Genomic DNA, 55,208 nt, shown 5'->3' with positions numbered 1-55,208 from the left:
GCAGATGCTCACGGTCTACCAGCCGCACTGACAAAGAGCCCCTGAATTTCAGGGGCTTTTTTTCGCCTGTCATTTTTTGCCTCCGACACAGGCGGCTCCCACAATTAACCGCGCATTAAGCCCCTGTCTTTTTCCTGTCCATACAAGCTGTTACTGTACGGCCCACAAAGCCCAAGCCGCCTGGATCGGATCTGACTTGAAGCGTCCCCTCCTCCTGCTCCTGATCAGCCTGGCCTTGAGCTCCCCCGTCAGCGCGACGATCACCGAAAGCCACGGTTATGCGCAGTTCGGCACGCTCAAGTACCCGGCCAGATTTACCCACTTCGACTGGGTCAACCCGCAAGCGCCCAAGGGCGGCACCTTGCGGGTGATGGCGTTTGGCACCTTCGATACGCTCAATCCCTACACCTTCAAGGGCACCAGCCCGGTCACCACGGCGAACTTCCTCCAATACGGCATCAACGAGCTGAACGAGCCGCTGATGGTCGGCACCGGGCAATACGCACCGTCGGGGGACGAACCGGCGTCCAGTTACGGTCTGATCGCCCAATCGGTGGAGTACAGCGAAGATCGCAGCTGGGTGGTGTTCAATCTGCGCCCGCAAGCGCGCTTCCACGACGGCACGCCGATCACCGCGTACGACGTGGCGTTTTCCTATCGCCTGCTGCTCAAGGAAGGTCATCCGCTGTACCGCACCGCCCTTCAGGAAGTGCTGCGCGTCGATATCCTCAACCCGCAACGTATCCGTTTTGTGCTCAAGCGCAGCGGCAATCCGTTGCTGATCCTGCGTCTGGGCGAATTGCCGGTGCTGCCCCAGCATTACTGGAAAGGCCGCGACTTCAAGGCCACCACCTTCGAGCCGCCGCTGGGCAGCGGGCCGTACCGCATCACCTCGGTCACGCCGGGGCGGCAGTTGATTTTCGAGCGGGTCAAGGACTACTGGGGCAAGGACCTGCCGGTCAATCGCGGCAAGTACAACGTCGACCGTATGGAAGTCGAGTTCTACCGCGACAGCGATGTGGCCTTCGAAGCGTTCAAGGCCGGCGAGTTCGACATTTATATCGAGCATCAGGCCAAGAACTGGGCCAACGGTTACAACTTCCCGGCGATCCGTCGCGGCGACGTGATCAAGGCGCAGATCCCGCACCAGATCCCGACCCAGAGTCAGGGTCTGTTCATGAACACCCGGCGCCCGGCCTTTGCCGATATCAAGGTGCGCGAAGCGTTGGGCCTGATGTTCGACTTCGAGTGGACCAATCGCACGCTGTTCAGCGACGCTTACAAGCGCACCACCAGCTACTACCCCAACAGCGAATTCAGTGCTGTCGGCCTGCCGGTCGGCCATGAATGGCTGATGCTCAAACCCTACAAGGATCAACTGCCGGCACGTCTCTTCACCGAACCGTTCACGCTGCCGCAGACCGACGGCCGCGGCATCCCCCGGGAAACCATGCGCAAAGCCCTGGCGCTGCTGGCCGAGGCCGGCTGGAAGCTCAACGGTCAGCGCCTGCAGAACGCCGCCGGCCAGCCGCTGCGTTTCGAACTGCTGCTGGTCAATCCGAATCTTGAGCGGATCCTCCAGCCCTACATCGAGAACCTCAACAGCATCGGCGTCGACGCGCGCCTGCGCACGGTGGATCGGGCCCAGTACAAACAGCGCCTGGACCAGTTCGATTTCGACATGATCCTGATGACCCTCAACCAGACTCTCAGCCCGGGGCTGGAACAGTGGCAGTACTTCCACTCCAGTCAGGTCGGGGTCAAGGGCAGCAAGAATTACGCGGGCATCGCCAACCCGGTGGTAGACCACCTGCTTGAGCAACTGCTCGCCGCCCGCACCCGCGATGAACAGGTCGCCGCCGGCAAGGCGCTGGACCGCGTGCTGCTCTGGCAGCACTACAGCATTCCCAACTGGTACCTCAATTATCACCGTCTGGCGTACCGCAACCGGTTCGCCTTTGTCACTACGCCGCCCTACACCCTGGGCCTGAGCGCGTGGTGGCTGAAATCTTCGGAGAAAGATCGATGAAGCCTATCCGCGCCTTGCTCGTGCAGGCCAGCGGTCTGCTGTTCGCCGGGCTGGCCTGTGCCGCCCCGCAACACGCCGTGACCCTGTACAACGAGCCGCCGAAATACCCCGCCGACTTCAAGCACTTCGATTACGTGAACCCCGACGCGCCCAAGGGCGGGATCTTCCGCCAGGCCGGCTTCGGCGGATTCGACAGCCTCAACCCGTTCATCAGCAAGGGTGTGCCGGCGGACGATATCGGCTTGATCTACGACACCCTGGCCAAACAGGGTCTGGACGAGCCGTTTACCGAATACGGCCTGATCGCCAGCAAGATCGAAAAAGCCCCGGACAACAGCTGGGTACGCTTTTACCTGCGTCCCGAAGCGAAGTTTCACGACGGCCACCCGGTACGCGCCGACGATGTGGTGTTCAGCTTCCAGACGCTGACCAAGGAAGGCGCGCCGATGTATCGCGGCTACTACGCCGACGTTGAGGAGGTGATCGCCGAAGATCCACTCAAAGTGCTGTTCAAGTTCAAGCACACCAATAACCGTGAACTGCCGCTGATCCTCGGTCAATTGCCGGTGCTGCCGAAACACTGGTGGGCCGAGCGTGATTTCAACAAAGGCAACCTGGAAATCCCGTTGGGCAGCGGCCCGTACAAGGTCACCGAAGTGAAGGCCGGACGCTCGGTGCGGTATGAGCGGGTCAAGGATTACTGGGGCAAGGACCTGCCGGCCAACCGTGGCTTTTACAACTTCGACGTGATGACCACCGACTATTACCGCGACAACACCGTCGCGCTGGAAGCGTTGAAAGCCGGGCAGTTCGATTACTGGCTGGAAATGGCCGCGAAAAACTGGGCCAATGCCTACAACGTACCGGCAGTGACTGAAGGGCGGCTGATCAAGGAACAGATTGCCAACAGCAACCCGACCGGGATGCAGGGCTTCGTCTTCAATCTGCGCCGCCCGGTGTTTCAGGACGTGCGGGTACGCCAGGCCCTCGGCCTGCTGTTCGACTTCGAATGGACCAACAAGCAACTGTTCAACGGCGCTTATGCGCGCACCCGCAGTTACTTCGAAAACTCGGAAATGGCCGCCACCGGCCTGCCTGATGCAGAACAGGTGGCGATCCTCGACCCTTTTCGCAGCAAACTGCCGGCGCAGGTGTTCAGCGAAGCCTTCGAAAATCCGAAAACCGACGCCAGCGGCATGATCCGCACGCAACAGCGCGAGGCGTATCAGTTGCTGCAAGAGGCTGGCTGGAAAATCGTCGACGACAAAATGGTCGACGCCACCGGCAAACCGGTGGTCATCGAATTCCTCCTGGCGCAGACCGAATTCGAACGCGTGCTGTTGCCGTTCAAGCGCAACCTCAGCGATCTCGGCATCGATCTGGTGATCCGCCGCGTCGACGTCTCGCAATACGTCAACCGCGTGCGCTCGCGGGACTTCGACATGATCGTCGGCAGCTTCCCGCAGTCCAACTCGCCGGGCAACGAGCAACGGGAATTCTGGATGAGCGCCGCCGCCGACAAGGCCAGCAGCCGCAACTCCATGGGCCTTAAAGACCCCGTTGTCGATCACCTGGTGGAAAACCTGATCAACGCCGATTCGCGCAAAAGCCTGGTGGCCCACGCCCGCGCCCTCGACCGTGTGCTGCAATGGGGTTACTACGTGATCCCCAACTGGCACATCAAGACCTGGCGCGTGGCGTACTGGAACCACATCGGCCACCCGAAAGTCTCCCCCAAATACGACATCGGCATTAACACCTGGTGGGTCAAACCCGATACTCCACCTGCGGTAGAAGTCGAAACCCAACTGCAAGCCGACCCTGCGGGCACGGAGTAATCAGATGCTGGCGTACATTTTTCGGCGACTGCTGCTGATCATCCCGACCCTGTTCGGCATTCTGCTGATCAACTTCGTGATCATCCAGGCCGCGCCCGGCGGGCCGGTGGAACAGATGATCGCCAAGCTCGAAGGCTTCGAAGGCGCCACCAGCCGCATCGCCGGTGGCGGTGCCGAAGTGTCGGTGGCCGGTTCCTCCTATCGCGGTGCGCAGGGCCTGGACCCGGCGCTGATCAAGGAAATCGAGAAGATGTACGGGTTCGACAAATCGGCCCCGGAACGTCTGTGGATCATGGTCAAAAACTACGCCCGGCTGGATTTCGGCGACAGTTTTTTCCGCGACGCCAAGGTCATCGACCTGATCAAGGAGAAGATGCCGGTATCGATATCCCTCGGGCTGTGGAGCACGCTGATCATGTACCTGGTGTCGATCCCGCTGGGGATCGCCAAGGCCACGCGGCACGGCAGCCATTTCGACGTCTGGACCAGTTCGGCGATCATCGTCGGCTATGCGATTCCGGCGTTCCTGTTTGCGATTCTGCTGATCGTGGTGTTTGCCGGCGGCAGTTATCTGGACTGGTTTCCTTTACGCGGCCTGACCTCGAACAACTTCGATGAGCTGAGCCTGGGCGGCAAGATCCTCGATTACTTCTGGCACCTGGCGCTGCCGGTGACGGCGCTGGTGATCGGCAACTTCGCGACCATGACTTTGCTGACCAAAAACAGCTTCCTCGACGAAATCAACAAACAGTACGTGGTCACCGCCAAGGCCAAGGGCCTGACCCGCAATCGCGTGCTCTACGGCCACGTGTTCCGCAACGCAATGCTGCTGGTGATCGCCGGGTTCCCGTCGGCGTTCATCGGCATCTTTTTCACCGGTTCGTTGCTGGTGGAAGTGATCTTCTCCCTCGACGGCCTCGGCCTGATGAGTTTCGAAGCGGCGATCAACCGCGATTACCCGGTGGTGTTCGGCACCCTGTTCATCTTCACCCTGCTGGGGCTGGTGGTGAAACTGATCGGCGACCTCACCTACACCCTCGTCGATCCGCGCATCGACTTTGCCAGCCGGGAGCATTGAGATGAACCTGTCCCCTCTCAACCGCCGGCGCTTCGAGCTGTTCAAGGCCAACAAGCGCGGCTGGTGGTCGCTGTGGCTGTTCCTGATCCTGTTCGGCCTGAGCCTGGGCGCCGAACTGATCGCCAACGACAAGCCGTTGGTGGTGCACTACGACAACAACTGGTACTTCCCGGCGATCAAGCGTTATCCGGAAACCACCTTCGGCGGCGAATTCCCGCTGGAAGCCAACTACAAGAGCCCGTACATCCGCGAACTGCTCAAGGCCAAGGACGCGTGGGTGCTGTGGGCGCCGATTCCGTTCAGTTACCAGAGCATCAACTACGACCTGAAAGTCCCGGCCCCCGCTCCGCCGTCGGCTGACAACCTGCTGGGCACCGACGATCAGGGCCGCGATGTGCTGGCGCGGGTCATCTACGGCTTCCGGGTGTCGGTGCTGTTCGCCCTGACCCTGACCGTCCTCAGCTCGATCATCGGCGTGATCGCCGGCGCCTTGCAGGGTTTCTATGGCGGCTGGGTCGATCTGGCCGGCCAGCGTTTCCTGGAGATCTGGTCGGGCCTGCCGGTGTTGTACCTGCTGATCATCCTCGCCAGTTTCGTCCAGCCGAATTTCTGGTGGCTGCTGGGGATCATGCTGCTGTTCTCGTGGATGAGCCTGGTGGACGTGGTGCGCGCCGAGTTCCTGCGCGGGCGCAACCTGGAATACGTGCGTGCAGCCAGAGCGCTGGGCATGCAGAACGGCGCGATCATGTTCCGTCACATCCTGCCCAACGCCATGGTGTCGACCATGACCTTCATGCCGTTTATCTTGACCGGCGCCATCGGCACCCTCACCGCCCTGGACTTCCTCGGCTTCGGCTTGCCGGCCGGCAGTCCGTCGCTGGGTGAACTGGTGGCCCAGGGCAAATCCAACCTGCAGGCGCCGTGGCTGGGCATGAGCGCGTTTGCGGTGCTGGCGCTGATGTTGAGTTTGCTGGTGTTCATCGGCGAGTCCGCTCGCGATGCCTTCGACCCGAGGAAGTGACATGAATCAGGACAATCTGATCGAAATCCGCGACCTCGCCGTCGAATTCGGCCTCGGCGATCGCGTGCAACGGGTGGTCGAAGGCGTGAGTTTCGACATCAAGCGCGGCGAAACCCTGGCGCTGGTGGGCGAAAGCGGCTCGGGCAAGTCGGTGACGGCGCATTCGATCCTGCGCCTGCTGCCCTACCCGCTGGCGCGACATCCGTCCGGCAGCATCAACTATTCCGGGCAGAATCTGCTGAAACTGAGCGAAAAGACTATCCGCCACATCCGTGGCAACCGGATCGCGATGATCTTTCAGGAGCCGATGACCTCGCTCAATCCGCTGCACTCCATCGAAAAGCAGATCAACGAGGTGCTGGGCATCCACAAAGGCCTGACCGGCAAGGTCGCGACCAAGCGCACGCTCGAGCTGCTGGAAATGGTCGGCATCCCCAAGCCGCACAAGCGTCTCAAGGCCCTGCCCCACGAATTGTCCGGCGGCCAGCGCCAGCGGGTGATGATCGCCATGGCCCTGGCCAATGAGCCGGAACTGCTGATTGCCGACGAACCGACCACTGCGCTGGACGTGACCGTTCAGCTGAAAATCCTCGACCTGCTCAAGCAATTGCAGGCCCGATTGGGCATGGCGCTGTTACTGATCAGCCACGATTTGAACCTCGTGCGAAGAATTGCGCATCGTGTATGTGTCATGCAGCGCGGTTGCATCGTCGAACAGGCATCGTGCGAAGAGCTGTTCCGTTCGCCGCAGCATCCGTACACTCGGGAACTGCTTGGCGCGGAGCCCAGCGGAGGCCCGGCGAGCAACAAAATCGGGGCGCCGCTGCTTGAAGTCGAGGACCTGAAAGTCTGGTTCCCGATCAAGAAAGGCCTGCTCAAGCTCACGGTGGATCACGTCAAGGCAGTGGACGGCATCAATTTCAGCCTGCCTCAGGGTCAGACCCTGGGGATTGTGGGGGAAAGCGGTTCCGGTAAATCCACCCTGGGTCTGGCGATCCTGCGGTTGATCGGCAGCCAGGGTGCGATCCGTTTTGAGGGCAAACAGCTGGATTGCCTGACGCAAAGCGAGGTTCGGCCGCTGCGCCGGGAGATGCAGGTGGTGTTTCAGGACCCGTTTGGCAGCCTGAGCCCGCGGATGTGCGTAAGCGACATCGTTGGCGAAGGCCTGCGGATCCACAAGATGGGCACCGCCGCCGGGCAGGAAGCGGCGATTATTGCGGCATTGAAGGAGGTAGGTCTGGATCCGGAAACCCGGCACCGCTACCCCCACGAATTTTCCGGTGGGCAACGGCAGCGAATTGCCATTGCCCGGGCCTTGGTGCTCAAACCGGCGCTGATCCTGCTGGACGAGCCGACTTCGGCCCTCGACCGGACGGTGCAGCGGCAAGTGGTGGAGCTGTTGCGTTCACTGCAAGCCAAGTACAACCTGACGTATTTGTTCATCAGCCATGACCTGGCTGTTGTGAAAGCGCTGAGCCACCAGCTGATGGTGGTCAAGCATGGCCAAGTGGTCGAACAGGGAGACGCGCAAGAAATCTTTGCCGCCCCCCAACATCCGTATACACAGCAGTTGCTGGAAGCCGCTTTTCTGGCACCAGCCACTGCGCAATAACCTGAAAGAGGAGCAACACATGGGTTTTCTCGCCGGTAAGCGCGTACTGATCGTCGGTGTCGCCAGCAAGCTGTCCATCGCATCCGGCATCGCTGCCGCCATGCATCGCGAGGGCGCTGAGCTTGCCTTCACTTATCAGAACGAAAAACTGAAAGGTCGCGTGGAAGAGTTCGCACAGGGCTGGGGTTCGAGCCCTGAGCTGTGCTTCCCGTGCGACGTGGCCAGCGATGAAGAGATCGCCAAGGTCTTCGAAGAACTGAGCAAGAAGTGGGACGGCCTGGACTGCATCGTGCACTCCGTCGGCTTCGCCCCGGGCGACCAACTGGACGGCGACTTCACCGAAGTCACCACCCGTGAAGGCTACCGCATCGCCCACGACATCAGCGCCTACAGCTTCGTGGCCCTGGCCAAGGCCGGTCGCGAAATGATGAAGGGCCGCAACGGCAGCCTGCTGACCCTGTCCTACCTGGGCGCCGAGCGCACCATGCCGAACTACAACGTCATGGGCATGGCCAAAGCCTCGCTCGAAGCCGGCGTACGTTACCTGGCTGGCTCCCTGGGCCCGGAAGGCACTCGCGTCAACTGCGTATCGGCCGGCCCGATCCGCACCCTCGCCGCTTCCGGCATCAAGAGCTTCCGCAAGATGCTGGCTGCCAACGAAGCGCAAACCCCGCTGCGTCGCAACGTCACCATCGAAGAAGTCGGCAACGTCGGCGCCTTCCTGTGCTCGGACCTGGCGTCCGGCATCAGCGGTGAAATCACCTACGTGGACGGCGGCTTCAACACCACCGCCATGGGCAACATCGAAGAGTAATCTTCGCGCTGCCGATAAAAAGCCCGCCTGTTCAGGCGGGCTTTTTCATGCCTGCGATTCCAGGCAACGGGCAAACAATTGTTGAATCGGTTGGGAACGCTGGCTGTAACGCTGCAACACCACCATTTCCCGATAAAACGTCAGTTCTCCCAGTTCGATCGTCCTCACCTTCAGCGGATGCTCCAGCCATAGCCCGGCCTTGGGCAGCAACGAAACCCCGAGCCCGCACTCGACCATCTTCACGATCGCTTCCAGCTCATCCAGCTCCAGCGCTACGTGGACATCAATCCGCTGCTCGCGCAGAAACTGCGTCACCAGTCGCCCCCCGAAGGAGTTGCGGTCGTAGCGCACATGCGGATGCTCGACGAGCAGTTGCAGCGGATTGTCGCCCTCAACCTCCAGCGGCACGATCAGCACGAAGGGTTCGCGGCGAATCACCTGCGCCGACAGCTCCTTGGGCAATTCGAACGGTGGCTTGATCATGATCGCCAGATCGACTTCCCCGGCATCCACCTGGCTCAACAGGTTCAGCGAAACACCCGGCACCAGTTTCGGCTCCACGCCCGGCGCCTGTTGACGCAAGCGCAGCAAGGCCTGAGGCAACAGGCCGGTCTGTGCGGTCGCCACGGCGCCGATTCTCAGCTCGCCGCGAAATTCGCTCACATCTTCGCTGATCGCCATGCGACTGAAGGTGGCGAGCATTTCCTGCGCCATCGGCACCGCGCGCTGACCGGCCGGATTGAGAATCGCCTGTCGCCCGGTGCGATCGAACAGGCGCACGCCCAAGGCCTGCTCCAGATTGCGGATCTGCGCGCTGACCGCCGATTGCGTCAGGCCGATATGCAGGCCGGCGGCGGCAAACGTGCCATGTCGCGCCACCGCCAGAAAGGTTTTCAGTTCACGCAACATGGGCGCCTCGACTGATCGAAATAATTTGAGCTCGGCGCAAAAACTATCGTCTTTCAATCGAAAAGCACAGCGCTAGACTCAGTTCACCCCAACCGTTGTCAGAGACCGCGCCTATGTCACTCAGCCCTTTCCACTTGGCCATTCCGGTGTACGACCTCGCCGCCGCCCGGCATTTTTACCGTGAAGTGTTCGGTCTCGAAGAAGGTCGTTCCAGCGATCACTGGGTCGACTTCAATTTCTTTGGCCATCAACTGGTGATTCACCTGGCGCCGAAAAACGCCTCGCAGGAAGCGGCCCATACCAATGCCGTGGACGGGCATGACGTGCCGGTGCCGCATTTCGGTGTGGTGCTGGGGATGGAGCAATGGCATGCGCTGGCCGAGCGCCTGAAGTCACTGGGCACGCCGTTTGTGATCGAGCCGGGGATTCGGTTTCAGGGGCTGGTGGGCGAACAGGCGACGATGTTCCTGTTCGATCCGTGCGGCAATGCGCTGGAGTTCAAGGCGTTCAAGGATATCGGGCAGTTGTTTGCCAGATAATACGCGACGTCCGGACTGACGCCTTCGCGGGCAAGCCCGCTCCCACAGGGTTCGCGGTTTATAGTAAATATAAGCAACACCGAAGATCACTGTGGGAGCGAGCTTGCTCGCGATGAGGTCAGGACTAGCAACGCTTCAAAGCCTGCTTGTGCTCATACATCGCTGCATCCGCATCCGCCAGCAGCTTGTCCACCGTTTCATGCCGTCGCGGGTCGTATTCGATCTGACCGACACTGAAGCGAATCGCGTAACCCCGGTGCAACGTAGCATTGCGCTCTTCGAGGATTTCCTTGAGCCGAGCCATGATTCTGGTGGTTTCCACGTGACTTGAACCCGTCAGCAACGCCACGAACTCGTCGCCGCCCAGACGCCCGACTACATCGCTCTCGCGAAAGGCGATGCGCAGCACATCGGCGAAATTCTTCAGCGCGCTATCGCCCTCGGCATGCCCATAGAGGTCGTTGATCTGTTTGAAGTCATTGAGATCGAAAAACAGCAGCGTCGCCGGTTTTTCCAGGCGTGCGCAGGCATCCAGCGCGTGCTGGGCGAGCATCTTGAAGCCGCGACGGTTGGACAGTAGCGTCAGCTCGTCCATGCTCGCCATCTGCACGGCCATCAGCTCTTGCTCGGCCATGCCCGCCAGATCGCGCAACAAGGCGCGTTCTTCATCGTCAAGATCGCGGGGTTTGGTGTCGATCAAGCACAAGGTGCCCATCTTGTTGCCGTTGGGCACGGTCAGCGGATAACCGGCGTAGAACCGGATGTTTGGCTCCCCGGTAACCAACGGGTTGTCGTGGAAACGGTCGTCCTCTCGGGCGTCAGGCACCAGCATGAGCTCGTCCCTGAGAATCGCATGGCCACAGAATGAAACAGAGCGTGGCGTTTCAGTCGTGTCCAGGCCCACGCAGGACTTGAACCATTGCCGCTCCTTGTCCACCAGCGTGACCAGTGCGATCGGCACATTGAACAGACGCTTGGCCAGTCGCGTCAGTCGGTCAAAACGCTCTTCCGGTGCGGTGTCGAGCAGCTTCAGGTCCTGCAGCGCTTGAATGCGCACAGCTTCATTGGCGGGTTTGCCGGGTACCAGCATCACACACTCCTTTGACGTCGATGCAGTTGAGAGTAGCCCGAATCAGCGATCACTCAACCTCTCACCCGCCGACCACCGGACACGGCCCGCCCGCATCAGCCCACAGTTTGAACTGGTTCACGAAGATGTCGTGCGGCACCGGCACCGGCGCGCGCCCTGCCCCGGGATTCCAGCCCCAGAGCACCAGTTTGTCCTCGCTGACGTGCTTGATCAGTGCGGCGAAATCCCGGTCGCCGTTGCTGGCGCGGTCCTTGATCATCGCGCACAAACGGTCTGGCGGCAGACCGATCCAGGCCATTTTGTGGGCGGCTGGCGGCAGGCTCCAGTGCGGCGCACCCGGTGGCGCGTGGGGGCCGTAACTGGCCGGCGGATTGCTTTCGGCGTGGCAGGTGGCGCACGGCAGACCGGCGGCACCCTTGCCGTCCATCCCGCGCACCACGCTCATGGCGTGGGGGATGCCGGCGTCGAACTGCAACGGTGAATCGCCGGGAATGTGACAGTTCTGGCAACGCGGGCTCTGGAAAACTTTCTGCACCGTGCCGAAGGCTTTCAAGGCTTCCTGATCGTCGGCAAACAGGTCCGACGCATAACCGCCCAACCCGATCAGAATCACCGTGCCCAACAAGAGATGTCGTTTCATCTCACACCCCCGACAATTGCAGCGGCAGTTCCCGCAGGCGCTGCCCGGTCAGGGCGAACACCGCATTGGCCACCGCCGGTGCCGTGGGCGGCACACCGGCCTCGCCGATGCCGCCGGGTTTGTCGGTGCTCGGCACGATGTGCACCTCGACCACCGGCATTTCATTGAGCCGCAACACCTGATAGTCGTGATAGTTGGACTGCACGACATGGCCGTCCTTGAGGGTCAGTTTGCTGTGCAGCGCCATGCCCAGGCCGAAGGTGATGCACGACTCCATCTGCGCCGCGATGCTCTGCGGGTTGACCGCAATCCCGCAGTCCACCGCGCAGACCACGCGATGCACACGGATTGCCAGATTATCCTGGGACACCTCGGCCACCTGCGCCACGTAACTGCCGAACGACTCATGCACCGCCACGCCCAGCGCATGGCCGTCCGGAAGCGGGGCTTTCCAGTTGGCCTTCTCTACTGCCAGATTCAACACGCCGAGATGCCGGGCATGATCCTTGAGCAGCGTTCGTCGGTACTCCACCGGGTCCTTGCCCGCCGCCGTGGCCAGTTCATCGATCAGCGACTCCATGACAAACGCGGTGTGGCTATGGCCCACCGAGCGCAGCCAGAGCACGTTGATCCCGGTGGTCGGCGAGTGCAGATCGACCTGATGATGGGCCAGGCCCTTGATGTACGGACTGTCCGAAACGCCTTCGACCGAGGTCTGGTCGACGCCGTTCTTGACCATGGTTTGCTCGAGCATGGTGCCGGCCATGATCGACTGCCCGACCAGCACATGCTGCCAGGCCAACGGCATGCCGTCGGCGCCGAGGCCGATCTTCGCCTGATGCAGGAACATCGAGCGGTAGTAACCGCCGCGAATATCGTCTTCACGCGACCACACGGTTTTCACCGGCATCGCAGCAGCCTTGGCCACTTGCACCGCTTCGGCGACAAAGTCCGACGTCGGGTTGGCCCGGCGACCGAAACCGCCACCGAGAAATTCGGTATGGATCTCCACCTGCTCCGGCTTGAGCCCGGTGATTTTGCCGGCGACCATCTGATCCAGCGTCTGGAACTGGGTGCCGGTCCAGATCTCGCACTTGTCGGCGCTGATCTTCACCGTGCAGTTCAGCGGTTCCATCGGCGCATGGGCCAGATACGGCACGCTGTATTCGACGTCGATTTTCTTGGCTGCCTTGCCGAAGTTACCCTTGGCATCCCCGGCCTGCGCCGCCGAAGTGCCCGGTGTGGCCGCCAGTTTGCGGAAACTCGCCAACAGCTTTTCACTGCTCAGATCAGCGTTCGGCCCCAGGTCCCAATCGACCTTCAGCGCATCGCGCCCGAGTTTCGCCGCCCAGTAATGCTCGGCGACCACCGCCACACCGGTCGGCACCTGCACCACTTTGTGCATGCCGGGGATCGCCAGGGCCTCTGCGCCTTCGAAGGATTTCACTGTGGCGCCGAAGGCCGGCGCCCGCGCGACCATCGCCGTCATCAGGCCGTCGAACTGCACGTCCATGCCGAACTTGGCGCGGCCGGTGATTTTCTCCGGGGTGTCGAGACGTTTGGTGGGTTTGCCGATGACCTTCCAGTCCTTGGCTTCCTTGAAGGTGATCGACTTCGGATCCGGCACCGGCAGTTGCCCGGCGGCGTCCGCCAGTTCGCCGTAGGTCGCGCGGTTGTCGCCGGCAATCACCACGCCGGATTCGGTGCGGATCGTCGACGGTGCCACGTTGAAACGCTTGGCCGCCGCCTCGATCAGCATCTGCCGCGCCGTGGCACCGGCGAGCCGGTAGCGGTCGAACTCCATCCAGGTTGAAGTGGAGCCGCCGGTTATCTGCATCCCGCCAAAACCGGGCATGCCGTAATCGGCCGCCGAGGCCGGCGAGTGTTCGACGCGGATCTTCGACCAGTCAGCGTCCAGCTCTTCGGCGATCAACATGGTCAGGCCGGTCCAGATGCCCTGACCCATTTCCGAATGGCCGAGCAGCACGGTGACGCTGTTGTCCGCTGCAATCCGCAGGAACGCGTTCGGCGCAAACACCTTGCCTTCGTTCTCGGCCGCCATGGCAAAGCGGTTGCCGCCAGGTACCACGAACGCCACCACCAGACCACCGCCAAGCACGGCGCTGCCCTTGAGAAATCCGCGACGGGATACAGGACTGTTCATCGCTCACCTCCCCTCGCTCAGCCGATGTCCGCAGCGCGTTTGACCGCCGCGCGGATTCTTGGATACGTGCCGCAGCGGCAGATGTTGCCGGAGAGCGCCTGATCGATATCGCTGTCGGTGGGTTTGGGGATTTTCGCCAGCAACGCGGCGGCGGACATGATCTGCCCGGACTGGCAATAGCCGCACTGCACCACGTCCAGCTCGGCCCAGGCCTGCTGCACCGGGTGCGAACCGTCACTGGACAAACCTTCGATGGTGAGGATTTTCTGGCCATGGGCCACGGCGGTGGCCGGCGTGATACACGAGCGAAGCGGCGCGCCATCGACGTGCACGGTGCAGGCACCGCACTGGGCCATGCCGCAACCGAATTTGGTGCCGGTCAGGTGCGCGACATCGCGCAGAACCCAGAGCAACGGCATGTCCGCAGGGACATCGAGCTCCTGATCCTTGCCATTGATGTTCAAGGTCAGCATCGGGGACTTCCTCAGACTCACGGTGTTCTGAAGGGCGCTGCTACGGCTCTCGCTGGCCGTGCGCGCCTCGGCTTATCCCTTTCAGCTAAGCGCATTTTGACTCGACGACCAGTTGCCGCGACCACCGGTCATGGCCGTGCTGTCAGCGGCACCGGCAGGTTCAGCACGATCTGCGCGTCCTTGATCACGTCCAGACGCAGGATCCGCGAAGCCCCGAGGCCATCGAGCAACTGACTCAGCGGGCCGCCGTTGCGGTCCAGCTGTACATCGCGGGGAAACAGGCGTTGGGCAAAGGATAGTGTGTTGCTCTGCACCACGCTCTGATGCCACAGGCCATCGACCTGATGAATCATGGTGGCGGTGCTCATGCGCGATTGCGGCGTGACGTTTTTCAGGGTCGGCAGCGGCGCTTTCAGCACCAGATCCGGCAAGCCCTTGGGCCCGTCGATGCGGGCGCTGACGCTGGTGCCGATGTTCACGTTGATGTCGGCGCGCCACTTGGGCAATTGATAGCCGTGCACGCCGCGCACCCGGGCGATTTCGGTGTTCACCGGCAGCGCCAGCACATGGGCGGTGAAACTGCGTCGGCGCATGGCGTCCATCAGTTCCCGCGCGTGGGAGCCACGGGAGCCGGGGCGACGCACGACAATCGCCACGGAGACTTCGTCGTACGGATCGTTGTCGCAAACCGAATAGGAGAAAAACGTCAGCGCCACCAGGCCGTAGCCGGGAAACGCCCGCAGCGGTTCAAGCGGCGCAGGCAAGGTGGCGCGCAGTCGGTCCAGCGGCGCCAGGAACAGCAACTGCACGCTGCCGGAACGGTAATAGAAGTTCGGCGCCCAGGTCGGCCCGACTCTCGACGCGACCTGCTGCTTGGGAATGCGCCGGAAGAAGTCGATGTTGCCGGCTGCCTTGTCCCGGGCCACTTCGTCGAGGTTGGGGTTCATCCGGAATCGGTCGTAGTAGCCGCCCTCCAGCACTTCGACCTTGTGCGTTCCGAATTCCACCTCTGTAAAGCGCTTGTTCATGTTCGCTGACCTTCTCGCTGATTGACCCGGCGGATGGCCGGTGAGCAAGACTCTAAGGTTCAACCAAACTTTAAGGTCAAGCGCACAACGCCTATGACCCATCATTCACGCCAGCGATGACCGTTCGGAACTTGCTTGACCTTGAAGTGCACTTCAATCCTAGAGTTGATAACGCTTGTCATCACTCCCTTCGGGGTCACGTTCCACATTTTCCAGGAGTCGCAAACATGGGATATGTCACAACGAAAGACGGCGTCGAAATCTTCTACAAGGACTGGGGCCCGAAAGACGCTCCGGTGATCCACTTCCACCACGGCTGGCCGCTCAGCGCGGACGACTGGGATGCGCAGATGCTGTTCTTCCTCGCCCAGGGCTTCCGGGTCGTAGCCCATGATCGACGGGGTCACGGGCGTTCGAGCCAGGTCTGGGACGGCCACGACATGGATCATTACGCCGACGACGTGGCGGCGGTGGTCAATCATCTGGGGACGCAGAAAGCCGTGCATGTCGGTCACTCCACCGGGGGCGGCGAAGTGATTCATTACATCGCCCGGCAGGGCGAGGATCGGGTATCCAAAGCCGCGATCATCAGCGCCGTGCCACCGCTGATGGTGAAAACTGACAGCAGCCCCGGTGGTTTGCCCAAATCGGTGTTCGACGATCTTCAGGCGCAACTGGCGGCCAATCGTTCGCAGTTCTATCACGATGTGCCCGCCGGCCCGTTCTACGGCTACAACCGCCCCGGCGCCAAACCTTCGGAAGCGGTGGTTCTGAACTGGTGGCGCCAGGGCATGATGGGCGGCGCCAAGGCGCACTATGACGGGATCGTCGCGTTCTCGCAGACCGACTTCACCGCCGACCTGAAAAGCATCTCGATCCCGGTGCTGGTGATGCACGGCGATGACGACCAGATCGTGCCCTATGAAAACGCCGGTGTGTTGTCGGCAAAACTGCTGAAGAACAGCACGCTGAAGATTTATCCGGGCTTCCCTCACGGGATGCCGACCACCGAGGCGCCGACGATCAACGCGGATCTGCTGGCGTTCATTCGCGGCTGATCCTGTTGGCCGGGGTCAGGCGCCCTGCCTGACCCCGGCTACTCTTCGGTTCGCCTCGTTCCCTCGCGATCACGCACGTAATGTCTGGCCAATGGGAAGGCCGGCAGCCACGACTCGCGACGCAGCGTCCACAGCTCATAAGTCGGCTGGCATTGATCCGGTGCATCCAGCGCCCCGAGATTCACCTCCACTTCATCGCCACTGCGGCCGAACACCGACGAGCCACAGCGCGGGCAGAAATGTCGCCCGGCGTAGTCATGGGTTTCGCCGCTGATCGTCACCGCGTCCTCGGGAAAGATCGCCGACGCGGCAAACAGCGCGCCATGGTGTTTGCGGCAATCCAGACAGTGACAGACGCCAACCCTGTAGGGTCGCCCTGACGCCTCGATCCGCACTTCGCCGCACAGGCAACCGCCGGTCAATCGATCCATGGGACACCTCGTCTGAAAATGGAATATCCGGTGAGTGAAAATAGCAGCCCAAAGGGGGAACGCTTACAATCGTGGCCCATTAATACTACTCAGGCAGACCCGTTCTTTCATGGCGCTCGATCCTCTCACGATGCTCACCATTTCCACCGCCCTGGCCGCGGCGGCCGCCCTGTATCTGGCGGTCGAATGGCGCAGCATCCGCGAATCCTCCCTGCTGTTCTGGAGCGCCGGTTTCGCCACCATCACCGTCGGCTCGAGCCTGGCCCTGTTGCGCGCCAATGGTTATCCGCTGATCGGCATCTGGTTCGCCAACGGCTTGCTGGTGGTCGCGCACTGGCTGTTTCTGCTGGGGGTCGCGCGGTTTACCCAGCAGCAGTTGTCGCGGGCCTGGTACTTGATGTTCCTGCTCTGGCTGGCGCTGCTGCTGTTACCGGAAGATCCGTCGTGGTCGAAGATCATGCTGATGGCCAACTCGCTGCTGGTGGCCGTGTTGATGCTGCGGGCCAGCCTGTTGCTGCGCCCGCACGGCAAATCGTTGAGCGTCGGCGCGGTGCAATTGCGTTATGTGCTGCTGATCCACGGCGCGTTCTATTTCACCAAGGCGATCATTGCGGTGATTCCCGGCACGCTGATCGATCTGGCGTCGCTGCGCGGCGAAATCATTCAGATTTCCCTGGTCGAAGGCGCGATGGCGATCATGCTGATCGCGCTGTCGATGACCGGCACCGAGCGCTATCGCCGGGAAAAGCAGATTGCCGAACTGGCCGCCCGGGATCCGCTGACTGCGCTGTACAACCGCCGCGCCCTGGAAGTCCGTGCACCGCGCCTGCTCGACGAAGTCTCCAGCGCCCGCCCCGGCGCCCTGCTGCTGATCGACATCGACAACTTCAAACTGATCAACGACCTGTACGGCCACACCGCCGGCGACCGGTTGCTCATCGCCCTCAGCGAAATGGTTCGCGCGGCGCTGCCCAAAGGCGCGCTGGCAGCACGGCTGGGCGGTGACGAATTCGTGATGCTGCTGGGCGATGCGTCCCACGCCCAGATCATGGATCTGGGCAGTGCGCTGCGTGAGCAGTTTCAGCAGATGACTTCCCAGACCTACACCACCCCGCAAGCGGTCACCCTGAGCATCGGCGCCAAGGTGTTCGATCAGCCGCCGGCCAGCCTCGCAGCGTTGATCGAACAGGGTGACAGCGCGCTCTACGAATCCAAGCGCGGCGGTCGCAACCGGATTCAACTGGCCGACTACACCTGACCTATCCTTGCCTGCATCCCGTGATCCCGGAGTCCGTCATGTCCTCGCCTGAATCCACCCTTCTCCAGAGCTGGCACCACAACGCCCAAGCCTGGACCGAAGTCGTGCGCAGTGGCGCCATCGAAAGCCGTCGACAGGTGACTGATCAGGCCATTCTGCTGGCGGTGATGGGGCGTCAGCCGGAGCGTGTGCTCGATCTGGGATGCGGCGAAGGCTGGCTGCTGCGGGCGCTGGCCGAGCGAGGTTTCGAGGCGGTCGGCGTGGACGGCGATGCGACGCTGGTCGAGGCCGCGCGAGTGGCCGGTTCATCGCCCGTGCATGTCGCCAGCTACGAAGAACTGGTTGAGGCGAAGGTCGATATCGGCCGCGATTACGACCTGATCTGCGCCAATTTTTCCCTGCTGCATCAGGACATCATCCCGCTGCTGGCGGCGATGAATGCCCTGCTGGCGCCGGGCGGTGCGCTGGTGATCCAGACGCTGCATCCGTGGTCGGTGGCCGCCGGTGATTATCAGGATGGCTGGCGGGAAGAAACCTTCGACGGGTTTCAGGGCGAGTGGCAACCGATGCCGTGGTATTTCCGCACCCTGTCCAGCTGGCTGAATGCGCTGGACATGGCCGGTCTTCAGTTGACCGGCCTGCGCGAGCCGCAACATCCGCAAAGCCCGGTGCCGCAATCTTTGCTGATGATTGCCGAGCGTCGCGGGTAAAACACTAGAGCCTCGGTTTGAGCAGAATCCCGGTGTAATGCCGCAAAAACAGCGCGAACCCCGCGCACCAGAGCACCACCGACAGCCCCAGCCCCAGACTGGAAAACGGCACCAGCACCACCCGGCAACCCGCCGCTATCAGCACCAGCGCAAAGCCCAGCACTATGCCTTTCGAAGGCTGTAACAACCGGCCGGTATGCCCAAGGCTGACCCGCGCAATCATCGCCAGAATCAACCCACCCACCCCGCCGACTGCCAGTGCATGGGTCGCCAGGCTTTGCTGACCGACCACGCCCAGATGCCAGAGAGCCATGGCCAAGGTCGCCAATGCCATCCAGCCGTAAGCCAGGTACAGCGACCAGAGCAGCGGCACCCGCCACATCCCGCGATCATGCCAGCGGATCAGCCGAATCAACTGCAAACTGCCGGTCAGCACGAACAGCCCCGCCAGCCACCACCGTGGCGAATCATTGAGGCCTGCCGCGAAGGTGACAGCGGTCAGCAGGCTGCCGATCAACAGCAAACGCGTTGGCAGTGGATTGGCGACAGGCGCCGGTGGGCGGTTCAAACCACGCTGAATGAAGAACGGAATCACCCGCCCGCCGATCACGGTCATCAGCGCCGCAATCAGCCACAACGCGCCCAGCACGCCTTGGCGCTGCAAACCGGCGTCATCGTTGAACAGGCCAATCAAGGTCAGCGCCTGACAACCCGCCATCAACCCGAGTACCAACACAATCGGGTAGTTATCACGTTTGCGGGCGACGACCAGATCCCGTCCCAGCATCACTGCCAGTAGCGGCAGAAAACCCCATTGCAGCGCCAGAATCAGCCCGGTCGGCAGCGGCAACCACCATGCCAAACGCCCGAGCAGCCAGACCGACACCAGAGCAATCAACGCCCCGCCACGTACACCAGGAATTCCGGTCCAGTTGGGCACCGCCGTCAGCAGAAATCCGCCAACGATCGCCGCCGCGAAACCGAACGGCATCTCATGTCGATGCCAGGCAAGCATGCCGCCCGCCGGTTGCAAGTCGAACCAGTGACCGTAAAGCCACAGGCCCCAGATCAGGATCGCCAGCGAGGCGAATCCGGCCCCGGCCAGAAACAGCGGCCGAAAGCCCAGGCTGAACAGCGGTGCATCGGCGAGTCTGCGCATGTTCAAGCCGCCACGGCAGCGTGATGCCGGCCCAGCCGATATTGAGACAGGAGCCGCATCACATAGCCGATCTTGATCAGCGTCGGGCCGACGATGGTCATGGCGTGCATGGCCACCAGCAGCGCAATCGGCATGTGGCCCTGATACAGGTAAGCGCCGTAAATCCCGGCCAGCAACATGACCAGACCGGCGACGAGCATTTTGCTCGACAGGTGCAGAACGTTCAGCGGATTCTCGAAGAAAGTGAACATGTTTCGTACTCCTGAGCGGATCAGTTTGTACGTAAGGCAATTCAATTGGCGTGCCAGATTTTTAGTCCAGCGATATCAGTCAGTTGCGAAGATTAGAGTCAATTTGACACAAACATGTAAGAGTCTTTTTGACACCGAACAATGTCAATACGACTACATTCCGATTTCTCTGCAACCGACCACTCGATCCGTGACACCGTCAGCCGACCACAGACTGACTACGCTATTAATCCAGCGTGTCTAACCTGCCGAGGATGACTGCCATGCAACGCTTTCAAAAGCTGACGCCTTGCCTGTGGTTCGACGATCAGGCGGAAGCGGCGGCGAAGTTCTACTGCTCGATCTTCGATCACTCGAAAATCACCGCCCTCACCCACTACAGCAAGGTAGGCCAGGAGTTTCACGGCCGCCCGGAAGGCTCGGTGATGACCGTCAGTTTCGAACTCGACGGCCACACCTTTACCGGCCTTAATGGCGGGCCGGTGTTCAAATTCAATGAAGCGATCTCGTTTCAGGTCAACTGCCAGAATCAGGAAGAGGTCGACCATTTCTGGGGCAACCTGAGTTCGGGCGGGCCGGTGGAAGCGCAGCAATGTGGCTGGCTCAAGGACAAGTTCGGCGTGTCGTGGCAGATCGTGCCGGTGGCGTTCATGCACATGATGACCGACCCCGACCAGACCAAAGCCCAACGGGCGATGCAGGCGATGTTCAGGATGAAAAAGCTCGACATCGCCGAACTCGAGCGAGCCTTCGCCGGCCAGAGCTAATACACTCGGGCACTGGCCTGCCGAGAACCACAACGATGAAACACGCTGCCGCCAAAAACCCCGAACAAGCCCCACGCTTCTGGCGCGACGACGCCCTGCCCTTCATCGAGGCCCGGGCCATCGTCGACGGGCGTGAGGTCTGCTATTCACGGCACTCCCACGCGCATTTCTCCATCGGCGCGATCACCGCCGGACGCAGCACTTATGTGCATGAGCAGTCTTCGTTCGAAGTCGCGGCCGGCACCGTGGTGCTGATGAACCCGGGGGATGTCCATGCGTGCAACCCCATCGATGATCAGCCGTGGTCGTATCTGATGCTGTATGTGGAAACGCCGTGGCTGATCGATCTGCAGCATCAGTTAGGCTTCAGTGCGGAGCTTGAGTTTCGGCGGTTTTCCGATACTCATTTGAATGACGCCCACCTGTTTCGCGATTTGAATGCGTTGTACGCGGTATTGATCGACGATCAGCAGGACGTGCTGCGCAAACAGAGCGCGGCGGTGGAGTTCTTCAGCGACCTGCAACTGCGCCTGAATCCCATCGAACAACCCTTGCGCGAGCCGAATTTCAAACTCGAACGCGCCGCCGACTTCATCCGCCAGCACTGCACCGAGTTGCTCAGCCTTGATGACATCTGCGCTGCGGCCGAGCTGTCACCGTCGTACCTGATCCGCGCCTTCAAACAACACTTCGGCATGACGCCCCACGCGTTTTTGGTCAACCAGCGCATTCAGTTTGCCCGTGAATGTTTGCGGCGCGGGCAGTTGATTGCGGATGTGGCGCTGGAGGCCGGGTTTGCTGACCAGGCGCATTTTCAACGGGCGTTCAAGCAGCATCTGGCGGCGACGCCGGGGCAGTATCGGGGTTAAACGAAAAAACGGTCCGCGTTGGATCGTTCCCACGCTCTGCGTGGGAATGCAGCCCGGGACGCTCCGCGTCCCTTCCAGAGCTGGAACGCGGAGCGTCCCTTGAGGCATTCCCACGCGGACGGTTCGACGTGGGCGATCAGCTTACAGAGGCGCCTCGGCCTTCAACTCCAGGTTATCCAGCACCCGATTCACCGCCAGCTCCCCCAGCATGATCAGTTGCGCAATCCCCAACAGCACATGCCGATGCGAGCCGTCCACCAACCCGGCGAAGTCGGTGGCCATGGTTTTGGCCGAGGTCAGGGTTTCGCAGGCGTCGGCCAGCAGTTCTTCGCTGTCGATACCGGGGGCGATGAGGTAACGGGCGTTGGGTTTGAGCAGCGGTTTTCTGGGAAGCAGCGGACTGAGGTAGTGATCGAGGGCGCGGTCGGCGGCTTCGTGGAATTTCTTGGAGTCGAGGGTTTCGTAAGGCGAGGTCGGGTCGGATTCGGGTGGGTTTGGCGTTGGTTTGATCATGGTGAAGCTCCTTGATGGACGGAGCTGCAACCGTTCGCGGTCAATCGAAACAGGTGGCAGCTGTACGCGGGTTGACCGACCGGGAATCAAGGAACCCGGCATACCCGAAGGTATCCCGCGCACAACCGCCATTACACGAACAACCCTGAGAGCTGAACAAAACGGCACGCTGGCACCTTGATTGAGTCGGACGGTCAAGTCCGGTCGCTGATTCGTCAGCGACCGACACACGATAGAACCCGGCCCCAAGGCCCACAAGCCGGCGGATTCTGGCGGATGCGTAGGCAATGGCGCAAGGTGTTGTGGCTTGCCGGACGCATCCTTAAACACCTTTAAACCCAAGGCCCTCCACGCTTACGGCAACAACAAATACCCCGCACTCACCGCCAGCAACAACGCCATCGCCCTATTGAACAAGCGCATCCCTGCCGGGTTGCCGAGATAGCCGCGCAGGAACGTCCCGGCATACACCCAACACCCGACCGACAGATAACAGATCACCAGATACACCGCCGCAAACTGCCACACCAGCCGCGCCTCACCATCGGCGACAAACGCGCCCATTCCCGCCACGCAGGCCAGCCAGGCCTTGGGATTGAGCCATTGCATCACCGCGCCATAGAGCATCGACGGCGCCCTGCCCGATTCTCCCGTATTCAACCGCCCGTCATCGGTAGCCAGTTTCCATGCCATGAACAGCAGAAACGCCACCCCGGCCAGTTGCACCACACGGGTCAGCGACGGCCAAAGTTTCAACACTTCGTGAAGCCCCAGCCCCATCAACACCAACAAAAGCACAAACCCCAGCGTCGCCCCGGCCACATGTCGCTGGCTGGCGCGAAAGCCAAACTGCGCTCCCGAACTCAACGCCACGATATTCACCGGCCCCGGGGTAATGGACGCGGCCAGGGCAAACGCCGCCATCGACACAATCAGACTCATCGCACACCTGCTTCAAATCGAGGAACAAGGCGCTCACGGTAGCCAGCACGCAGCGGACGGTATTGAAGGAAATTACCCCCGCACGCGCAGACACACTACGCTCTGGTCATGCGATCACTTTTGACCAGGAAGTCTGCCCTCGATGATTCTGATTCTGCTGCCCAGCGCCGATTACGATCCGACCGAAAGCAGCGTGCCCTGGCAGGCATTGCGCAAGGCGGGGATCGAAGTACGTTTTGCCACGCCCCAAGGCTTGCCCGCCCATGCCGATCCACGATTGGTGGATATCGGCTTCGGCCTTTTGAGTTCGATGCTGATGACGCGCAAGGCCGACCTGGCCAGTTACACACAGATGATCGAATCCGATGCGTTCAAGCAGCCGCTGGCGTATGCCGATGTCGACATGAAGCAGTTTGACGGTCTGTTGATTCCCGGCGGTCATGCGAAGGGGATGCGCACGTTGTTGGAGTCCACTCAGGCCCAGCAGATCGCCCTGCAATTTTTCAAGGCCGAAAAACCCGTGGCAGCGGTGTGTCATGGCGTGCTGTTGCTGGCCCGGACACTTGATCCCGATACCGGGCGTTCGGTGTTGTTCGGGCGCAAGGTTACGGCGTTGCTCGCGGCAACCATGGAGATGCCGGCGTGGCTGATGACGGCTGCCTGGCTGGGGCGCTACTACCGCACCTACAAGCAGACCGTCGAAGCGGAAGTGAAGACCGCGCTGGCCAGCAAAGCCGACTTCATACGCGGGCCGCTGATCGCCAAACGCGATTGTGCGAATAAACTTCAAACGGGATTTGTGGTGCGCGACGGCCAACTGCTGACGGCGCGATGGCCCGGCGATTGCCATCGATTCGCCGCCGAATGGGTGGCCCTGCTGCAGGCCACCCATCGCGATCCGCGACTCAGTCCAGACGCGGCACCGTAAAGCGAAACTCGCTGCCCTGCCCCGGCTCACTCTCGGCAACGATCCGCCCCCCATGGGCCTCGACGATGCCTTGCGTGATGTACAGACCCAGCCCGGTGCCGGTCGGATTGCCTTCCTTCACCGTCCAGTAGCGGTCGAACACGTGCGGCAAGTGATCCTTGGGAATGCCTTCGCCGCTGTCGCGTACCGTGAAGACGATGTCGTCGCCGACCGATTTGGCAAACACATCGACCGTGCCCAGGCGCGGAGTGAATTTGATCGCGTTGCCGACCAGATTCGACAGCACCTGGAACAGTCGCTCGGGGTCGGCATGGATACTCAGATCCGGATCAGCCTCGAAAGAAATGCTGATGTCCTTGTCCAGCGCCAACGGCGCGAGCAGCGATTGCGCCTCTTCGAACATCTGCGCGACATCGAGTTTCTGCGGCGCGATGGTGTAGCGACCAGCGTCGATTTTCGAGGTATCGAGCAAGTCTTCCAGCAGCGTGTTCATGCGCCCGGCGGCTTGTTGCATGGTGTCGATGGCAGTGGAGATGCGCCGCGAAGTGTGCGGCCCATCTGAGCTGAAGGCCTTCTGCATCATGCCGCAGAGCATCGAGATCACGGTCATCGGGTTGCGCAGGTCGTGGGAAACCACCGCCACCAACTCATCACGGGCGCGCACTGCTTCCTGCTCGCGGCACACCTGCCGGGCCAGATCATTTTCCAGCGCCGAGCGACGCAGGTCGTTGGCGGCAAACAGATCGCCGTGGCTCCACTTGGTGGAAATCCCGGCCATCTCGACCTTCCAGATTTCGAACGAAGTACGCGGCCGCAGACGCAGGCCGGCGTCGGAGTTTTCCAAATCCAGAGGTTTGCGCGGATCGCCACTCCAGTTGATGTTCTCTTTGACTTCGGGGCGGAACCACAGCACGCCGTTGTCCACCGGTTTTGGCAGGCTCATGGCGAGCACACCGCTGGCGACCTGCTGATACTGCGCGGCCGGCGGATAGACGCTGGCCAGATGATGACTGGCAAACACCGGCTCGCCGCGCTCCTGCAACCACTTGTGCAGAGCACGAATTTCTTCCGGCTCCGGGCAATTGCCGTAACGGTGCAATTGCTTGTCTTCGATGATCGCGATGCCGCCGGCATTGGCCAGCGCCATCAGGACCTGAGGCTGGTTGGCCAGGCCATCGAAGACGTTCTGTGGCGAGTCGATCATCGCCTGATTGAGCAACGCCAGCGCCTCGACCTTTTCTTCACGCTGACGGCTGACTTCCAGCGCTTCCATCGCGCTGATCTGCAACGACAGTACCTGGCCGATGGTCTGGCATGCGGTGCGCAATTCGTGCGGCACATGCAGCGGCTGGCGGTTGCCGCAACTGATCAGGCCCCAGAGCTTGTCGCCCTTGAGCAGGGAAATGCTCATCGACGACAGCACGCCCATGTTCTTCATGTACTGGCAGTGAATCGGCGACACGCTGCGCAGCGTGGCGAAACTCAGGTCCAGCGGGGTCTGAGTGTCCGGGCGCAGCTTGGGCACCAGCGGCACCGGTTGGTAATCGGCGTTCGGGATGATCCGCAACCAGTTGGTGCGGTACAGCTCGCGAGCCTGCTCGGGGATGTCGGAGGCCGGGAAAAACAGACCGTTGAAGACTTCCATCGACGGATCGGACGCTTCGGCGATGACCTGACCGTGGCCCTCCTCCTCGAAGCGATAGATCAGCACCCGGTCGTAACCGGTCATGGCCTGGATTTCCTTGACGCTGATGTCGTACAGCGCCTGCAGGCTCTGGGCCTTTTGCAGGCGCGCGAGCATCCGCCCCAGGTGGGCGTCAGTGCCGGCGACATTGCGTGGCTGGAAGTTTTCGACGTGGATTTCCAGCTCCAGAATCAGCACATCCTGATGCCGGTGCAGCAAGCCTTCGAACGCAGTGCCGTTGAGGCGAAAGTGCAGCGGCGGCGCATCGGACAAGGCTGGTTGCTGCAAGGCCTCGCGAACCTGCGCGGCATGGGCATCGCCGATCAGGCTTTGCAGGGGCTGGCCGATCAGCTCTTGCGCCGGGCGTGCGAGCAGGGTCTCGACGTTGGCGCTGATCTGAATGATCGAAAGGTCCGGCTCGCTCAGGGTCAGCAGCAAACCGTGCGGCTGGATTGCGCCGGGAAAGCGGATCGGCTCGTCGGCACAGTTGGCCAGCAACTCTTCAAAGGCTTCTTTGTCTTGCGGGTTCATACCAGAACCTCCTGGCTTTCGAGCCACTGCTCGAAACAGCTGAATGTAGTGTGGGCGGCCGCCACGACGGCTTCACGCTCGTCGGCGTCCATCGGGCGACTGCCCAGGTATTCGATGAAATCGCGCCAGCGCCGGCCCGTGGCAGCGCCGTAGATGTCCAGAAACGCCGCGCCGTTGTCCGCGCCGAGATTCAACCGCGTGGCGATCTCCCGGCGCAGGATCTGTCCGCCAAGGGTTGCGCCTTCCAGCACGTACAGCACGCCAAGGCAGGCGGCGGCGGAGTCGATGGCGGGCAACTGGCGGCAGAGCGAAAACTCTCCGCCGCTTGCGCCCAGCGCCTGCAGATCGCGTTGCAGGGTCGGGGTCTTGAGGCGCGAAACCAGATCGAAATCGGCGGGGATCTCGCCGCTGTCCTGCAATGCGCTTTCCAGTGGCTGATAGAAGCCGTAATAGGCGCGCATCAATCGCTCGAAAGCCTGCAGATCAAGGGTATCGGAGAAGAAAGGAAGGCGTTTTTCCAGAGCAATGTGCAGTTCGGCCGTGCCGGCGCGCAGATCCTGCAACACCGGTGGTACATGAACCTCGCGGGCCTTTGCTTGCATGTAGTCGCTCGTACAGTGGGCCGCCTGGGGCCATGGGGGAATGGAGAAGCATGGCGCGAAAGCTTACACGGCAATTGGCCTTTCTGACCCGCCAGATGATTTTTTTCTGGCGGATTCATCACCCTGTGACGGTTTCAGAGTTGACGAGAGCGCAGAAAGTTCGAACGGATTGACGCCCGTCCATCGCTGTACTGCGACTCTGCTGCCTGACTGTACGGTTCAGGGCTGCACGCCCGCGTGATAAAAATGCCGCTCCCGTCACCGGAGCCCGCACCATGGATCTTGCCACCCTCTCCCTGTTCCTGCCCGCCTGTTTTGCCCTGAACATGGCGCCTGGCCCGAACAATCTGTTGTCGGTCAGCAACGCCACCCGCTACGGCTATCGTCGCGCCTGCGTGGCCGGGATCGGTCGGTTGCTGGCGTTCGCCGGGATGATCGCCCTCGCGGCGGCGGGGCTGGCGGTGGTGCTGCAAACGTCGGAACTGTTGTTCTATGGGATCAAGATTGTCGGCGCGGGGTATCTGCTGTATCTGGCGTGGCAGCTGTGGCGGGCCAATCCGGCTGCCGAAGACGCCGTTACTGCGCCGGCAAACGGGCTGCTGGCCCTGGCACGTCAGGAGTTTTTGGTGGCAGCGGGAAATCCCAAGGCAATCCTTATCTTCACCGCATTCCTGCCGCAATTCGTCGACCCGAACCGCGCCATCACTCCGCAGTTCATGCTGCTCGGCTTGCTGTTCCTGCTGCTGGAATGGATCGCGATCAGCGCCTACGCCTACATGGGCCTGCACATGCGCCGCTGGTTCGCCGAGCCGCGCGGCAAACGGATCTTCAACCGTTGCTGCGCGGGGCTGCTGTCGGCGGCAGCTTCGGTGTTGCTGATGGCCAAACGGGCCTAAGCTTCGGACGGGCCTTTGAGCTCGACCTGATTGCCGTCCGGGTCGAAGCAGTACAGCGACAGGCCGTAGCCCTCGGCGCCAAAACGGGTGGCGGCTTTGTCGACGGTCAGGCCGCAGGCTTGCAAATGGCTGACCAGCGCCGCTTCATCGAACGGCTCGATGCGCAGACAGAAATGATCGACATTGCGCCGTTCGCTGCCGGCAGCGGCACCGCCCTTGCGGCCGATTTCGCCTTCGAGGTCGACCAGATCGATCATCGACGTGCCGGCACGCAGGTGCACCAGACCGAATTTTTCGTTGCGCTTGACCACTTCGGCGCCGAAGACCCGGTCGTAAAAATCAATGCTGCGTTGCAGATCGGCAACGCGCAGCACGATGTGATCGATGTGTTGAATCGTGAACGGTGGCATACCTTCATTTCCCGAGTTGGAGCGACCCGATCACTGTAGTGCAGCGGCCCGAAAATTCACTGTCGATTTTTCGGTGGAGCCATCGAATAACTGGTTTTATCCTCGGCCCATGAACATACAGACCACTGTCCTGCCCCCTCACGCCGAAATGGTTCGCGCCATGCTCGCAAGCGACACTGCCTATGAAGGCGTGTTCTTCACGGCCGTGAAAACCACCGGGATCTTTTGCCGCCCGACCTGCACGGCGCGCAAGCCGAAACCGGAGAACGTAGAGTTCTTCGCCCACGCTGACGAATGCTTGTCTGCCGGTTACCGCGCCTGTTTGCGCTGCAAACCGCTGGACGCCGCGGCCATTGCCCCGGACTGGGTGCAAGGGTTATTGAAAGCCGTCGACGCCGATCCGGAGCTGCGCTGGAGCGATGCGCAATTGCTTGCCGAAGGCATCGAACCGCTGAAGCTGCGGCGCTGGTTCAAGCAGCATTTCGGCATGACGTTTCACGCGTGGTTGCGCACCCGTCGGCTCGGTGTGGCACTGGGCGGGATCAAACAAGGCACGTCCATCGACCACGCGGCGTTCGACTCCGGCTATGAATCCCTCAGCGGTTTTCGCGATGCGTTTCAGAAGTCATTCCACATCACACCGGGACGCGCGGCCGCCAGCGAGCCGCTGCTGTTCACCCGCCTGACCACGCCGCTGGGGCCGATGATCGCCATGGCCGAACGACGCGGGCTGGTGCTGCTGGAGTTTCTCGACCGACCGGCGCTGACCCGGGAAGTCGAAGAATTGCAAAATCGCTACGGCTATGTCGTCGCACCGGGGCACAACGCCTATTTGCAGCTGATCGAAAACGAGCTGGCGCTGTACTTCGCCGGCAAGCTGAGCGAATTCAGCGTGCCGCTGCACCTGCCGGGCAGCGAGTTTGCCCGCCTGGTCTGGGCCGAACTGCGGCAAATCCCCTACGGCCATACCAGCACTTACGGCACCATCGCCGCACGCCTGGGCAAACCCGGAGCCAGTCGCGCGGTGGGTCTGGCCAACGGGCACAATCGGCTGTCGATCGTGGTGCCGTGCCATCGGGTGATCGGTGCGGACGGCACGCTGACCGGCTATGGTGGTGGGCAACCGCGCAAGGCGTTTTTGCTCAGGCTGGAAAATGCCGCCGTGCAGCTGACGCAACAACTGGCTTTCTGAATAAACGACAAGAAGGGATCTCGATGAACGCGCTCGACACTCAGTTTCACCAGTTGCACCACGATGGCCTGCTGATCCTGACCAACGTTGCCGACGCCACGGGTGCGCGACTGGTCGAGCAACTGGATGGCAAAGCGGTCGCCACCAGCAGCGCCGCGGTCGCCTGGGCCCACGGTTACCCGGATGGCAACACCCTGCCGCTCGAGCGGTTGATCAGCAGCGTGGAGTCGATTGCGCGAGTCATCAAAGTGCCGTTGAGCGTGGACATCGAGGCCGGTTACTCCGATGACCTCACTCGGGTCGCTGAAGTAATCGATGCGGTGATCGCCGCCGGTGCGGTCGGGATCAATATCGAAGACGGCAGCGGCACGCCGGAATTGCTGGTGCGCAAGATCGAAGTCGCGCGGCAAGTGGCCGAGAAGCGCAATGTGAAGCTGTTCATCAATGCCCGCACCGACGTTTATCTGAAAAGCCTGGTGCCTGCCGAGGATCGCGTCGCCGAAACCCTGCACCGCGCCGCGCTTTATCAGGCAGCCGGGGCCGATGGGTTGTTCGCTGCCGGGGTGACGTCCGCCTACGAAATCGAAGCGATCTGCAAAGGTACGACCCTGCCGGTCAATGTCCTGGGCTTCGCTTGCCTGCCCTCCCCCGAAGAACTGCAAACCCTTGGCGTGCGCCGCTTGAGCGCCGGTTCCGGGATCGCCGAGTTCTTGTACGGCGCCATGGGCTCACTGGTGAAAAGTTTCCTCGCCAGCGGCAAGCTCGACACCCATGACCTCAAGGCCTTCACCTATGGCGAAGTCAACGGTCTGCTGAAGTAACTCATGCCCGATCCCTACCAACCGGCCAGCGAGTTTCTGGCCAGCCTCGACGCAGACTGGCAGCGCCACATCGCTGCCATCGGCCCCTGCCTGCATCAGCCGCACCCGGCGCGCGATCCTTATGAGTCGCTGGTGCGGGCGATTGCCTATCAGCAACTGCACGCCAAGGCAGGCGATGCGATTGTCGGGCGGCTGGTGGGGTTGTTTCCCGGGCAGTCGTTTCCGCGTCCGGAGCAGATTCTGGCGACGGATTTCGACCGGTTGCGCAGTTGCGGGTTTTCGGCAGGCAAGATTGCGACGATTCAGGGGATTGCCCAGGCGACCCTGGATGGCGTGGTGCCGGATTATTCGACTGCGCTGGCGATGGAGGATGAAGCGCTGATCGAGCGGTTGGTCAGCCTGCGCGGGGTTGGGCGCTGGACTGTAGAGATGTTGCTGATCTACAGCCTTGAGCGCCCCGACATTTTGCCGGCCGATGACTTTGGCGTGCGCGAGGGCTATCGGCGGCTGAAGGGCCTGGAGGTGCAGCCGACGCGCAAGCAGATGATTGAAATCGGATTGGCGTGGAGTCCGTTTCGCACGGTAGCGACTTGGTATTTGTGGCGCGTAGCCAAGCCGTAGTACGCGTTTTCGTTTATCGCGAGCAAGCTCGCTCCCACACTTGAAATGCGCTCCCAATGTGGGAGCGAGCTTGCTCGCGATAGCGGCGGCACAGTCGGTACATCTCTTCTAGGCTGAACCGCATCAACAAAAGCCCAACCGGAGGCCACTCATGCACCTCGAAGGCTCCTGCCACTGCGGCGCGGTTTCGTTCACCCTCGACAGCGCCCACCCCTACCCTTATCAGCGCTGCTACTGCTCGATCTGCCGCAAGACCCAGGGCGGTGGCGGCTATGCGATCAACCTCGGCGGCGACGCAGCCAGCCTCAAGGTACGCGGTCGCAAACACATCACGATCTACCACGCGAAAATGAAAGACGAAGGCGATGCACGCGCCCACCGCAGCACCGCCGAACGGCACTTCTGCTCGTTGTGCGGCAGCGGTCTGTGGCTGTTCAGCCCTGAGTGGCCGGAGCCGATCCACCCGTTCGCCTCGGCCATCGACACGCCGTTGCCGGTGCCGCCGGAGCACACCCATCTGATGCTCGGCTCCAGGGCACCGTGGGTCGAAGTGCAAGCGAGCGCCAAGGACCAGCAGTTCGAGGTCTACCCCGAAGAATCCATCGCCCAATGGCATGAACGACTGAAATTAACCCGATAGCCGTTTTCACAGTCTTTGACAGTTTCCCGACAAAGCTGCCAAAGATTGCTGAACGGCGCCCGCCTAGCATGGCGCATCCTTATTCTCCATCGGGTGCCCCATGCCGGTTTCGCTGCGTACGTTCTCACTGTCCCTGACCTCCCTTTGCCTGCTGCTACCCGGCGACTCGCTGCGCGCAGAGGACTGGCACACCACCCTGCGCGCCGGGGCCGCGAGTACTCCGCGCTACAGCGGCAGTGACGAGCGGACGATTGCGCCGTTGGTGGGAGTCGAAATCGTCGGCCCCTACGGCGTGTTCCTCGACAGCAGCCGAGGTCTGGGCTGGGGTTTCGATGAAGAGGATTTCGGCCTCAGCGTTTACGTCGGCGCGAGTGACGTGCGCAAGGATCGCAAGACCGGTTACAAAGGCTCGGACGAACTCAACGGCCTGGGATCGATCAAGTCGCGTCCGGTGATCGGGCTCGACGGGACGTATCACCTGGGCCCGCTCATCCTCGGCGCGAGTTTCGAACATGCACTGGAAAAGGACGACGATGACCGCGACACCGGTTCGGCCTGGAACCGCCTCAAGCTGAGCATCAGCGCCCCGCTCTACGAAGGACGGTTCGGCAAGGTGAGCGGCGGCCTCAACAGCCAGTTCGGCGACAGCAACTACATGCGCACCTGGTATGGCGTCAGCGATGCCCAGGCTTCGCGCAGCCAGTTCCGCGCGTACAAAGCCCGGGCCGGGTTGATCAGCCGTGGTGCAGACCTGACGTGGACATTACCGCTGGACAAACAATGGAGCGTCTCGACGGTGCTGGCGGTGCAGTACCTGAACCACGAGGCGGCTGACAGCCCGATTGTCGAGCGTCGGCTGCAAACGTCCCTTGCCGGGCAAGTGGTCTATACCTTTTGATCGCGCTCAGAACAGCTCGCTGAACGGAATGAAGCGCAGTGGATCGTCCATTCGCAACGTGTCAATGGAAGAACCCACAATGATTCTGATCAACGACTTCGCCAGCTACCATAACCGGCCGAACTCATAGTCGACTCGGACTTTCAGGTCGATGCATAACGGAAAACACCTCATTGGCCGCGACATGCACTGGAATCAGGCGTTTACTTGGCCGGGGATTCCCCCTTACTATCCAGCCACACCGGCATGGCGGGACACTCCCGCCGCCGACGTTTTCCGCCAACGGAAACACGCGTCATGAGCACGTCACTACAACAATCAGAATCGTTGAACGTCTCTGCACTGTGCGCCCTCCTTCACAGGGGCTGCGCATGAATCGCATCGTCAATCTCCCCATGGCTCTGAGCCGTTCCAAGCTGCGTCACTCCGCACGCCCGCCGGATATCTGCCTGCCCGTCTGATCGCGCCGCTAAAAACCGCGACAGCTCCCCCTCTTTTTTCGATATCCCTGCCAGGACGCCCGCGCCTTTTGCCGAGCTGCGTCCGGCCCGAATTTGCGCGCCTGTGCGGCGCCATCGTGAGTGATTGATTATGAAATTCGCAGCCATCGAAGACGCCCGTAAATTCCTCGATCAGAACCCCGACATCGACATGATCGAGCTGTTCATCCTCGACGCCAACGGCGTGCCGCGTGGCAAGCTGTTGCACCGCGAAGAGCTGCTCGCCGTGTACGAAAGCGGCCGCCCATTGCCGAGCACCATCCTCGGCCTGACCGTGCATGGCGAGGACGTGGAGAACTCCGGTCTGGTCTGGGACGTCGGCGACATCGACTGCCGCGCCTACCCGCTGGAAGGCAGTCTGGTGCGCCTGCCGTGGCGGCAGATTCCGACCGCGGCGGTGCAGGTCAGCATGCACCCGGAACAAGGCATGCCAGCGAGCATCGCCGACCCGCGTCACCTGTTGATCAAGGTCATCGACCGCCTGAAAGCCGAGGGTTACAACCCGGTGATGGCGTGCGAGCTGGAGTTCTATCTGCTCGACGCCAAACGTGATCACAACGGTCGCCCGCAACCGGCGCTGGATGCCGACGGCGGTCGACCGAGGCACACGCAGGTCTACGGTTTGCGTGAGCTGGAGCAGATCGAACCGTTCCTCGCCGACCTCTACAGCGCCTGCAAACTGCACGGCATTCCGGCGCGCACGGCGATTTCGGAGTACGCGCCAGGCCAGGTGGAAATTACCCTCGAACACGGCGATGCGCTGGAGGCGATGGATCAAGCGGTGCGCTACAAACGGCTGGTCAAAGCCGTGGCACACAAGCACGGAATGCAGGCGACGTTCATGGCCAAACCGTTCGATCACCTGGCCGGCACCGGCATGCACATGCACGTCAGCCTCGCCGATGCCGAAGGGTGCAATCTGTTTGCCTCTGACGACCCGGCCGGCACCCCGCTGCTGCGCACGGCGATTGGCGGGATGCTTGCGTCGTTGCTCGATTCGCTGCTGCTGTTCTGCCCGAACGCCAACTCCTACCGCCGTTTCCAGGCCAACAGCTATGCGCCACTGGCGCCGACCTGGGGCGTCGACAACCGCACCGTCAGCCTGCGCGTACCCGGCGGCCCGGCCAACACTCGGCACATCGAACACCGCATCTGCGGCGCCGATGCCAACCCATATCTGGCAGCGGCGGCGATTCTGGCGGGCATTCATCGCGGAATAATAGAAGACATCGATCCGGGTGAACCAGTGGAAGGCAACGGTTACGCGCAGGCGAAAGAATTGCTGCCGACCGATTGGCTGACCTCGCTGACGGCGCTGGAAAATTCGGCGTGGGCACGGGATGCGCTGGGGCAGGAATTCCTCGGCGTGTATCTGGCAGTGAAACGTGCGGAATACCGGCAGTTCATGGCCGAAGTGGGCGAGCAGGACTGGCGCTGGTACCTGACCGAAGCCTGATCCTTCACAACTCCCCCCTGTGGGAGCGGGCTTGCCCGCGAAGGCGTCGTCACATCCAACACTTCTGGTGACTGACACATCGCTTTCGCGAGCAAGCTCGCTCCCACAAGGTCCGTGCACCGACTCCCGAATCTGGACACTGAAATGACTCAACGCACCAATTCCTACTACACCGCGACCCTCAACCGCGACACCGACTACCCGACCCTGCAAGGCCGGCACAAGGTCGATGTGGTGATCATCGGCGGCGGTTTCACCGGCGTCGCCACCGCCGTCGAGCTGGCCGAAAAAGGCCTGAAAGTCGCCATCGTCGAAAGCCACAAGATCGGCTGGGGCGCTACCGGTCGCAATGGCGGCCAGGTCACCGGCAGCCTGTCCGGCGACGGCGCGATGCGCAAACAGATGCGCAACACATTGGGCGATGAGGTCGATGATTTCATCTGGCACCTGCGCTGGCGCGGCCACGAAATCATCAAGCAACGGGTCGAGAAGTACGCGATCGATTGCGATCTCAAGCACGGCCATTTGCATGCAGCGTACAAGCCGAGCCACATGGCCGGTTTGCGCAGCGACTACGATGAAGCCGTACGTCGCGGCATGGGTGATGAAGTCAGCCTGCTCGACCGCAGCCAGGTGCGCGATCTGCTGCAAAGCGAGCTCTATCACGGCGCAATCAAGAACACCCGCAACATGCATCTGCACCCGCTCAACCTGTGCATCGGCGAGGCCCGGGCGGCGGAAAGCGTTGGCACGCTGATCTTCGAAAACAGCGAAGTGCTGGAGATCATTCACGGCGACAGCCCTGGCGTGCGCACCGCCCACGGCCGGATCGACGCGAATCAGGTACTGCTGGCCGGCGACGTCTACCACAAGCTCGAACCGGGCCAGCTCAAGGGCAAGATCTTCCCGGCCATGGGCGGCATCGTCACCACCGAACCGCTGGGGGATCTGGCCAAACAGATCAACCCCGAAGACCTCGCGGTGTACGACTGCCGCTTCGTCCTCGACTACTACCGCCTCACCGCCGACGGTCGCCTGCTGTTCGGTGGTGGCGCCAACTACAGCGGCAAGGATTCACGGGACATCGCCGGCGAGCTGCGGCCGTGCATCGAACAGACTTTCCCGGCGCTCAAAGGGGTGAAAATCGATTACCAGTGGAGCTGCGCGATGGGCATCGTCATCAACCGCATTCCGCAACTGGGCAAACTCTCGGATAACGTCTGGTATTGCCAGGGCTACTCCGGCCATGGTATCGCCACGACCCACATCATGGGCGAGATCATGAGCCGGGCGATCACCGGGCAACTGGAGCAGTTCGACACGTTTGCCGCGTGCTCGCACATTCGCGTGCCGATGGGCGATCTGCTGGGGAATCCGATGCTGGCGGCGGGCATGTGGTACTACCAGATGCTGGAAAAACTGCGCTGATCGATCATTTGACTGCATGCCGGTTTATGTATTGGATCGACTGGCCTCATCGCTGGCAAGTCGAATCGTCGCACCGCAGCTCCCACAAGGTTTGGGGCGTACCTGAGTTTTGAGTACGCCTTGGACACTGTGGGAGCTGGCTTGCCAGCGAAGGGGACATCAGCCTCACTACAAATCTCAGTCAGGCAACTGCTCCACCTCAATCCCCAACCGCCGATAATCCTCGACACTCCCCGACGCCACATGCCGCTCGGTGAGCAGCGTATGCAGCCGGTCACAGGGCGCCACCACAAACGGCTCCACGGCACCGAACTTGTCCGCCGTGGTCACCGCAATCACCCGCTCCGCACTGTCGAGCAAAGCTTGCTTGACTGGCACTTCATCGAAATGCAGCGATGTGATGCCGATTTCCGGATGAATCGCACACACCCCGGTGAAGGCCAGATCGGCCCTGATTCCCCGGAGCAGACGCAGCGTTTCATGACCACTGGCACACAGGGTTTTCGGATTCAACTGCCCCCCTGCCAGAATCACTTTGATCCCCGGATACTCGGACAAGACAATGGCCGTCATCGGCGACGCCGTGACCGCCGTAATGCTGATGTCCCTGGGCAGAGACCGCGCCACCTGCAACGTGGTCGAGCCGGAATCGAACATCACGGTCTGGCCGTTCTGTACTTTGCGCGCGGCCATCTGTGCCAGGCGGATTTTCACCTCATCGATCTCGTCCAGCCGTGTGAAGTAATCCTTGCCCGTGTCCTTCGGGCGCGGTAATGCCCCGCCGTGCACCCGTTGCACCAGCCCGGCGTTGTCCAGTTCGGCGAGGTCGCGGCGGATGGTGTCTTCGGACACCGCGAAGTGCTGGCTCAGCTCGGACGCCATGACCTTGCCGTCACGTTCGAGGATCAGAAGGATTTTCTGCCGGCGCAGAGAGGGGAGTTCGGCAGCGGAATGATCGTGCATGGTTTTGCCTGTTTTTGCTTGTAATTGCAGGTTTTGCGAGATTAGCCAAGCCGATCGCCAAACACAACGCTGGTATCAATGGTTTCAATCATTGAAATCAACAAGTCGAATTTTTTCTTCTGACGGGACTTGTTCAAAATGGCCCCACTTTCAAAAAGATCAGGATGAATACCCCATGAACCTCAATTTCGCCTTCGCCTGCATGGTCGTCGTGTCGTTTGCCATCGCGCTCGGCCACGCCTGATTCAGATCGATGCGGCCAAGTGTTCGCGAAGCCACTTGTGTGCCGGATCACGGTGGGATCGTTCACCCCAGAACATCGCCATCTCGTAGCCCGGCACCTCCAGCGGTGCGTCGACTACTTGCAGTGCCGGGTTGTCACGCATCAGGCGTGACGGCAGCATCGCCACCAGATCGGTGCTGGCCAGCACTGACATCACCAGCAGAAAGTGCGGCACCGACAGCACGACCTTTCGCGACAGCCCCACATCCGCCAGCGCCTTGTCGGTCACCCCGAAAAAGCCCCCGCCCTCGCGCGACACCATGACGTGCTCCAGCGCGCAGAATTGCTCGCGAGTCGGTCTGGCGCTCAGCCCCGGATGCCCGACGCGTCCGGCCAATACGTAACGTTCGGTGAACAGCGTGCGATGACGCAACTCCGGCGGCGCGTCTTCCGTGATGTGCAGCGCCAGATCGAATATCCCCTGCTCCGCCTGCTTGACCATTTGTCTCGGCACCAGGTCGATGACTGCCAGACGCGTACCCGGCGCTTGCGCGCGCAAACCGCCGAGGGCCGGCAAGACGATGGTCGATCCGCCATAGTCGGTCGCCGCAATTTTCCAGGTATGCGTCGCCTGTGCCGGATCAAATGCACTGGCCGGTGCCACCGCCCGCTCCAGCGCCTCCAGGGCTTCGCGCAGTGGCTCGCGAAGCTCATCGGCCCGCGCCGTCGGGCGCATGCCCCGAGGACCGGGCAGCAACAGCGGATCGCCGAAGATGTCGCGCAACTTGGCCAGGTGCACACTCACCGACGGTTGCGACAGGTTCAGCCGCTGGGCAGCGCGCGTGACGTTGTGCTCGGCGAGCAGCACATCGAGGGTCAGAAGCAGGTTGATATCCAGCCGTCTTAAATTATTCATGGCTATACCAGACATATCAGACATTCATTTCCAATATACCCGGCCAACGTCGATCCTGCCGTCATTCGACAACGGAGCTTCAACATGAATGTCCTTTTGGTCTATGCCCACCCTGAACCTACTTCGCTCAACGGCTCGCTCAGGGACTTCACTGTCCAGCGCCTGGAAGCCGCCGGACACAACGTGCAGGTGTCCGACCTGTACGCGATGAACTGGAAAACCACCCTCGACGCCGAAGACAGCCCGGAGCGCGACCCCAGCCGTCCCTTCCACGCTTCGCTGGATTCAAAGATTGCCTACGCCGAAGGCCGGCAATCCGCCGACATCGCCCGCGAGCAGGAAAAACTGCGCTGGGCCGACACGCTGATCCTGCAGTTTCCGCTGTGGTGGTTCTCGATGCCGGCGATTCTCAAAGGCTGGGTCGAACGGGTCTATGCCTATGGTTTTGCCTACGGCGTCGGTGAGCATTCCGATGTTCGCTGGGGCAATCGTTATGGCGAGGGCAACATGCAAGGCAAACGGGCGATGTTGATGGTCACGACCGGCGGCTGGGATTCGCATTACAGTCCGCGCGGCATCAACGGCCCTATCGATGATCTGCTGTTTCCCATTCAGCACGGGATCCTGCATTACCCCGGTTTCGACGTGCTGCCGCCGTTCGTGGTGTACCGCACCAGCCGGATGGATGAGGCACGATTTGCGCAGACCTGCGAACAGCTCGGCGCGCGCCTGGATGAACTCTGGAGCACTCGGCCGATTGCCTTCCGGCAGCAGAATGCCGGGGATTACGAGATTCCGGCGCTGACCTTGAGAGGCGATATTGCGCCGGAACGCGAAGGATTCGCTGCGCACATCAAATGACTTAGGGGGCAATGCCCCCTTGTTTTATTCCGTGACCACCCGTGCCGTGCGCACGAACAGCGCATGCACCTTGTCCCAGAAGTTGCCGCCGAGCACAAAGAAGCTGCCGATGAACATCAGGTCGCCCAGCGCCTGCATCTGCCAGAGATTGGGTCGCACGCCCGGAAAGAAGTTGTCGAAATAAGGTTCCAGAAAGGACGACAACAGCGGCAGGCAGAACATCACCACGCCGACTTTGTGTCGCATCGGACTGACTTCGGCCACCGGCGTCGGTAGCACGCCCGAGATGTAGCGGCCGATCGTACGTTTGAGTTCGGCAAACCCGGCCTTGCCCATCACAGCGATCACCAGCAACAGCAGCACCTTGTTGCTGATGAACAGCACGCCAGTCAGCGCCGCGACTTTCGAGCCTGGCACATCAAGGGCGGCTGCGAGCGGTACAAGAAGCCATGAACCGAGCATCACGCAGATGATCGCCACGCCGACCTTGAAGCGCCAGTTGGCGCCGGTCGTTTCAACCGGATTTTGAGCAGTCTCCATGGATTCCATACCTTTCGTCAGGGGCGCAGATCGATGAACTTCGCCTGAAAAAGCGTAGCAGGTGATTTGGCCTTTCAACCTGCAATCCGGGGTCTATGCTGCATTGAAAATTCCGATCTGGAACAGACAGAATGCCTGCAACCACGGCCCTGCTGCGACGACCCGGTCATCTGCTGCTGCTCGGTGCGCTGAGCCTTGGCGGTTGCATCCGTCTGGGACCGGATTTCCAGCCACCTGCCGAACCCTGGAGCAAACAATGGCAAAGCCCGGCGCTGGAACAGGCCAGCGAACGCGGCGCCTATCCGGATCTGCGCCAGTGGTGGCAGGTATTTTCCGATCCGGTGCTGGATCGCCTGATCAGCGAGGCCGATGCACATAACGCCAGTCTCAAAGTGGCTGCCCTGCGGGTCCTGGAAGCCCGCGCACAATTGGGCATTGCCGAGAGCGGGCGCTTCCCGCAACTGCAACAGGTTGGCGTCGACAGCCTGTATATCGACCGTCATCAGTCCGGCGGCAACAACCCGCAGGACACGCACTTCTGGCAGCACAGCGCGGCGTTCGATGTCGGCTGGGAACTGGATTTCTGGGGCCGCTTCAGCCGCGCCATCGAGTCTTCCGACGCCAGCTATTTCGCCGCCCAGGCCAACTACGAAGATGCCCTTGTCCTTCTGCGCGCGCAGGTGGCCGACACCTATTTCCTGCTGCGCACCACTGAAGCGCGGCTGCGGGTCGCGCGGGAAAACGCCGATCAGCAGAAACGCAATTTCGAAATCACCGAGCAACTGTTCACCAGCGGCCAGACCGCTGAACTCGACCTGCAACAGGCGAAAACCCAATACCTGACCACCCTGGCCAGTATTCCGGCGTTCGAAGACCAGTTGCTGCGCACTCGCAACGCACTGGCCGTGCTGGTGGGCCAGCCGCCCGGTGGCTCGATGTTGCTGGCCGAGCAACAGGGGCTGATTCCACTGGTCGACCGGGCCGTACTGCAAGACGTGCCGGCCAACCTGCTGTTGCGCCGCCCCGACGTGCGCGCGGCGGAACTGAATGTCGCTGCGCAGTCGGCGCTGGTCGGCGTGGCGGAAACCGATCTGTACCCGTCGCTGACCTTGCTCGGCAGCATCGTCTGGTCGTCCGACTCGCTCGGTGCCACGCCACGCAGTCTCGACCTGATCGGCGGCCCGAGCCTGCGCTGGAACATCTTCGACTACGGACGTATCCGCAACAACGTGCGGGTCCAGGACGCGCGGTTGCAGCAATTGATCGAGGTCTATCGCGACAAGGTTCGCCAAGCCGCACGCGAAGCCGATGACGCCGCCAGCGGCTTGAGCAAGGGCCTTGAGCAGGAACGCATTCTGGGTGAGGCCGAAGCCGCGGCCCGGCGCTCGTTGGCGCTGGCCAACACTCAATATCGCGAAGGCTATTCGGACTTTCAGCGGGTGCTCGACGCACAACGGGCACTGCTGCAACTCCAGGACAGCTATCTGGTCACCCGCGCCAACGCCGTGAGCAATCTGATCGCCTTGTACAAAGCCCTCGGCGGTGGTTGGCAGAGCAGCTCCCCACCGATTGACGAGCCGACCCGGCAACAGATGCAGCAACGCACTGACTGGGGAAATTTGCTGACTGCTCCGCCGCCACAACCGACGTATCCCATCCCATCGCAGGTAAGCCGCCATGACTGACGCCGCGCCTCCCGCCCCCGCCCCGGATCCGGCGAAAAAGGGCATCCGTCTGGTGTTGCTGGTGATTGTATTGAGCCTGGCCTGGTATCTGCTGGCCGACCGCTTCACGCCCTATACGCAGCAAGCGCGGGTTGGCGCGTTCGTGATCCCGGTGGCCTCTGAAGTGGCAGGCCGGGTGATCAAGGTCAATGTGCGCAACAACCAGGATGTGAAGGCCGGCGACATCCTCTTCGAACTCGATCCGCAGCCGCTGCAAATCGCCGTAGAACGCGCCCGGGCGGATCTGGAAAACACCCGTCGTTCGGTCGGTGCCAGCACCGCTGGCATCGCCTCCGCCGAAGCTTCGTTGCGGGCTGCGCAGGCCAACGAACTCAAGGCGCGACAAGATAACCAACGGCTCGAAGGCTTGTACAAGCAGGATCCGGGAACGGTCTCGGTGCGCTTGCTGGAGGTGTCGCGGGCCAATCGCGAGGCGGCTGTCAGTCAGGTCGCAGCCGCACGCGCCGAAGTCGTGCGCGCCCGGGAAACCGAAGGCGGCAGCGATGCCGAAACCAACGCCAAACTGCGCGGCGCCGCCGCCACGCTGGCCAAGGCCGAACTGGATCTGGCCAACACCCGCATCGGCGCACGCTCGGCAGGATTGATCACTGACCTGCGCACCGACGTCGGCCAGTTCGCTGCGGTCGGCAGCCCGGTCATGACCCTGATTGCAATCCACGATGTATGGGTCAGCGCCGACCTCACCGAAAACAACCTCGGCCGAATCAACGTCGGTACGCCGGTGTCGATCATCCTCGACGCGCTGCCCGGTGAAGTGCTCGAGGGTCGGGTGCGCAGCATCGGTTACGGGGTCAGTGTCGGTTCGGCGCCTCCTCCCGGCACCCTGCCAACCATTCAGAACAGCCGCGACTGGCTGCGTCCGGCGCAACGTTTTCCGGTGATCATCGAATTCAGCGATGAAGCGAAAAAGCGCTTGTTCGACAGCCGTGCGATACGCGCTGGCGGTCAGGCCGAGGTCATGGCGTTCCCGACCGAGGGCAATCTGCTCAACCCGCTGGGCCGGGTGTTTGTCTGGCTGATGAGCTGGCTGTCGTATGCCTACTGAGCGCAGCGTCCCGGTGCAACGGGCCTTGCGCCTGGCCTTCGGCACAGCGCTGTGTACCGCCGTGAGCTATGCGCTCGCTTTACCGTTGTCTTTCCTGTCACCGGTGCTGGCGGTGTTGCTGTTGGCGAGCGTGCCTCGGCCGCTGCCGTTCAAAGCCGCCTTGGCGTTGACGCTGGCTGCGGCGTTCACTACCGGTTTCGGCCTGCTGCTGGTGCCGTTGCTGCGTTACTACCCGGTCTGCGGTGTGCTGCTGATCAGCCTGGGTTTGTTCGCCGCGTTCAGGTACGGCTTGCGCGGTGGAAACGTGCTGATCATGACCTTCATGGTGATCGGCATGACCCTGATTTCTGCCGCCGGTTTCGCCTCGTTCGAGCTGGCGATGGCGGTCATCGGCGCGCTGATCAAAGGCCTGTTGCTGGCGGTCGTGGTGGTTGGCGTCAGTCACGTATTTTTCCCGGAACCCGCCAACAGCCCCACGCCACCGGCACCACCCGCCATGCCCGCCGAAGACGTGCCGCGCATCGCACTTCGCGCCACGCTGATCGTGATGCCGACCTTTGTGCTGGTGCTGATCGACCCGGCCAGCTATCTGCCGATCATCCTCAAAGCTGTCAGCCTCGGCCAGCAGAGCACCACCACCCGCACGTATCACGCCGGGCGCGAACTGCTCGGCTCAACCCTGCTGGGCGGATTGCTGGCGGTGGCGTTCTGGTGTGCGCTGAGTCTGTTCGTGCACCTGTGGATGTTCGCTTTGTGGATGCTGCTGTTCAGCCTCGTTCTGGCACGCAAACTCTATCGGTTGCACGCCACTGGGCTCACGCCGGGATTCTGGCTCAACACCCTGATAACGATGATCATCCTGCTCGGCCAATCGGTCGAGGACAGCGCCGCCGGCAAAGACGTGTACACCGCCTTCGCCGTGCGCATGGGCCTGTTCATTCTGGTGACACTCTACAGCGGCCTGATGATGCATTTGCTGGAATCGCGTCGCCCGGCCACTCAAGGCGTGACCTGATAACCCCGGCCTTGCAGGCAACCCGTGTAGGCACTTGAACTGGCCGACGCATCGGTTCGGCGCTGCTCGCGCCGGTCCTGACGCTGCCGGGAACCACCGACCACCGCACCCGCGGCGGCAGTCTGTTTGGCGCGGTTTTGGCGGTAATCCTGTTTTACGTCATCGTCGACGCGGTCGTAAATCTCGTCGCGCTGATTGCCGCGCACTTGCGCGGCGGCAGCCCCGGCAACCGCCCCGGTCGCCGCCCCTTTCACACGCCCACCGACTTGCGGCGATGAGGTGGTGGAACTGGATGCGACCGCGTGACAGTCGTTGATATCGATCTGCATTTGTTGCGAAGTCTGGCCCTTGAGCGGGACCACGGATTCGGCGTGAGCCTGGGTGACACAGAGGGTGGCTGCGATGAAAAGAGAGAGAGACGGAACGCGGTTCATGATTACCTCCGGCGCGGCATGGGATGGCCTTTGATGGCGGGGTAATCTGAAAGTGTAGTTCACGTGGCGAGCGCACTGACTCCCTCGCCACGGGGAAACCGGGCGGTCAGCTTTCTTCTTGCCGGCGTCGCACCTGCACCAGCAACGCCGGCGCGAAGTGCAGCACCACCATCCGCGCCAGATGGTGAGTCAGGATAAACACCACATTCAGGCCGCCGGCGAACGCCACAATGGCGATGGTTTCAATCGCACCCGGCATGTACGCGAGCCACAGCGACAACGCATCGCTGCCCAGCAATCGCGCGGCCGCCAAGGCAAAAATTGCTGCGACCAGAATCATCAAACCCACCGACACCAACGCCGTGCGGCCATGACGGGCCAGTTCCGTGAGGCCCAATCCCTTGAATCGTGAACCGATCCGCACGCCGAGAATCAGCGCCGCCAGGTTCAGGCTCCAGTCCGGCATGTGAAAGCCGTGCAGCCAGCCTGATTTCACGAACACCGCGGTGATGATGATTGCCGTCAACATGAACGGCGCCGGCACGCCTGCTGCGAGCAGTAACCGCCCGAGCACGATGCTCGAAACGATGACCGCGAGTACGGTCAGCCCCATGCCCGTCGACAGCGGATCAACTTCGGTAACGTCAACCGGTGCGGTTCCGGGAATCAGCAAACTCACCAGCACCGTGATCAGCAGCAGCCGCATCAAATGCACGATGATCACCTTACTCGACGCCTGATGCGATTCCAGCAAATCGAACACCGCCGCCAGCGCCCCCGGATACACCGCCAGCAAGGCATCCGTGCGATTCCACCCTGCCCCGCGCGCCAGCCACCACCCGGCCAACGCCACTTGCACTGCCAGGCACAACAGCAACACGCCGAGGCTTGGCAACATCGTTGAGACGGTCGCGCTGTCCCACGCTTCGAACATCAACCCGGTGGCGATACCCAGCGTGACCTGGATATAGCCCAGACCATAAGGCGTCGCCGGTGCGATGCCGAATTTAGTGACGACAAGTGCGGTGACAAGGATCGAACCCAACAGCAAACCGTGTGGCACGCCTTCGAACTGCAACAGCGCGCCGAATCCGGCAGCAATCAACAAACACAGAATGGATTTCATGGTCGCCTTCCTGGCTATTCAATTTGAGTTACGCGCGCAGCCGTCCAATCGCCCGCCGATATTTTTCGATCCGCTCCAGATCCTCCCAACTCGGCGAGGCAATCCGCGACAGGTCGCTGTTCTCTTCCAGATCCGCCAGCTTCACCACCCGCCCGATCGGGTTCTGCGCCGCGCGCTCGACGAAGTCTTCGTAGGATTCGCCGGGCACTTTGGTCACCGATTCGATGGCGGACAAAACGGTTTCGCTGAAGCCTTCCTTGCGCAGATCCTCCAGGCTGATGCCGCAATCCTCGACCACATCGTGCAACACCGCGACGATGCGCTCTTCCAGGCTGCTCATGCGCAACATCACTTTCAGCGGATGCAATATGTACGGCGCACCACCCTTGTCCACCTGCCCCGCGTGGGCGGTGGCGGCAATCGCGATGGCGCGTTCGAGAGTCTGGGTCATGTGCGTTTCCTCGGATTAAGCGCCGTACCGGCCACTGATATAGAAATAGCGCTTGAACCAGCGCCCAATCGCCTGCAAACGCCCGGTTGGCTGCGCCGGCTCGGCGTATCGCTGCAGGATCAGCGAGACCAGATCAGCCTGAGTTGCCTTCGGATGAGCATCCAGCAACTCGACCACCCAGGCACAACCGGCCTTCTTCAGATGCTCACGCCATTCACCGGGCCAGCCATCCAGCTCATCCAGCGCCAACCACCGCGCACCGCCCTGCTCGACATGCCCGCCGCCAATGGATTGCTCAAGGCAGAACGGAGTCGCCGGGCGGGACAGGTCGATGCTGAAAATGTAAATGTCTTGAGTTTTGTGCTGCGGCGTGGGGGCGTTGTTGCGGCTGCCGATTTGAATCATGAGCACTGCTCCAATCCTTGGGTGCTAAGTGTGTCCGATTGTTTCTCACTCTGAGCACCCGGCGCAAATCAAAATCCTGATGGAACCTCCCGCGCCCGCCCCATCTCGAAACCATAAGCGCCCCGCTCACGATCAAACACGGGGCCATGGGAGAGTTCCGCGATGAACATCCGACTGTTGCTTCTGATCGCCACTTTCAGCGTCATCCCCACCTGCGTCATGGCCGAGGGCTGCGACGTCAAGACCCGCTCCTCCAGCCCCTCGGTGCCCGCCGTCGAGACGCACAGCTGCTACGAATACAAAGGCATGCCGGTTAACGCCATCGACTGGTCATGCAGCAACGAAAGCAAGGACATGCTCAACAGCAGCAAAACCAAGGTCGAACGCTGCGCCGACCACTATCAGGCCTCGTGCATCGCCACCCTCACCCAGGAATCTCTGGCCAACCCGCACTCCACCAGCAAGGACAAAAACGCCAAAGCCTTGAACATTCCGGACAGCGCGCAAGTGACCACCTATTACTACGACGTGGAACAACTGGCACAGGCGCGGATTGATTGCGAGAACGGGGGCGGGCATTGGAAGGCGAAGTAACGGCGCTCAAGCGCGCATGAAAAAGGGACACCGATGGGTGTCCCTTTTGGTTCTAAATGGCAGGTGGATTCAGCGCTTCATGGCCTCACACTGACTGCGCAGATCATGATCGCCGATTGACGAACAACTACTGCCTTTCTTCGCTTCACAAAAAGCACGTTGATCATGATCACCGATACTTGAACACGAACTGCCTTTCTCCGCTTCACAGGCCGCGCGCATGTCGTGATCGCCGATGGAGGAACAACTGCTGCCCTTTTTGGCTTCGCAATAAGCGCGTTGGTCATGGTCGCCAATGCTTGAGCACGAACTGCCTTTCTCCGCTTCGCAGGCCGAACGCAAATCGTGGTCGCCGATGGAAGAACAACTGCTGCCTTCCTGCGTGGCCTGGCAATAACTGCGTTTGTCATGATCACTGATACTGGAACAACTGGCAGAAACGTAACCGCTGAACAGCAACAACATCGCAAGAATCAGTTTCATCTCACACTTCCTTGGGCTTGCCGGGAAACAGCCTGGCACTGGGTGACTCGTTCGACATGAGCGTCGCGACACGCCATCAAATTGACATCGCCTTTAAGGAAAGTTCCGGCACGGATAGGGTTTCGCAGCCCTAGCGAGCTAAGTCCACACCCGGCACAATGCGGCCCGGCAACTTGCCTGTGCTTCATTTTCATGGCGGTTGTGCGTGGGAGACCTTCGGGTCTGCCGGGTCTTAGCTCCTCGGTCTGCGAACCCGCGCATAACTGTCACCCAACTCGTTTCGCAGCGAGCGGTGATTATTAATTTCTGAGCTAAGGATTTTTACCCATGACAAGTAAGTCACCGCAGTGCAGCTACGCCCCAATGTCCCACCCCGCCACTGACCACCCCGTTCTGTTCATCGATGCCGACGCGCCACTGAGTGACCTCCACGCCTGCGTCATTGAGCGCCTGAACGCAGTCCTCAAATATCTCGACCTCATGGCTTGCATCCACCTTCCGGATCACGCCGAACATGACATCAACACAGTCACTACTATCGCCAGGATCCTCGTGCAGGATGTGAGTGATATATTTAGGGTGATTGAGCAAAGTTCTTGAAAAGCAACTCAAGCAATTTCACCAATGGACATTACTCATTAAATTCAAACTGAAGTCTTAAAACCCGCCAAACCATTACAAACAACTCTAAAAACCTGCCAGTTCTAACAGGTGGCACGTTGCTCCTTTTAGAGGATTCTATCCTGGCGAGTGACATCCACATCTCGCTTAACGGTATACACACCCATAAATATCGAAGCAAAGGGACTCACCATGAACATCAAACGAAAATCGGCCCTCCTGCCCGCACTGTTTATTGTCATCAGTGGCATCAGCTATGCGGGCGTATCAATGGCTAGCTATGAAAAAGCCACAGCTACCGTAGGAGAACAAAAAGTCATCTATGCTGAAGATTGTCCAGAAAAGGATAAAATCGACGGCAAATGTGCTCAGAAATAACGTTAGACTTACAGATAACTAAAGAGAAACCTCACTTCTGCGGTTTCTCTTTAATAGCATAAAAACATGGCTGACTTAAAAACAATCAAAGTCTTACCCTGACATGGAGGATCTGGGGTTCAATATAGCCCGACACAACTTAATTCTAGTAACGGGCATTGAATAATCAAAAATTCGCCGGCGTATTCGCACTAATAATCTCAGCCTCATCCGCCCCGATATTCCGGAATTTGTGCGGCAGCGTCGTCGGAAAGTAATACCCATCCCCCGCACTCAGCACGCTCACCTGCCCGTCCACCGTCAACTCGACCGTGCCGCGCGTCACCAATCCGCACTCCTCACCCTCAGCATGAACAATCGGCTCTTCCCCGGAACTCGCGCCCGGTGCGTATTGTTCGCGCAGCAAGCGCATCTGGCGGCTGGGGACCGAGGCGCCGATCAGCAGCAGGCGCAGGCCGTGGCGGCCGAGGTCGGGTTGTTCGTTGGCGCGGAAGACGTATTGGTGTTCGCGGGGCGGCTGGTCGAAGGTGAAGAAGTCGGCCAGGGACATCGGGATGCCTTCGAGCAGCTTTTTCAGTGAGCTGACGGAAGGACTGACACGATTCTGTTCGATCAGGGAGATGGTGGCATTGGTCACGCCGCTACGCCGGGCCAGCTCGCGCTGGGAGAGTTTGTAGCTTTCGCGTACTAGTTTGAGTCGAGAACCCGTATCCATGACAGCCTTATGTGAGAACGACTTAAGGGCGATGGGGGTGGGTGGCGGGTGCCGCGCAGGTCGCGCGGATCACGTTGCTCCCGTGTCCCGGAACCGTGAAAGGCGGCTATTAAATCACGTTTGTCGGTGTTGCTCAGCAGGTTCGATGGACGGTGGGTGAAAAGAGCCTGCTGCTGATCATTGCGGGTCAGGCACAAGACCTGTGGGAGCGAGCTTGCTCGCGATTGGGCGGTACATTCAACATCCCTATTTGCTGATAGACCGCTTTCGCGAGCAAGCTCGCTCCCACAGGGTTTGTGGTGCTGCTTGTCATGTGAAAAAGCCGGCAGCGCCCTTTTTGGGGGCGCCGCCGGCGAGGTTAATCAGATGCCGAAGCGGTCGCGCAGCGAGTAGTACACGGCGCCGAGGGCGGTCAGCGGGGCCGAGAAGGTGCGGCCGCCGATCATCGGCATGTGCGGCAGGGAGGCGAAAGCATCGAAGCGTTCGGCGTCGCCACGGATCATTTCCGAGATCAGTTTGCCGGCCAGGTGCGAGCAGGTGACGCCGTGGCCGCTGTAGCCCTGCATGTAGTAGGCGTTTTTCTCGATGCGGCCGAATTGCGGCATGCGCGACATGGTCAGCAGGAAGTTGCCGGTCCAGCGGTAGTCGATTTTCACGTCCTTGAGTTGCGGGAAGGTCTTGAGGATCTTCGGGCGGATCAGGGTTTCGATGTCGTCCGGTTCACGGGCGCCGTAGACCACGCCGCCGCCGTAGAGCAGACGGTTGTCGGCGGTCAGACGGTAGTAGTCGAGCAGGTAGTTGCAGTCCTCGACGCAGTAGTTGTTGGTGATCAGGCTGCGGGCCTGCTTCTCGGTCAACGGTTCGGTGACGCAGATCTGCGAGCCGCACGGCATGCTCTTGGCCGTCACGCGGTTGTCGAGGCCTTGCGGCAGGTAGGCGTTGCCTGCGATCAGCAGGTACTTGGCGCGGACCTGGCCTTTGGCGGTGCGCACGACGTTGGGCTCGCCGTATTTGATTTCCACCGCAGCGGATTGCTCGTAGATCTTGCCGCCCAGACGCACAATGGCGGCGGCTTCACCGAGGGCCAGGTTCAGCGGATGAATGTGGCCGCCCTGCATGTCCAGCAGACCGCCGACGTAAGCGTCGGAGCCGACTTCGCGGCGGATGTCCGCAGCGTCGAGCATCTTCAGGTTTTTATTGCCGTAACGTTCCCAGCTACGTTTTTGTTCGGCGAGTCCCTTGAGCTGTTTGTTGTTCATCGCTGCGAAAATACCGCCCGGGCGGTAGTCGCATTTGATGTCGTATTCCTTGATGCGCGAACGGATGATGTCGGCGCCTTCGAAAATCATGCTGCCGAGGATTTCGGCAGTCTTGTCACCGTAGCGCTCCTCGATCACATCGACGTCGCGGCTGTAGGAGTTGACCAGTTGACCGCCGTTGCGACCGCTGGCGCCGTAGCCGACTTTCGCCGCTTCCAGCACCGTCACCTTGTAGCCGGCTTCGCTCAGGAACAGTGCCGAGGACAGGCCAGTGTAGCCAGCGCCGATGATGCAGACATCGCACTCCACCGACTCTTCGAGGACCGGAAAATCGATCACTTCGTTGCGGGTGGCGGCGTAGTAGCTGTTCACGTGTTGTTGTTTCATTTTTTTATTCTCCGAGCGTCGCCGGTTGCAGGCGACCAACGCTGTAAAAGAGTCAGAGCTTGATCCAGGTCGCTTTCAGCTCGGTGTACTTGTCGAACGCGTGCAGCGATTTGTCGCGACCGTTGCCCGACTGTTTGAAGCCACCGAACGGCGCGGTCATGTCGCCGCCGTCGTACTGGTTGACCCACACGCTGCCGGCGCGCAGGCCACGGGCGAAGGTGTGGGCCTTGCTCAGGTTGCTGGTCCAGACCCCGGCGGCGAGGCCGAAGATGCTGTCGTTGGCGATGTGCAGCGCTTCTTCAACGGTGTCGAAGGTGATCAGCGAGAGCACCGGGCCGAAGATTTCTTCCTTGGCGATGGTCATGGCGTTGGTCACGCCGTCGAAAATCGTCGGCTCGATGTAGGTGCCGCCGGTGTCTTCGAGGGTGCGGCGGCCGCCGGCGATCAGCTCGGCGCCCTGCTCCCGGCCGATGCTGATGTAGCGCAGCACGTTGTCCAGTTGACGCTGATCGACCACGGCGCCGACGGTGGTCGCCGGATCCAGGGCGTGACCCGGTTTCCATGCTTGCAGCGCTTCCACCAGCAGCGGAATGAATTGCTCGCGGATCGAACGCTCCACCAGCAGGCGCGAGCCGGCGGTGCAGACTTCGCCCTGGTTGAACGCAATGGCGCTGGCCGCCGCTTGTGCTGCCGCGCGCAAGTCCGGTGCGTCGGCAAACACCACGTTCGGGCTCTTGCCCCCTGCTTCGAGCCAGACGCGTTTCATGTTGCTTTGGCCTGCATAAATCATCAGTTGCTTGGCAATCGCCGTGGAGCCGGTGAAGGCCAGCACGTCGACGTCCATGTGCAGCGCCAGCGCCTTGCCGACGGTGTGGCCGAAGCCTGGCAGGACGTTGAACACGCCTTTCGGAATGCCCGCGTCGAGCGCCAGCTGAGCGATACGGATCGCGGTCAGCGGGGATTTTTCCGAAGGTTTGAGGATGAATGAGTTACCCGCCGCCAACGCCGGGGCGAATTTCCAGCTGGCCATGATCAGCGGGAAGTTCCACGGCACGATGGCCGCGACTACGCCCGCTGGCTCGCGGGTGACCAGACCCAGTTGATCGTGCGGGGTGGCGGCGACTTCGTCGTAGATTTTGTCGATGGCCTCGGCACTCCAGCGGATCGCGTTGGCGGTCGCCGGGATGTCGATGCTCATCGAGTCGCTGATCGGTTTGCCCATGTCGAGGGTTTCGAGCAGCGCCAGTTCTTCCTGGTGTTGCAGGATCAGATCGGCGAAGCGGATCAGGATGCGCTTGCGCTCGGCCGGGGCCTTGTTCGCCCACACGCCGGAGTTGAAGGATTGGCGCGCGACTTCGACGGCGAGGTTGGCGTCGGCTTCATCGGTGCTGGCGACGGAGGCCAGGAAACGGCCGTCGACGGGGCTCAGGCATTCGAAGGTTTCGCCGCTGATGGCCGGGCGGTATTCGCCGTTGATAAAGGCGCGGGATTCGAGGGTCAGGGACTGGAAGCGTTGTTCCCAGTCGTTGCGGGTCATGGTCATGGGGGTGACTCACACATAAGAATTAGTGACCGATATCCCTGTGGGGGCGACGGTGCGACGATTCGACTTGCTCGCGAATAAGGTGGGTCAGTCACCTTCAAGGTTGAAGGAGATGGCCTCTTCGCGGGCAAGTCGAATCGTCGCACCGTCGCTCCCACAGGGTTTTGCGGTGTTAGCGAGATCGTGCTTGAGCGTCAGACGGTATGCAGATACCAGTTGTACTCAAGGTCTGAGATCGAGTTTTCGAACTCGGCCAGCTCGCTTTCCTTGCACGCGACGAACACGTCGATGTACATCGGGTCGATGTAGCGGGCCATGACTTCGCTGTCGTCCAGCTCACGCAGGGCGTCGCGCAGGTTGTTCGGCAGGCTCTGTTCGTTCTGCTCGTAGCTGTTGCCTTCGACCGGGGCGCCCGGCTCGATTTCGTTGGTCAGGCCGTGGTGGATACCGGCCAGCACGGAAGCCATCAGCAGGTACGGGTTGGCGTCGGCACCAGCGACACGGTGCTCGATGCGCACGGCATCCGGCGAACCGGTCGGCACGCGGACGGCCACGGTGCGGTTGTCGATGCCCCAGCTCGGCGAGTTCGGTACGTAGAACTGCGCGCCGAAACGGCGGTACGAGTTGACGTTCGGGCACAGGAAGGCCATTTGCGCAGGCAGGGTCTCCAGCACACCGCCGATCGCGTGGCGTAGCGCGGCGTTCTGCTCGGGATCCTCGCTGGCGAAGATGTTGTTGCCTTCTTTGTCCAGAACCGAAATGTGTACGTGCAGACCGTTGCCCGCCTGGCCCGGGTACGGCTTGGCCATGAAGGTGGTGTCCATCTCGTGGTCGTAGGCGATGTTCTTCACCAGACGCTTGAGCAGGACGGCGTAGTCGCACGCTTTAACAGGATCGGAAACGTGGTGCAGGTTGACTTCGAACTGCGCCGGGGCGCTTTCCTTGACGATGGCGTCGGCAGGAATACCCTGCTCTTTCGCGCCTTCGAGGATGTCTTGCAGGCAGTCAACGTACTCGTCGAGGTCGTCGATCAGATAAACCTGGGTCGACACCGGACGCTTGCCCGAAACCGGCGAACGCGGCGATTGCGGACGGCCGTTCACGTTGTCCTGGTCGATCAGGTAGAACTCGAGTTCGAACGCGGCGCAGATGGTCAGGCCCAGCGCGTCGAATTTGCGCACCACGTTGGCCAACACTTCACGCGGGTCGGCGAAGAACGGCTCGCCTTCCAGTTCGTGCATGGTCATCAGCAGTTGGGCGGTCGGGCGCTTCTGCCAAGGCTCGATGCTCAGGGTGCCGGGGATCGGGTAGCAGATACGGTCGGCGTCGCCGATGTCCAGGCCCAGACCAGTGCTTTCCACCGTGGAGCCATTGATGTCGAGGGCGAAAAGCGAGGCCGGCAGATTGATGCCTTTCTCGTAAACCTTATGAAGACTGGTGCGCTCGATGCGCTTGCCGCGCACCACACCGTTCATGTCTGCAATCAGAAGGTCGACGTACAAAACCTCAGGATGTTTCTTAAGGAATGCGTTTGCTTCGTTGAGTTGAACGGCACGCAGAGGGACCGACATGATGCACCTATTTAGCTGTTAATTATTATGTTCACTGCTGTTTCGCGGAGCCAGTCAACCCGAACGGCAAAGTGAAGTCAATAGCGAACACATGGCCGTTCAGCGTTTATTTTTCGGGCTTTTTTTAACACTCTCGTGCCAACGCAGGCACCAGACACCCGGGAATCATGAAGATTTGATGAACGGCGTTTAGAATTTTTTACATGGGAGTTGTTAATTAAAATCAACGAGGCTAAGCTCCGGAAAAGCTCGTTCAAGTGTCAAACTTCGAGGTGAATAAAAATGGCATTCAAGCCATTGATCGGCGTTACTGCGTGCGTCAAACAGATTGGCCTGCACCCCTATCACATCAGCGGCGACAAGTACGTTCGCGCTGTCAGCGTTGCGGCGCTGGGGTTGCCCGTCGTCATTCCTTCCCTTGGCAAACTGACGGAAATCGAAGACCTGCTGGGTCAGCTCGACGGTCTGTTGCTGACCGGCTCGCCGTCCAACGTGGAACCTTTCCACTATCAGGGCCCGGACAGCGCCCCCGGCACGGATCACGATCCGGCGCGCGATGCCACCACCCTTCCTCTATTGCGTGCAGCCATCGCGGCGGGCGTTCCGGTACTCGGCATCTGCCGGGGTTTCCAGGAAATGAACGTGGCGTTCGGCGGCAGCCTGCACCAGAAAGTGCATGAGCTGCCGGGCATGCTCGATCACCGCGAAGCCGACAGCCCGGATGTCGCCGTGCAGTACGCCCCGGCTCACGCTGTGTCGGTACTGCCGGGCGGCGTGTTCGAAGCGCTGGAGCTGCCGGGTGAATTCCAGGTCAACTCGATTCACAGTCAGGGCATCGACCGCCTCGCTCCCGGCCTGCGCGCCGAAGCCGTGGCGCCGGATGGCCTGATCGAGGCGGTCTCGGTGGAGCACAGCCCGACCTTCGCCCTCGGCGTGCAATGGCACCCGGAATGGCAAGTGCTGGACAACCCGAACTACCTGCGGATTTTCCAGGCATTCGGCGAGGCTTGCCGCCAGCGTGCGGCGCGACGCAACCAGCGCTGACACAACCCAGAATTTCATCACTGTTTACTGCCCCCACGGGGTCGGCGGCTGCGCGTGTGCGCACCCGTCATCCGTGAAAACAACAAACCGTAATAACAACAAGTACTACCCAGGCAGCCAGGACGGCGGCGCCGACCAAGCCGGATCGGCAAGAGCAGTGCCAATCGGATCAATGCAAAACCCTGTGGGAGCTGGCTTGCCAGCGATGAGGCCGTCACTTTCGACATCGAGGTGACTGACCCGCCGCCATCGCGGGCAAGCCCGCTCCCACAGGAGATGCGATCCGACAGGAAATGCTCTTGCAAGTCTGCAATCCACTCTTAAGCCAGGCCGCGTTGGCCCGGCGACTGAAACCTGTTGGGAGTTTCACATGGCAAACGCCTCCAGCACTTACAGGAAGGCTCTTGAAGGTCATCAGCAACCGAAAAAGGTTCTGGTGAAGGTCGATCGAGTCACCAAGAAGTTCGACGAAACCACGGCGGTGGACGACGTGTCCCTGGAGATCCATCAGGGCGAAATCTTCGCCCTGCTCGGTGGCTCCGGCTCGGGCAAATCGACCCTGCTGCGCATGCTCGCCGGTTTCGAACGGCCGACTGAAGGACGCATTCTGCTCGACGGTGTCGACATCACCGACATGCCGCCGTACGAGCGGCCGATCAACATGATGTTCCAGTCCTACGCCCTTTTCCCCCACATGACGGTTGCGCAGAACATCGCCTTCGGCCTCAAGCAGGACCGTTTGCCGGCCAGCGAAATCGACGCCCGCGTCGAAGAAATGTTGCGCCTCGTCCACATGACCCAATATGCCAAGCGTCGCCCGCATCAACTGTCCGGTGGTCAGCGTCAGCGCGTGGCCCTCGCCCGCTCCCTGGCCAAGCGTCCGAAGCTGTTGCTGCTCGACGAACCGATGGGCGCACTGGATAAAAAGCTGCGTTCGCAAATGCAGCTGGAACTGGTGGAAATCATCGAGCGCGTTGGCGTGACCTGCGTGATGGTGACCCACGACCAGGAAGAAGCCATGACCATGGCCGAGCGTATCGCGATCATGCACCTGGGCTGGATCGCTCAGGTCGGCAGCCCGGTCGACAT

57 protein-coding genes (2 of these 57 cut by a window edge) are annotated in these 55,208 nt (G+C 61.2%); 31 read left to right on the top strand and 26 right to left on the bottom strand.

Annotation, left to right across the window (positions count from 1 at the left end; translation table 11 throughout):
• From CAF63_RS16545 to fabI, 7 genes are all read left to right on the top strand, one after another.
• Positions 1–31: the final stretch of a transglycosylase SLT domain-containing protein gene (locus CAF63_RS16545; protein WP_085686481.1), read on the top strand. 1,445 nt of this gene lie to the left of the window's left edge; the window shows 31 of its 1,476 coding nt (coding positions 1,446–1,476); its start codon lies beyond the left edge, outside the window; its stop codon occupies positions 29–31.
• A gap of 165 nt (positions 32–196) precedes the next feature.
• Positions 197–2,029, top strand: coding sequence for an extracellular solute-binding protein (locus CAF63_RS16540; RefSeq protein WP_085686480.1), 1,833 nt, complete (start codon positions 197–199; stop codon positions 2,027–2,029).
• Entirely contained in the window at positions 2,026–3,867 is a 1,842-nt protein-coding gene (locus tag CAF63_RS16535; protein ID WP_085686479.1) for an extracellular solute-binding protein, read from the top strand. The genes CAF63_RS16540 and CAF63_RS16535 overlap by 4 nt, the downstream gene beginning before the upstream one ends.
• A 4-nt stretch (positions 3,868–3,871) precedes the next feature.
• Complete coding sequence (locus CAF63_RS16530; RefSeq protein ID WP_085686478.1) at positions 3,872–4,945, top strand: microcin C ABC transporter permease YejB; 1,074 nt, start codon at positions 3,872–3,874, stop codon at positions 4,943–4,945.
• Between the two features lies 1 nt (position 4,946).
• A complete protein-coding gene (locus tag CAF63_RS16525; RefSeq protein ID WP_007956945.1) occupies positions 4,947–5,966 on the top strand; it encodes an ABC transporter permease in 1,020 nt (339 codons plus the stop codon).
• Between the two features lies 1 nt (position 5,967).
• The gene (locus tag CAF63_RS16520) at positions 5,968–7,578 is read left to right on the top strand and encodes an ABC transporter ATP-binding protein (protein WP_085686477.1); all 1,611 of its coding nucleotides are present in this window, start codon (positions 5,968–5,970) and stop codon (positions 7,576–7,578) included.
• Between the two features lie 19 nt (positions 7,579–7,597).
• A complete protein-coding gene (fabI, locus tag CAF63_RS16515) occupies positions 7,598–8,392 on the top strand; it encodes an enoyl-ACP reductase FabI (protein WP_085686476.1) in 795 nt (264 codons plus the stop codon).
• A gap of 45 nt (positions 8,393–8,437) precedes the next feature.
• On the opposite strand, the gene CAF63_RS16510 is transcribed toward fabI, so the two are convergent.
• The gene (locus CAF63_RS16510; protein ID WP_085686475.1) at positions 8,438–9,301 is read right to left on the bottom strand and encodes a LysR family transcriptional regulator; all 864 of its coding nucleotides are present in this window, start codon (positions 9,299–9,301) and stop codon (positions 8,438–8,440) included.
• 113 nt (positions 9,302–9,414) lie between these two features.
• Here CAF63_RS16510 and CAF63_RS16505 point away from each other — a divergent pair, with 113 nt between their 5' ends.
• Entirely contained in the window at positions 9,415–9,840 is a 426-nt protein-coding gene (locus tag CAF63_RS16505; protein WP_085686474.1) for a VOC family protein, read from the top strand.
• Between the two features lie 124 nt (positions 9,841–9,964).
• Here CAF63_RS16505 and CAF63_RS16500 read toward each other — a convergent pair whose 3' ends face one another.
• The 5 genes from CAF63_RS16500 to CAF63_RS16480 all read right to left on the bottom strand — a co-directional run bounded on the left by CAF63_RS16500 (position 9,965) and on the right by CAF63_RS16480 (position 15,235).
• Complete coding sequence (locus CAF63_RS16500) at positions 9,965–10,930, bottom strand: sensor domain-containing diguanylate cyclase (protein WP_085686473.1); 966 nt, start codon at positions 10,928–10,930, stop codon at positions 9,965–9,967.
• Between the two features lie 61 nt (positions 10,931–10,991).
• Complete coding sequence (locus CAF63_RS16495; protein ID WP_085686472.1) at positions 10,992–11,570, bottom strand: hypothetical protein; 579 nt, start codon at positions 11,568–11,570, stop codon at positions 10,992–10,994.
• A gap of 1 nt (position 11,571) precedes the next feature.
• Positions 11,572–13,734, bottom strand: a complete 2,163-nt coding sequence (locus CAF63_RS16490; RefSeq protein ID WP_085686471.1) for a xanthine dehydrogenase family protein molybdopterin-binding subunit — start codon at positions 13,732–13,734, stop codon at positions 11,572–11,574.
• A 17-nt stretch (positions 13,735–13,751) separates the two neighbouring features.
• Entirely contained in the window at positions 13,752–14,207 is a 456-nt protein-coding gene (locus CAF63_RS16485; protein WP_007956954.1) for a (2Fe-2S)-binding protein, read from the bottom strand.
• Between the two features lie 128 nt (positions 14,208–14,335).
• Positions 14,336–15,235, bottom strand: coding sequence for an acetoacetate decarboxylase (locus CAF63_RS16480; protein WP_085686470.1), 900 nt, complete (start codon positions 15,233–15,235; stop codon positions 14,336–14,338).
• A 227-nt stretch (positions 15,236–15,462) separates the two neighbouring features.
• On the opposite strand from CAF63_RS16480, the gene CAF63_RS16475 reads away from it, so the two are divergent.
• Positions 15,463–16,293 (top strand): alpha/beta fold hydrolase, encoded by an 831-nt coding sequence (locus tag CAF63_RS16475; protein ID WP_085686469.1) that lies wholly within the window; start codon positions 15,463–15,465, stop codon positions 16,291–16,293.
• Between the two features lie 38 nt (positions 16,294–16,331).
• On the opposite strand, the gene CAF63_RS16470 is transcribed toward CAF63_RS16475, so the two are convergent.
• Entirely contained in the window at positions 16,332–16,724 is a 393-nt protein-coding gene (locus CAF63_RS16470; RefSeq protein WP_085686468.1) for a GFA family protein, read from the bottom strand.
• A 109-nt stretch (positions 16,725–16,833) separates the two neighbouring features.
• Between CAF63_RS16470 and CAF63_RS16465 the strand changes: the two genes are divergently transcribed.
• Both CAF63_RS16465 and CAF63_RS16460 read left to right on the top strand, forming a co-directional pair.
• Positions 16,834–17,982, top strand: a complete 1,149-nt coding sequence (locus tag CAF63_RS16465; protein ID WP_085686467.1) for a GGDEF domain-containing protein — start codon at positions 16,834–16,836, stop codon at positions 17,980–17,982.
• 38 nt (positions 17,983–18,020) lie between these two features.
• Positions 18,021–18,692 carry a bifunctional 2-polyprenyl-6-hydroxyphenol methylase/3-demethylubiquinol 3-O-methyltransferase UbiG gene (locus tag CAF63_RS16460; protein WP_085686466.1) on the top strand — a complete coding sequence of 224 codons (672 nt, stop codon included), beginning with the start codon at positions 18,021–18,023 and terminating at the stop codon, positions 18,690–18,692.
• A gap of 4 nt (positions 18,693–18,696) precedes the next feature.
• On the opposite strand, the gene CAF63_RS16455 is transcribed toward CAF63_RS16460, so the two are convergent.
• Entirely contained in the window at positions 18,697–19,851 is a 1,155-nt protein-coding gene (locus CAF63_RS16455; protein ID WP_085686465.1) for an NnrS family protein, read from the bottom strand.
• Positions 19,852–19,853: 2 nt separating this feature from the next.
• Entirely contained in the window at positions 19,854–20,102 is a 249-nt protein-coding gene (locus tag CAF63_RS16450; RefSeq protein ID WP_085686464.1) for a transmembrane sensor/regulator PpyR, read from the bottom strand.
• A gap of 263 nt (positions 20,103–20,365) precedes the next feature.
• On the opposite strand from CAF63_RS16450, the gene CAF63_RS16445 reads away from it, so the two are divergent.
• Both CAF63_RS16445 and CAF63_RS16440 read left to right on the top strand, forming a co-directional pair.
• Positions 20,366–20,869: a VOC family protein gene (locus CAF63_RS16445; protein WP_085686463.1), complete on the top strand. Its 504-nt coding sequence runs from the start codon at positions 20,366–20,368 to the stop codon at positions 20,867–20,869.
• Between the two features lie 35 nt (positions 20,870–20,904).
• Positions 20,905–21,738 (top strand): AraC family transcriptional regulator, encoded by an 834-nt coding sequence (locus tag CAF63_RS16440; RefSeq protein ID WP_085686462.1) that lies wholly within the window; start codon positions 20,905–20,907, stop codon positions 21,736–21,738.
• Positions 21,739–21,879: 141 nt separating this feature from the next.
• Here the strand turns inward: CAF63_RS16440 and CAF63_RS16435 are convergent, their stop codons facing one another.
• Together CAF63_RS16435 and CAF63_RS16430 are read right to left on the bottom strand one after the other, a co-directional pair.
• Positions 21,880–22,251, bottom strand: a complete 372-nt coding sequence (locus CAF63_RS16435; protein WP_085686461.1) for a DUF6124 family protein — start codon at positions 22,249–22,251, stop codon at positions 21,880–21,882.
• 354 nt (positions 22,252–22,605) lie between these two features.
• The gene (locus CAF63_RS16430; RefSeq protein WP_085686460.1) at positions 22,606–23,193 is read right to left on the bottom strand and encodes a LysE family translocator; all 588 of its coding nucleotides are present in this window, start codon (positions 23,191–23,193) and stop codon (positions 22,606–22,608) included.
• Between the two features lie 142 nt (positions 23,194–23,335).
• Between CAF63_RS16430 and CAF63_RS16425 the strand changes: the two genes are divergently transcribed.
• Positions 23,336–24,121 carry a type 1 glutamine amidotransferase domain-containing protein gene (locus CAF63_RS16425; RefSeq protein WP_085686459.1) on the top strand — a complete coding sequence of 262 codons (786 nt, stop codon included), beginning with the start codon at positions 23,336–23,338 and terminating at the stop codon, positions 24,119–24,121.
• On the opposite strand, the gene CAF63_RS16420 is transcribed toward CAF63_RS16425, so the two are convergent.
• Together CAF63_RS16420 and CAF63_RS16415 are read right to left on the bottom strand one after the other, a co-directional pair.
• Entirely contained in the window at positions 24,099–26,336 is a 2,238-nt protein-coding gene (locus tag CAF63_RS16420; RefSeq protein ID WP_085686458.1) for an ATP-binding protein, read from the bottom strand. The genes CAF63_RS16425 and CAF63_RS16420 overlap by 23 nt on opposite strands.
• A complete protein-coding gene (locus tag CAF63_RS16415; RefSeq protein WP_085613048.1) occupies positions 26,333–26,938 on the bottom strand; it encodes a biliverdin-producing heme oxygenase in 606 nt (201 codons plus the stop codon). The genes CAF63_RS16420 and CAF63_RS16415 overlap by 4 nt, the downstream gene beginning before the upstream one ends.
• 275 nt (positions 26,939–27,213) lie before the next feature.
• Between CAF63_RS16415 and CAF63_RS16410 the strand changes: the two genes are divergently transcribed.
• Positions 27,214–27,834: a LysE family translocator gene (locus CAF63_RS16410; RefSeq protein WP_085686457.1), complete on the top strand. Its 621-nt coding sequence runs from the start codon at positions 27,214–27,216 to the stop codon at positions 27,832–27,834.
• Here the strand turns inward: CAF63_RS16410 and CAF63_RS16405 are convergent.
• Positions 27,831–28,244, bottom strand: coding sequence for a VOC family protein (locus tag CAF63_RS16405; protein WP_085686441.1), 414 nt, complete (start codon positions 28,242–28,244; stop codon positions 27,831–27,833). The two genes, CAF63_RS16410 and CAF63_RS16405, sit on opposite strands and share 4 nt — an antisense overlap.
• 109 nt (positions 28,245–28,353) lie before the next feature.
• Here CAF63_RS16405 and CAF63_RS16400 point away from each other — a divergent pair, with 109 nt between their 5' ends.
• The 7 genes from CAF63_RS16400 (at position 28,354) to CAF63_RS16370 (ending at position 35,800) form a co-directional block, all read left to right on the top strand.
• Entirely contained in the window at positions 28,354–29,436 is a 1,083-nt protein-coding gene (locus CAF63_RS16400) for a bifunctional transcriptional activator/DNA repair enzyme AdaA (protein WP_085686439.1), read from the top strand.
• 23 nt (positions 29,437–29,459) lie between these two features.
• Positions 29,460–30,257: an isocitrate lyase/phosphoenolpyruvate mutase family protein gene (locus tag CAF63_RS16395; RefSeq protein WP_085686437.1), complete on the top strand. Its 798-nt coding sequence runs from the start codon at positions 29,460–29,462 to the stop codon at positions 30,255–30,257.
• A gap of 3 nt (positions 30,258–30,260) precedes the next feature.
• Positions 30,261–30,878, top strand: coding sequence for a DNA-3-methyladenine glycosylase (locus tag CAF63_RS16390; RefSeq protein ID WP_085686435.1), 618 nt, complete (start codon positions 30,261–30,263; stop codon positions 30,876–30,878).
• Positions 30,879–31,029: 151 nt separating this feature from the next.
• Positions 31,030–31,518 carry a GFA family protein gene (locus CAF63_RS16385; protein ID WP_085686433.1) on the top strand — a complete coding sequence of 163 codons (489 nt, stop codon included), beginning with the start codon at positions 31,030–31,032 and terminating at the stop codon, positions 31,516–31,518.
• A 100-nt stretch (positions 31,519–31,618) separates the two neighbouring features.
• Positions 31,619–32,416, top strand: a complete 798-nt coding sequence (locus tag CAF63_RS16380; RefSeq protein WP_085686431.1) for a MipA/OmpV family protein — start codon at positions 31,619–31,621, stop codon at positions 32,414–32,416.
• 591 nt (positions 32,417–33,007) lie between these two features.
• Entirely contained in the window at positions 33,008–34,372 is a 1,365-nt protein-coding gene (locus CAF63_RS16375) for a glutamine synthetase family protein (RefSeq protein WP_085686429.1), read from the top strand.
• 144 nt (positions 34,373–34,516) lie between these two features.
• A complete protein-coding gene (locus CAF63_RS16370; RefSeq protein ID WP_085686424.1) occupies positions 34,517–35,800 on the top strand; it encodes an FAD-binding oxidoreductase in 1,284 nt (427 codons plus the stop codon).
• A gap of 177 nt (positions 35,801–35,977) precedes the next feature.
• Here CAF63_RS16370 and CAF63_RS16365 read toward each other — a convergent pair whose 3' ends face one another.
• Both CAF63_RS16365 and CAF63_RS16360 read right to left on the bottom strand, forming a co-directional pair.
• Positions 35,978–36,763 carry a DeoR/GlpR family DNA-binding transcription regulator gene (locus CAF63_RS16365; protein WP_085686422.1) on the bottom strand — a complete coding sequence of 262 codons (786 nt, stop codon included), beginning with the start codon at positions 36,761–36,763 and terminating at the stop codon, positions 35,978–35,980.
• A 245-nt stretch (positions 36,764–37,008) separates the two neighbouring features.
• Positions 37,009–37,902, bottom strand: coding sequence for a LysR family transcriptional regulator (locus CAF63_RS16360; protein WP_178081296.1), 894 nt, complete (start codon positions 37,900–37,902; stop codon positions 37,009–37,011).
• A gap of 84 nt (positions 37,903–37,986) precedes the next feature.
• On the opposite strand from CAF63_RS16360, the gene CAF63_RS16355 reads away from it, so the two are divergent.
• The gene (locus CAF63_RS16355) at positions 37,987–38,763 is read left to right on the top strand and encodes an NAD(P)H-dependent oxidoreductase (protein ID WP_085686418.1); all 777 of its coding nucleotides are present in this window, start codon (positions 37,987–37,989) and stop codon (positions 38,761–38,763) included.
• A 24-nt stretch (positions 38,764–38,787) separates the two neighbouring features.
• Here CAF63_RS16355 and CAF63_RS16350 read toward each other — a convergent pair whose 3' ends face one another.
• Positions 38,788–39,303 (bottom strand): transporter suffix domain-containing protein, encoded by a 516-nt coding sequence (locus CAF63_RS16350; RefSeq protein ID WP_085686416.1) that lies wholly within the window; start codon positions 39,301–39,303, stop codon positions 38,788–38,790.
• 131 nt (positions 39,304–39,434) lie between these two features.
• Here CAF63_RS16350 and CAF63_RS16345 point away from each other — a divergent pair, with 131 nt between their 5' ends.
• The 3 genes from CAF63_RS16345 to CAF63_RS16335 are packed head-to-tail and all read left to right on the top strand — an operon-like array spanning position 39,435 to position 43,108.
• Complete coding sequence (locus tag CAF63_RS16345) at positions 39,435–40,988, top strand: efflux transporter outer membrane subunit (protein ID WP_143492462.1); 1,554 nt, start codon at positions 39,435–39,437, stop codon at positions 40,986–40,988.
• On the top strand, positions 40,981–42,093 hold the full coding sequence (locus tag CAF63_RS16340) for an HlyD family secretion protein (protein WP_085686413.1): 1,113 nt from the start codon (positions 40,981–40,983) through the stop codon (positions 42,091–42,093). The genes CAF63_RS16345 and CAF63_RS16340 overlap by 8 nt, the downstream gene beginning before the upstream one ends.
• On the top strand, positions 42,083–43,108 hold the full coding sequence (locus CAF63_RS16335; protein WP_085686411.1) for a DUF2955 domain-containing protein: 1,026 nt from the start codon (positions 42,083–42,085) through the stop codon (positions 43,106–43,108). The genes CAF63_RS16340 and CAF63_RS16335 overlap by 11 nt, the downstream gene beginning before the upstream one ends.
• On the opposite strand, the gene CAF63_RS16330 is transcribed toward CAF63_RS16335, so the two are convergent.
• From CAF63_RS16330 to CAF63_RS16315, 4 genes are all read right to left on the bottom strand, one after another.
• Positions 43,093–43,542 (bottom strand): YMGG-like glycine zipper-containing protein, encoded by a 450-nt coding sequence (locus tag CAF63_RS16330; RefSeq protein WP_085686408.1) that lies wholly within the window; start codon positions 43,540–43,542, stop codon positions 43,093–43,095. The genes CAF63_RS16335 and CAF63_RS16330 overlap by 16 nt on opposite strands.
• 106 nt (positions 43,543–43,648) lie before the next feature.
• A complete protein-coding gene (locus CAF63_RS16325) occupies positions 43,649–44,668 on the bottom strand; it encodes an AbrB family transcriptional regulator (RefSeq protein WP_085686406.1) in 1,020 nt (339 codons plus the stop codon).
• Positions 44,669–44,696: 28 nt separating this feature from the next.
• Positions 44,697–45,119, bottom strand: coding sequence for an HD domain-containing protein (locus CAF63_RS16320; RefSeq protein WP_085686404.1), 423 nt, complete (start codon positions 45,117–45,119; stop codon positions 44,697–44,699).
• Positions 45,120–45,134: 15 nt separating this feature from the next.
• Positions 45,135–45,524 (bottom strand): hypothetical protein, encoded by a 390-nt coding sequence (locus tag CAF63_RS16315; RefSeq protein WP_085686549.1) that lies wholly within the window; start codon positions 45,522–45,524, stop codon positions 45,135–45,137.
• Positions 45,525–45,686: 162 nt separating this feature from the next.
• Between CAF63_RS16315 and CAF63_RS16310 the strand changes: the two genes are divergently transcribed.
• The gene (locus CAF63_RS16310; RefSeq protein ID WP_085686402.1) at positions 45,687–46,118 is read left to right on the top strand and encodes a hypothetical protein; all 432 of its coding nucleotides are present in this window, start codon (positions 45,687–45,689) and stop codon (positions 46,116–46,118) included.
• 69 nt (positions 46,119–46,187) lie between these two features.
• On the opposite strand, the gene CAF63_RS16305 is transcribed toward CAF63_RS16310, so the two are convergent.
• Positions 46,188–46,601 (bottom strand): hypothetical protein, encoded by a 414-nt coding sequence (locus tag CAF63_RS16305; protein ID WP_085686400.1) that lies wholly within the window; start codon positions 46,599–46,601, stop codon positions 46,188–46,190.
• Between the two features lie 327 nt (positions 46,602–46,928).
• Between CAF63_RS16305 and CAF63_RS29000 the strand changes: the two genes are divergently transcribed.
• Positions 46,929–47,201 carry a fructose-bisphosphate aldolase gene (locus CAF63_RS29000; RefSeq protein ID WP_085686398.1) on the top strand — a complete coding sequence of 91 codons (273 nt, stop codon included), beginning with the start codon at positions 46,929–46,931 and terminating at the stop codon, positions 47,199–47,201.
• Between the two features lie 213 nt (positions 47,202–47,414).
• Positions 47,415–47,600 carry a hypothetical protein gene (locus tag CAF63_RS28465; protein WP_143492461.1) on the top strand — a complete coding sequence of 62 codons (186 nt, stop codon included), beginning with the start codon at positions 47,415–47,417 and terminating at the stop codon, positions 47,598–47,600.
• Positions 47,601–47,766: 166 nt separating this feature from the next.
• Here the strand turns inward: CAF63_RS28465 and CAF63_RS16295 are convergent, their stop codons facing one another.
• The 4 genes from CAF63_RS16295 to CAF63_RS16280 all read right to left on the bottom strand — a co-directional run bounded on the left by CAF63_RS16295 (position 47,767) and on the right by CAF63_RS16280 (position 53,075).
• Positions 47,767–48,315, bottom strand: coding sequence for a cupin domain-containing protein (locus CAF63_RS16295; RefSeq protein WP_011333561.1), 549 nt, complete (start codon positions 48,313–48,315; stop codon positions 47,767–47,769).
• 362 nt (positions 48,316–48,677) lie between these two features.
• The gene (locus tag CAF63_RS16290) at positions 48,678–49,961 is read right to left on the bottom strand and encodes an FAD-binding oxidoreductase (protein ID WP_085686396.1); all 1,284 of its coding nucleotides are present in this window, start codon (positions 49,959–49,961) and stop codon (positions 48,678–48,680) included.
• A gap of 52 nt (positions 49,962–50,013) precedes the next feature.
• A complete protein-coding gene (locus tag CAF63_RS16285; RefSeq protein ID WP_085686394.1) occupies positions 50,014–51,504 on the bottom strand; it encodes an aldehyde dehydrogenase in 1,491 nt (496 codons plus the stop codon).
• 194 nt (positions 51,505–51,698) lie between these two features.
• The gene (locus CAF63_RS16280) at positions 51,699–53,075 is read right to left on the bottom strand and encodes a glutamine synthetase family protein (protein WP_085686392.1); all 1,377 of its coding nucleotides are present in this window, start codon (positions 53,073–53,075) and stop codon (positions 51,699–51,701) included.
• A 282-nt stretch (positions 53,076–53,357) separates the two neighbouring features.
• Between CAF63_RS16280 and CAF63_RS16275 the strand changes: the two genes are divergently transcribed.
• Both CAF63_RS16275 and CAF63_RS16270 read left to right on the top strand, forming a co-directional pair.
• A complete protein-coding gene (locus CAF63_RS16275; protein ID WP_085686390.1) occupies positions 53,358–54,119 on the top strand; it encodes a gamma-glutamyl-gamma-aminobutyrate hydrolase family protein in 762 nt (253 codons plus the stop codon).
• A gap of 370 nt (positions 54,120–54,489) precedes the next feature.
• A protein-coding gene (locus CAF63_RS16270) for an ABC transporter ATP-binding protein (RefSeq protein WP_085686388.1) crosses the window boundary here: on the top strand, positions 54,490–55,208 show its 5' portion. The gene runs 424 nt beyond the window's last position; the window shows 719 of its 1,143 coding nt (coding positions 1–719); its start codon is at positions 54,490–54,492; its stop codon lies beyond the right edge, outside the window.

It is taken from the genome of Pseudomonas sp. B20(2017) (assembly GCF_002113125.1).
Classification (GTDB): Bacteria; Pseudomonadota; Gammaproteobacteria; order Pseudomonadales; family Pseudomonadaceae; genus Aquipseudomonas.
The sequence above is the reverse complement of the archived record's forward strand: the minus strand, read 5'-3'. Positions and strand labels throughout refer to the sequence as shown.

What these genes read in the sequence shown, in the direction of transcription:
- CAF63_RS16360 (WP_178081296.1), bottom strand. Translation starts at nt 37,902, where the DNA reads ATGAATAATTTAAGACGGCTGGATATCAACCTGCTTCTGACCCTCGAT.
- CAF63_RS16410 (WP_085686457.1), top strand. Translation starts at nt 27,214, where the DNA reads ATGGATCTTGCCACCCTCTCCCTGTTCCTGCCCGCCTGTTTTGCCCTG.
- CAF63_RS16400 (WP_085686439.1), top strand. Translation starts at nt 28,354, where the DNA reads ATGAACATACAGACCACTGTCCTGCCCCCTCACGCCGAAATGGTTCGC.
- CAF63_RS16460 (WP_085686466.1), top strand. Translation starts at nt 18,021, where the DNA reads ATGTCCTCGCCTGAATCCACCCTTCTCCAGAGCTGGCACCACAACGCC.
- CAF63_RS16450 (WP_085686464.1), bottom strand. Translation starts at nt 20,102, where the DNA reads ATGTTCACTTTCTTCGAGAATCCGCTGAACGTTCTGCACCTGTCGAGC.
- CAF63_RS16490 (WP_085686471.1), bottom strand. Translation starts at nt 13,734, where the DNA reads ATGAACAGTCCTGTATCCCGTCGCGGATTTCTCAAGGGCAGCGCCGTG.
- CAF63_RS16530 (WP_085686478.1), top strand. Translation starts at nt 3,872, where the DNA reads ATGCTGGCGTACATTTTTCGGCGACTGCTGCTGATCATCCCGACCCTG.
- CAF63_RS16475 (WP_085686469.1), top strand. Translation starts at nt 15,463, where the DNA reads ATGGGATATGTCACAACGAAAGACGGCGTCGAAATCTTCTACAAGGAC.
- CAF63_RS16305 (WP_085686400.1), bottom strand. Translation starts at nt 46,601, where the DNA reads ATGAAACTGATTCTTGCGATGTTGTTGCTGTTCAGCGGTTACGTTTCT.
- CAF63_RS16365 (WP_085686422.1), bottom strand. Translation starts at nt 36,763, where the DNA reads ATGCACGATCATTCCGCTGCCGAACTCCCCTCTCTGCGCCGGCAGAAA.
- CAF63_RS16415 (WP_085613048.1), bottom strand. Translation starts at nt 26,938, where the DNA reads ATGCAAGCAAAGGCCCGCGAGGTTCATGTACCACCGGTGTTGCAGGAT.
- CAF63_RS16295 (WP_011333561.1), bottom strand. Translation starts at nt 48,315, where the DNA reads ATGGATACGGGTTCTCGACTCAAACTAGTACGCGAAAGCTACAAACTC.
- CAF63_RS16520 (WP_085686477.1), top strand. Translation starts at nt 5,968, where the DNA reads ATGAATCAGGACAATCTGATCGAAATCCGCGACCTCGCCGTCGAATTC.
- CAF63_RS16440 (WP_085686462.1), top strand. Translation starts at nt 20,905, where the DNA reads ATGAAACACGCTGCCGCCAAAAACCCCGAACAAGCCCCACGCTTCTGG.
- CAF63_RS16525 (WP_007956945.1), top strand. Translation starts at nt 4,947, where the DNA reads ATGAACCTGTCCCCTCTCAACCGCCGGCGCTTCGAGCTGTTCAAGGCC.
- CAF63_RS16385 (WP_085686433.1), top strand. Translation starts at nt 31,030, where the DNA reads ATGCACCTCGAAGGCTCCTGCCACTGCGGCGCGGTTTCGTTCACCCTC.
- CAF63_RS16425 (WP_085686459.1), top strand. Translation starts at nt 23,336, where the DNA reads ATGATTCTGATTCTGCTGCCCAGCGCCGATTACGATCCGACCGAAAGC.
- CAF63_RS16390 (WP_085686435.1), top strand. Translation starts at nt 30,261, where the DNA reads ATGCCCGATCCCTACCAACCGGCCAGCGAGTTTCTGGCCAGCCTCGAC.
- CAF63_RS16405 (WP_085686441.1), bottom strand. Translation starts at nt 28,244, where the DNA reads ATGCCACCGTTCACGATTCAACACATCGATCACATCGTGCTGCGCGTT.
- CAF63_RS16510 (WP_085686475.1), bottom strand. Translation starts at nt 9,301, where the DNA reads ATGTTGCGTGAACTGAAAACCTTTCTGGCGGTGGCGCGACATGGCACG.
- CAF63_RS29000 (WP_085686398.1), top strand. Translation starts at nt 46,929, where the DNA reads ATGACAAGTAAGTCACCGCAGTGCAGCTACGCCCCAATGTCCCACCCC.
- CAF63_RS16350 (WP_085686416.1), bottom strand. Translation starts at nt 39,303, where the DNA reads ATGGAGACTGCTCAAAATCCGGTTGAAACGACCGGCGCCAACTGGCGC.
- CAF63_RS16345 (WP_143492462.1), top strand. Translation starts at nt 39,435, where the DNA reads ATGCCTGCAACCACGGCCCTGCTGCGACGACCCGGTCATCTGCTGCTG.
- CAF63_RS16535 (WP_085686479.1), top strand. Translation starts at nt 2,026, where the DNA reads ATGAAGCCTATCCGCGCCTTGCTCGTGCAGGCCAGCGGTCTGCTGTTC.
- CAF63_RS16340 (WP_085686413.1), top strand. Translation starts at nt 40,981, where the DNA reads ATGACTGACGCCGCGCCTCCCGCCCCCGCCCCGGATCCGGCGAAAAAG.
- CAF63_RS28465 (WP_143492461.1), top strand. Translation starts at nt 47,415, where the DNA reads ATGAACATCAAACGAAAATCGGCCCTCCTGCCCGCACTGTTTATTGTC.
- CAF63_RS16485 (WP_007956954.1), bottom strand. Translation starts at nt 14,207, where the DNA reads ATGCTGACCTTGAACATCAATGGCAAGGATCAGGAGCTCGATGTCCCT.
- CAF63_RS16330 (WP_085686408.1), bottom strand. Translation starts at nt 43,542, where the DNA reads ATGAACCGCGTTCCGTCTCTCTCTCTTTTCATCGCAGCCACCCTCTGT.
- CAF63_RS16285 (WP_085686394.1), bottom strand. Translation starts at nt 51,504, where the DNA reads ATGACCATGACCCGCAACGACTGGGAACAACGCTTCCAGTCCCTGACC.
- fabI (WP_085686476.1), top strand. Translation starts at nt 7,598, where the DNA reads ATGGGTTTTCTCGCCGGTAAGCGCGTACTGATCGTCGGTGTCGCCAGC.
- CAF63_RS16395 (WP_085686437.1), top strand. Translation starts at nt 29,460, where the DNA reads ATGAACGCGCTCGACACTCAGTTTCACCAGTTGCACCACGATGGCCTG.
- CAF63_RS16465 (WP_085686467.1), top strand. Translation starts at nt 16,834, where the DNA reads ATGGCGCTCGATCCTCTCACGATGCTCACCATTTCCACCGCCCTGGCC.
- CAF63_RS16380 (WP_085686431.1), top strand. Translation starts at nt 31,619, where the DNA reads ATGCCGGTTTCGCTGCGTACGTTCTCACTGTCCCTGACCTCCCTTTGC.
- CAF63_RS16455 (WP_085686465.1), bottom strand. Translation starts at nt 19,851, where the DNA reads ATGCGCAGACTCGCCGATGCACCGCTGTTCAGCCTGGGCTTTCGGCCG.
- CAF63_RS16335 (WP_085686411.1), top strand. Translation starts at nt 42,083, where the DNA reads ATGCCTACTGAGCGCAGCGTCCCGGTGCAACGGGCCTTGCGCCTGGCC.
- CAF63_RS16435 (WP_085686461.1), bottom strand. Translation starts at nt 22,251, where the DNA reads ATGATCAAACCAACGCCAAACCCACCCGAATCCGACCCGACCTCGCCT.
- CAF63_RS16355 (WP_085686418.1), top strand. Translation starts at nt 37,987, where the DNA reads ATGAATGTCCTTTTGGTCTATGCCCACCCTGAACCTACTTCGCTCAAC.
- CAF63_RS16280 (WP_085686392.1), bottom strand. Translation starts at nt 53,075, where the DNA reads ATGTCGGTCCCTCTGCGTGCCGTTCAACTCAACGAAGCAAACGCATTC.
- CAF63_RS16500 (WP_085686473.1), bottom strand. Translation starts at nt 10,930, where the DNA reads ATGCTGGTACCCGGCAAACCCGCCAATGAAGCTGTGCGCATTCAAGCG.
- CAF63_RS16315 (WP_085686549.1), bottom strand. Translation starts at nt 45,524, where the DNA reads ATGATTCAAATCGGCAGCCGCAACAACGCCCCCACGCCGCAGCACAAA.
- CAF63_RS16320 (WP_085686404.1), bottom strand. Translation starts at nt 45,119, where the DNA reads ATGACCCAGACTCTCGAACGCGCCATCGCGATTGCCGCCACCGCCCAC.
- CAF63_RS16505 (WP_085686474.1), top strand. Translation starts at nt 9,415, where the DNA reads ATGTCACTCAGCCCTTTCCACTTGGCCATTCCGGTGTACGACCTCGCC.
- CAF63_RS16470 (WP_085686468.1), bottom strand. Translation starts at nt 16,724, where the DNA reads ATGGATCGATTGACCGGCGGTTGCCTGTGCGGCGAAGTGCGGATCGAG.
- CAF63_RS16290 (WP_085686396.1), bottom strand. Translation starts at nt 49,961, where the DNA reads ATGAAACAACAACACGTGAACAGCTACTACGCCGCCACCCGCAACGAA.
- CAF63_RS16445 (WP_085686463.1), top strand. Translation starts at nt 20,366, where the DNA reads ATGCAACGCTTTCAAAAGCTGACGCCTTGCCTGTGGTTCGACGATCAG.
- CAF63_RS16275 (WP_085686390.1), top strand. Translation starts at nt 53,358, where the DNA reads ATGGCATTCAAGCCATTGATCGGCGTTACTGCGTGCGTCAAACAGATT.
- CAF63_RS16310 (WP_085686402.1), top strand. Translation starts at nt 45,687, where the DNA reads ATGAACATCCGACTGTTGCTTCTGATCGCCACTTTCAGCGTCATCCCC.
- CAF63_RS16480 (WP_085686470.1), bottom strand. Translation starts at nt 15,235, where the DNA reads ATGAACAAGCGCTTTACAGAGGTGGAATTCGGAACGCACAAGGTCGAA.
- CAF63_RS16375 (WP_085686429.1), top strand. Translation starts at nt 33,008, where the DNA reads ATGAAATTCGCAGCCATCGAAGACGCCCGTAAATTCCTCGATCAGAAC.
- CAF63_RS16325 (WP_085686406.1), bottom strand. Translation starts at nt 44,668, where the DNA reads ATGAAATCCATTCTGTGTTTGTTGATTGCTGCCGGATTCGGCGCGCTG.
- CAF63_RS16420 (WP_085686458.1), bottom strand. Translation starts at nt 26,336, where the DNA reads ATGAACCCGCAAGACAAAGAAGCCTTTGAAGAGTTGCTGGCCAACTGT.
- CAF63_RS16430 (WP_085686460.1), bottom strand. Translation starts at nt 23,193, where the DNA reads ATGAGTCTGATTGTGTCGATGGCGGCGTTTGCCCTGGCCGCGTCCATT.
- CAF63_RS16495 (WP_085686472.1), bottom strand. Translation starts at nt 11,570, where the DNA reads ATGAAACGACATCTCTTGTTGGGCACGGTGATTCTGATCGGGTTGGGC.
- CAF63_RS16370 (WP_085686424.1), top strand. Translation starts at nt 34,517, where the DNA reads ATGACTCAACGCACCAATTCCTACTACACCGCGACCCTCAACCGCGAC.